We start from the raw sequence: 57,671 nt of genomic DNA on the forward strand, positions 1-57,671 counted from the left end.
CACCATGGAGGCTTTGGGCGCAATATCGGCTCTACTTCGGGCAGACCCACTCCGCTGGCGTCTGCTCGGCATGGTGCGTGACCTGAGGTTGCCAGATGCGTGGATTGGTGCTGGCTTCATACGGAATGCTGTGTGGGACCATCTACATGGTCGGGCAGGATCCGGGTTGCACAGTGACGTGGACGTAATCTGGTATGACCCGGTACAAACTGACCCCGAAATAGATCGAACTTATGAGACCCTGCTTCTGGCAGCAGAACCCGGCGTTGCATGGTCCGTCAAAAATCAGGCCCGAATGCACAAGCGCAATGGTGACCCGCCTTATTCTTCCACCATGGATGCAATGCGCTACTGGCCTGAAACCGCGACCGCTCTCGCGGCCCGGCGCGATTTGAACAACGAATGTCATATCGCGGCTCCTCTGGGGGCAGAGGATTTAATGAATCTTGTTTTACGGCCAACGCCGCATTTTGTCCGCAACCGCATGAGGGACTACCACAAACGGGTGCAGGAAAAAGGCTGGACCAGCGTCTGGCCTCGCCTGACGCTGGTGGCCAAATAACGTTCCGAGACGGCGAGTAACGCGCTACCAGGCAACCCCCGTCAGCCGCTCGGACACATCCCACAGGCGGGCCGCCGTGCTGACTTTCTGTGCGGCGGGTGGCACTTTAGCTGGGCCGGGCGGGCCGCGCCGTTCGCCTGTGCCTTGCGGGCCGTAATAATCACCATCCCGCGCCGCCGGGGAAAGGGCTGCGTAAAGCAGCGGTTCCGCCCCCCGTGCCGCAGACTGGCCCATGACGCGTAGAATAGCCGTGCCCAGTACCCGCTCCGCTTTGCCCACAGCATCCGGCAGGCTGGACGCCGGACCATTGGCAATAATGGAGGTGGAAGACCAGCCGGGATGCGCTGCGCGGGAATGAATTTTCCAGCCATTCTCCCCGGCGCGTCGGGCTAGTTCCCGTGCAAACAGCAGGTTGGCCAGTTTGCTTTGCTGATACGCGCCAAAGGGGCTGTAGCGGTGGCGGGACTGTAAATCGTCAAACTGAATGGTATTTTTGCAGGCTGCCAGACTGGCGACAGTCACAACCGTACCGCCACCGGAAGCCGCTTCCAGCAGAGCGCGCAGGCGGGTGGTGAGCGCAAAATGGCCCAGATGGTTGGTGCCAAACTGCATTTCAAACCCGTCCGCCGTCTCCTGCCTGCGGGCAAGGGCCATCACCCCGGCATTATTCACCAGAAAATCCAGAGTGCCTGTGCGGTTGGCAACCTCCGCAGCGCAAGCGGCGATGGAGTCTAGGGACGCAAGGTTGAGGGTAAGCAGTTCGGCCTCCGCACCGGGGCACCGTGCGCGAAGGGCTGTCAGAGCGGCTTCCCCTCGCTCCATGCTCCGGACTGGCAGCAGTAGTCGCGCGCCACGTGTGGCCAGCCCACAGGCCACTTCAAACCCAAGGCCGCTATTGCCGCCTGTTATCAGCGCTACACGGCCTTTCAGGCTGGGCTGGCGGTTGGTCACGGACCATTCGTGTTTGCCGATCATGAGGGCATAATCCGCAGGCGTTCGTCTTTTTCTGCTGCTGCCAAGGCTTCCTCCGTCAGACGGTGTTCATTGCGTTTCAGGAAAAGGAATGACGTGAGGATGACTGTCACGGCGCACACGCCAAAAGCAATTCCCAACGGTACGGACAGCCGCAACACTTCACTCCCCAGCAAATAGGTGCAGATGGCATAGCCACCCGCCCAGCAGATGCCGCCCAACGCATTATGCCAGAGAAACGTATGCCACGGCATATGGTTCGCCCCGGCCAGCAGTGCGACAAACATGCGCAGCACGGCAATAAAGCGGCCAAAAAAGACCACGGACCCACCGTATTTGAGGAACACATACCGCCCCAGCAGCAGGCGGTTGGGTGTCAGGCCAAATTTAGGGCCATATTTTTGCAACAGCCGCAGGCCAAGGGCCCGGCCAATCAGATAACCAAAATTATCCCCCATGATTGCTCCGACCACGGCGGCAATCACCACCCCGCTGATATTAAGCTTATGGGTTGTGGCGCAGAAAAGTGCTCCGGTTATGATCAGACTCTCGGCAGGCAGGGGCAGCCCCATGCTTTCAAGCATGACCACCACGCCAATCACAGCATAGCCGTAATGGGAGAACAGGCTGTTCAGGTAATGCAGTGAAAAAATGGATTCGAGAGAGTGTAACAGGACAAAAATCCACTTCAGGCTGAGCGTGTGGTAAAGGATGCAGCAGGAACAGTGTCCGTCACACGCTGTCAAGTCTTGCGGGGTTACGGTATCTGAGCCTTCACAAACGGTGCGATGGGCCTAACTGTTCCCTACGTACCATCTGTTTTGCGCAGCTTTTCCTGCCCGGTGTCTGTATCTGCTGCCGGAATTACGGTTTGATAGAGGCTCTGTCTGTTAGCCCGGAGCGCCTTGCCATGTCCGATCTGCCGTCTTCCCTCACAGCCCCAGCGGAAGGTCCCGCGCCCATGCCGTGTGGCACATGGCCGTCCCGTGTTACGGCGGCTCTGGTGGCGGGGAAAACCCTCTCGCTGTCAGAGGTCAACACGGATGGCAACGCGGTGTTCTGGCTGGAACGGCGCCCGGCTGAAAAGGGCCGTTCTGTTCTCATGCGGTGGACACAGGGGCAGAGGGCTACGGAAGCCCTCCCAGCCCAATGCGATGTTGCTACCCGTGTGCATGAATATGGCGGCGGAGCCTACGCCGTGCGGGGTGGATGCATTGCGTTTTCTGACAAAAAGACCGGCTCGGTCTGGCTGGTGCCGCAGGAAGGCGCTCAGCCCGTGCAGATCGCAGGAGAAGACGGCCTGCGTTATGCCGACCTCCGGTTTGATCCTACAGCCACAACTGTTCTGGCTGTGCGGGAAGATCATCGTGCGGAGGGGGAGGCTAAAGCTGCTCTGGTCGCTCTCAAAATGCCGGTCGGCGCCGCGCGGGCGCAAGAGGGTGTGCTGTATAATGGCCCGGATTTTCTCTCATCGCCCGCTGTCTCGCCAGATGGCACACGCATGGCGTGGGTGGAGTGGCAGCATCCCGATATGCCGTGGGATGCCACGCGCCTGTGTCTGGCGGACGTTGAGCGGGATGCGGAAGGTCGGATAACCGCTCTGCGCAACCGGCAGGTTCTGACGGGTGCCACGCAACGCGAATCGGTTCTGGAACCGCGCTGGACCGAAAACGGCACGCTGCTGGCGATTTCTGACCGCTCCGGCTGCTGGACCCTCTGGCGTGTGCAGGCAGACCATACCCCCCCTTCTCTGGTGCCCTGCACCATGCCCGAGGGTGAGATTGGTCAGCCCGCATGGGTGTTTGGGCAGAGAAGCTACCAGCCTTTGCCAGAGGGCGGATGCGTGGTGTTGGCCGTGCGTGACGGCCGTACAAACTGTCTCATTCAGCCCGCGCAGGGGCAGGCTCTGCCCTGTGCGGCCCACCCGGACCAGTGCCCGGTGCCATTGGCGGATGGTCGTTTTGCATGGCTGGAGGTGCCGGAGGATGCCCTGCCTGCTGTTGTTGTTGGCAGCATGACACACGGGGCGGAACAGGTCCTGCAACGCGCAGCCACGCTGGACCTCGCACCTGCGGACATTGCTCGTGCGGAAACCGTACGCTTCCCGGTACCGGGGCTGGAAGGGGCTTCGGGGCACGCCCTGTTCTATCCGCCCGCCAATAGCCGCGCCTGTGTGCCGGAGGGCACGCTGCCCCCCATGATCGTGCAGGTGCATGGTGGCCCCACGGCGCGGGCTAATGAGGGATTTTCCTTCAAAGTCCAATGGTGGACGTCTCGCGGGTTTGCGGTGCTGGATGTCAATTACGGCGGCTCGACCGGATTCGGTCGTGCATGGCGTGAGCGGCTGAATGGCGCATGGGGCGTTGTGGATGTCGCGGATTGTCTGGCCGCCTGCCGCCATATGGTGGCCACGGGGCGTGTGGACCCCAAGCGCCTTGCCATTCGCGGTTCCAGTGCTGGGGGCATGACTGTGCTGGTCGCTCTTGCCGAATCGGATCTGTTTGCTGCTGGTGTCAGCCTTTATGGCGTGACGGATTTGCGGGCCTTGGCGCAGGAGACGCATAAATTCGAGGCCCGTTATCTGGATGGTCTTATCGGCCCATGGCCGGAGGCCGAGGCCGTCTATCTGGCTCGCTCGCCCCTGTCGGTCGCGCACAAGATCAAGGCTGCGGTGCTGCTGCTTCAGGGCGCTGACGATAAGGTTGTGCCGCCGGGGCAGGCACATGCCATGGCCCGAGCACTGGAAGAAGCAGGCTCGCCATGTACCCTGCATGAATTTCCCGGTGAAGGGCATGGCTTCCGGCAGGAGGTGACCATTCGCAAGGCGCTGGAAGAAGAGTTGGCGTTTTATGGCCGTGTCTTTGGATTTTAAGGGGAGATTTTAAGAGAATCCCCAGAAAACATACGCTTTCGTGATCGCTAAAAATGGTCCGGTTGGGAGACGTTTTCTGACCTGCCGACGTTATGCCCTAAAAAAGAAAAAGGCCGAATCCTCCTTCCGGACGATTCGGCCTTTTTGTGTGCGGCACTTAGTCTGTGTAGCGCGGCGTATAGGTCAGGCTTTCAATCCATGCCCGGATATCATCCGGGCGTTCCACCGTGGCCGCGCCCTGATCGAAAATGAATTCGGCAATGCGCGTGGCGGAGGTAATGGAGACTTCCAGAATCTCGCTCTGTGGCGGGAACAGGCGGCCCCGTTCCTGAGACGCCAGATCGACCTGATCCGCCAGTGCCTTGGCCGCGGTAATCACCATGTCATCGGTAATCAGATCCGGACAAGTGGCGTAAACGGCCAGCCCCAGAGCCGGGAAAATATAGAAATTGTTGGCCTGCCCCGGATAGAAGGTTTTCTCGTTCAGCGTCACTTCCGGATATTGCAGGCCCGCGGCAAACAGGGCGCGTCCATCGGACCAGCCATAGGCCTGCTCTGCTGTGCATTCCGCGTTTTTGCCGGGAAGAGAGAGCGCGAAGATGATGGGCCGCTCATTCAGCGCCGCCATTTCTTCCACAACCGCTTGCGTAAAAGCGCCGCCACAGGTGGAAACGCCGATCAGAATCGTCGGCTTCACGGCTTTGATCGTCGCCAGAAGATCGCGTGACGGCGGCATGGCCTTCGCAAAGCGGGCCTGTTGTGGGGAAAGATCAGTGCGAGCTGTCTCCAGCAGGCCGTCCACATCCATCAGCGTGATGCGGGAGACGGCTTCCGCTACCGACAGGCCTTCTTTCTGCATGGCGGTGGCGAGCATGTTGGCCGTGCCCAGACCGGACGAACCTGCTCCGAGGAAGAGGACGCGCTGCTCCGTCAACGGCTCGTTCTTGATGCGCAGGGCCGTTATCAACCCTGCAAGGGTTACAGCGGCTGTGCCCTGAATATCATCGTTGTAGCAGCGGATGCGGGGGTAGTATTTTTCCAGATACCGGATGGCGTCCGTGCCCTTCCAGTCCTCAAAATGCAGGCAGCAACGTGGGAAGACCGTCTGCACAGCCTGCACAAATTCTTCCACAAACTCATCCAGCACGTCCTGTGTCGGCGGGTCGCGTCGCAGGCCCAGATAGAGCGGGTCGGCCCGCAGGGCTTTGTTTGTGGTGCCAATATCAAGCTGGATGGGCAGCAGCACTTCCGGCGGCACAGCCCCACAGGCCGTATAGAGATGTAGCTTGCCAATCGGGATTCCCATCCCGTTCACGCCAATATCGCCAAGGCCCAGAATACGCCCCCCCGTGGTCACGCAGATCACCCGGACATCCTCTATCGGCCAGTTGCGGAGGACCTCTGCAATGCGGCCCTTCATGTCCAGACTGATGTACATGCCACGCGGGCGGCGGTAGATATGGCTGAACTGCTGGCAGACCAGAGCCAATGTCGGCGCGTAGATAATGGGTACGTATTTGGCCGGGTTGGACATCAGAACCCGGTAAAATAGGGTTTGATTCTGGTCCCGCAGGCCACTCAGATAAATATAGCGCTCAAGGTCGCTGGGTTTGGCGTCCAGATGCCGGTGGATGCGCTCAACCTGTCGGTCCAGACTTTCAACATGCGTGGGCAAAAGCCCTTCCAGCCCATACTGCCGCCGTTCCTCAGCCGTAAAGGCTGTGCCCTTGTTCTGAGTGGCATCATTCAGGAGGGACATGCCCCGGAGGTGCGGGATGGAGGCTTTTGGCATTCTAAACCCTTCAAACTTGTGAGACCAACACAGAGTGTTCTTCGGAAACGGTAGAAAACTGCGGATTCTCTTATTGGAGCCTGAAAGTAACAAAAATTTCAGCGCGTAAGCCTGAGAATTTCAAGAGGGAGCTATGTTTCACGCAAAAACTAGACCATTGCGCAGCAAATGCCGGGGCAAGGGCTCTGGGCCTGACCATTCTGCTCAAAACGCGGGACCACGCGCACGGTTCAAAAGCGCCGCGTATAAAAAAAGGCGGCACAAGGCCACCTTTTTTAAACCGTCTCAGACCAAAGACCGGATAAGCTCAGAGCTTTTCGACCTGACCATATTCCAGATCGACCGGGGTCGAGCGACCGAAGATCGAAACGCTGACTTTCAGACGTCCCTTTTCTTCGTCAATTTCTTCAATCACACCATTGAAGGAGGTAAACGGCCCATCCGCCACGCGAATCTGCTCGCCCACTTCAAAGGTAACAGCAGAACGCGGATGCTGGATGCCATCCTGTGCCTGCTGGATAATCCGTTCGGCTTCCGCAGCGGAAATCGGGGTCGGGCGGTTCTTGGTGCCGAGGAACCCCGTAACTTTGGGAGTATCCTTGACCAGATGCCACGACTCATCCGTCATTTCCATCTTCACCAGCACGTAACCGGGGAAGAATTTGCGTTCAGCATTCACTTTCTGGCCGCGACGCATTTCGATGACTTCTTCTGAGGGAACCAGAATTTCATCAATATGGTCAGCAAGACCCTTCTGTTCTGCCTGTTCGCGAATATGCTGGGCGATTTTTTTCTCGAAGCCCGAATAGACGTGGACCACGTACCAACGTTTGGCCATGTCGTTTCCTCAGCCTCCCAGCCCGAACAATTGACGCACGCCGAGACCAATAATCTGGTCAACGACAAAGAAGAACGCGGATGCAAGGCCCGCCATGGCCAGCACAGCACCCGTTGTGATGAGGGTAGCACGTCGGGACGGCCACGTGACCCGTTCGGCCTCGGCACGTACATCACGCAGAAACTTACCGGGACTGACCGACACGAACTATCCTCTCTCCGCTGCCCGGCCCGAATCTGATCAGACAGACGGCGCAGCCAATAATTTTCTGTCGGAAAACACCGCAGGCTTTGCGAGGCTCTCCAGCCAGTGTTGTCTGGCAGGGGTGGAGGGTCTCGAACCCACAACCTCCGGTTTTGGAGACCGGCGCTCTAGCCAATTGAGCTACACCCCTGCAGTGCGACAAGCCAACGCGGAAAGCAGGTATAACGGAAATCCGTCAGCCTGACCACCCATACGCGGCCCTTGCAGGAGGCGGAACAAAATATGTTGTGGCTCTAAAGTCAAGAGGCAGAAGACAATATCCTGTCAGATTGTGAAAAGAAGGCACAGAAAGTCCCCTCGTCAGGGGGTTGCGAAGTGCTGCCTTTTGGGGTTAAGAGGGTGCCCAGAGCGCGGGCGTAGCATAGTGGTAATGCTGTAGCCTTCCAAGCTACCGAGGAGGGTTCGATTCCCTCCGTCCGCTCCAAAAATAAATTTTCCCGAAAAATAAAATTTTTATGTCAGATCAAAATTTTGATCGCGCGCAAATGCTTTTTGTCGGGTTAATCCCTTTGGTTGGCGTTTTTGATCGCGTAAGCCGGAGCGTGTTGGGCCGGGTTACGGTTAAAAAGCCGCATGCTCTCGCCTGCTAAGACATTCGCATCGGGAACGGACCTAAAGAATGTTGGTTGGTATGAAGCGGCCGCAAACAGATTTTCTCGGTTTGTGGATTCGCATCATTCCAGTGACGCGTGCCCTGTAGGCAAAGAAAAGGGCTCTGATATTCCGGCTGTCATTGGCCGCAGAGTGTTTTCCAGAAAGATTTCCAGAAAGATTTATAGTGTCTCTTTCTGGTGCACGTTGCCGTGGAAACACCCTCCTCAACTATGTCTTCCGTGATGTTTTTATGTCGGAAAGGTCTTTTTCCCGTGGGGTGCCGTATGAAAAGCGGGGGTGCCGGGTGATTTTGGATGATGGTGCCGGTTGCGTGGGCTGTATCAGCATGCTAGAGGCCGCGCCGACGCATGCTTGTGGCTTCTATGCAGCCAGAGGCGGAGTCATGTATGTGGAATGCCGGCGCGCACAGAAGGAAAGAGCCTAAAGAGTGGTGGCCTCGGGCGTAACGACAGCACAATCGGTTGCTTTTGCTTCCAACGGTCTTGAAGGCCGTTACGCAACTGCGCTTTATGAACTCGCAGCGGAACAGCAGCAGCTGGATGCAGTGCTTGATGAATGTGCGGCACTTGCCCGCCTGATTGATGAAAGTGCCCCATTACGCACTGTTCTGGGTGATCGGCGGCTTGATATCACTGTCTCCCGCAAGGCTGTTCTAGCCGTGCTGGATGCACAGGGTTTTTGCCAGACTCTTAAGAATTTCGTGGGTGTCGTCGCTGATAACCGCCGTCTGCCGAATTTGCGGCAGATTTTGGCGGCAGTCGATGCCCTCGCCTCCGCCCGCCGGGGTGAAGTGGTTGCAGATGTTACATCTGCCCAACCGCTGACTACCACGCAGCGCGCCCAGCTTCAGGTCCGTCTGGCTGAAGCCGGTTATTCCCGCATTACTATTCGTGAGCGTGTCGATTCTTCCCTGCTCGGCGGCCTTGTCGTCCGTGTCGGGGCCAAGCTTTATGACGCCAGTCTTCAGACCCGCCTGTTTCGTTTGCATTACGCCATGAAGGGAGCCGCGTGATGGAAATCCGTCCCGCAGAGATTTCGGATATCCTCAAGCAGCAGATTGCTTCGTTCGACAAAGAATCCGATGTTGTCGAAACCGGCACTGTCCTGTCTGTCGGCGACGGCATTGCCCGTGTGTTCGGCTTGCAGCATGTGATGGCCGGGGAGCTCGTCGAGTTCCCGGCTTCCGGCCAGAAAGGCATGGCGCTGAACCTTGAGAGCGATAACGTCGGTATCGTTATCTTTGGTGATGACACCAACATTCGTGAAGGTGACACGGTCGCCCGTTCCGGTGTCGTGGTTGAAGTCCCCACAGGGAAAGGCCTGCTGGGTCGCGTTGTTGACGGTCTGGGTAACCCGATCGACGGCAAAGGCCCGCTGTCCAACGTTGAAATGCGCCGCGCTGAAGTAAAGGCGCCCGGCATCATGCCGCGTCAGTCCGTCAGCGAACCGATGCAGACCGGCATTAAAGCCATTGACGCCCTCGTGCCCGTCGGCCGTGGCCAGCGTGAACTGGTGATTGGTGACCGTCAGACTGGTAAAACAACCATCCTGACCGACACGATCCTCGCGCAGAAAACCGTCAATGACGCGGGCGACGATAAAAAGTCTCTCTACTGCATTTACGTGGCAGTTGGTCAGAAGCGTTCCACGGTTGCACAACTCGTGCGCCTGCTGGAAGAAAAAGGCGCGATGAAATACTCCATCGTCGTCGCGGCAACGGCCTCCGATCCGGCTCCCCTCCAGTATCTGGCACCCTATGCTGCCTGTGCCATGGGTGAGTATTTCCGTGACAACGGCATGCACGCACTGATCTGCTATGATGACCTGTCCAAGCAGGCTGTGGCGTACCGCCAGATGTCCCTGCTGCTGCGTCGTCCGCCGGGCCGTGAAGCGTATCCGGGTGACGTGTTCTACCTGCACTCCCGTCTGCTCGAACGCGCTGCAAAAATGTCTGACGCCCATGGCGGCGGTTCTCTGACGGCTCTGCCGGTCATTGAAACGCAGGCTGGTGACGTGTCCGCCTATATCCCGACCAACGTGATTTCCATCACCGACGGGCAGATCTTCCTTGAGACCGATCTGTTCTACCGTGGTATCCGTCCGGCCGTGAACGTTGGTGGGTCCGTGTCTCGTGTAGGCTCTGCCGCACAGATCAAGGCGATGAAGCAGGTTGCTGGCAAGATCAAGCTGGAACTGGCTCAGTACCGTGAAATGGCTGCCTTCTCTCAGTTCGCGTCCGATCTGGACCCGGCTACGCAGAAGCAGCTTGCCCGTGGTGCCCGTCTGGTTGAACTGCTCAAGCAGCCCCAGTCTTCCCCGCTGACGGTTGAAGAACAGGTTATCGTGCTGTTTGCTGGCACCCGTGGCTTTATTGACGGTATCGCTGTCGATAAGGTTGTGCCTTGGGAACACGCTCTGCTGGCCGACCTGCCGAACGGTGGCAAGGATATTCTGGAAACCATCCGTAAGGAGCAGCAACTGTCGAAAGACACGGAAGCCCGCCTGACGGAATATCTGACCACCTTCAACCGCAACTTCGGCGGCTGAGGAGCAGGACCTAATCCATGGCTTCCCTCAAGGAACTCCGCGCGCGTATCGGAAGTATCAAGTCGACACGGAAGATCACTAGCGCGATGAAAATGGTCGCGGCCGCAAAATTGCGCCGCGCTCAGGTCAGTGCTGAGGCTGCTCGTCCGTACGCTGCCGCTATGCGGCGGATGCTGGGTGAACTTGCTGCTGCCACGAAGGGGGAAGAGGGTGCACCGCGTCTTCTGGCCGGAACGGGGCAGGATAAAGTTCATCTGCTGATCCCGATCACCAGTGATCGCGGTCTGTGCGGTGGCTTTAACTCCAACGTGCACCGGCTGACGCTTCAGACCATCAAGAAGCTTCAGGCTGAAGGTAAAACCGTCAAACTGTTGCCGGTTGGCCGTCGCGCCCTGAACTTCTTTAACCGCGAACATGCTGACCTGATTGTTGATAAGGTCATCGGGTTCAGCGGCAAGGATGTTCCGTTTTCTGTTGCCAGTGACCTTGGTGACAAGGTGAACGCGCTGCTGGAAGCTGGCGAAATCGACGTCTGCACGCTTGTGTTCAACAAGTTCCAGAACGCGATGACGCAGACACCAGCCTGCCTTCAGCTTGTGCCCATGGTGATGGATGAGACATCGGTGAACACCGGTGCTGCCTCCGTCAAAGCAGAAGATGCCGCGCAGTATGAATTTGAACCGGATGAAGCAACGCTGCTGGCAATGCTGCTTCCGCGGAATCTACAGGTTCAGATCTACGCTTCGCTGCTGGAAACAGCCGCGGGTGAGAACGGTGCCCGTATGACGGCCATGGATAACGCGACGCGCAATGCAGGCCGGACCATTGACAGTCTGAGCAAGGTCTATAACCGGACCCGCCAGACGAATATTACTAACGAACTGATCGAAATCATTTCGGGCGCACAGGCTGTCTGAGCCCGCTCGTTTGCCCCGCAGGAGCTGACCCATGTCGGATACCACAACCCAGACCCAGGCCCCTGCGGCCACAAAGACCAATTCTGTTGGCCGCATCACCGAGATTAGAGGGCCGGTTGTTGATGTGCAGTTCGAAGGTGAACTGCCGAAAATTCTCAACGCCCTTCACGTCAAGCTGGGTGAACAGACTCTGGTGCTTGAAGTGGCCCAGGAAATTGGCGAGCACGAAGTGCGCTGCATTGCCATGGAAACCACCGACGGTCTGGTCCGTGGTGCAGAAGTTGCCGATACTGGCACGCAGATTTCTGTTCCGGTCGGCCCCGAAACGCTTGGCCGTATCCTGAACGTCATCGGGGAACCGATTGACGAAAAAGGTCCGATCAAGACCGCACGTCGCGCCCCTATCCACCGCGATGCGCCTTCTTTTGAAGAGCAGGCTGCGGCTTCTGAAATCCTGATGACGGGCATTAAGGTTGTTGACCTGCTTTGCCCGTACCTCAAGGGCGGTAAGGTCGGTCTGTTCGGCGGTGCTGGCGTTGGCAAGACCGTTATTATTCAGGAACTCATCAACAACATCGCAAAAGCCCACGGCGGCGTGTCCGTGTTCGCGGGTGTTGGTGAACGTACCCGTGAAGGCAACGACCTGTATTACGAAATGCAGGACGCTGGCGTTATCAAGCTGGACGAAAACAACAACACCGAGGGCTCCAAAGTGGCTCTGGTGTTCGGCCAGATGAATGAACCGCCGGGTGCCCGTGCCCGTGTTGCGCTGTCTGGTCTGACGCTGGCTGAATACTTCCGTGATGAAGAACATCAGGACGTTCTGTTCTTCGTGGACAACATCTTCCGCTTCACGCAGGCTGGCTCTGAAGTGTCCGCTCTGCTGGGCCGTATCCCGTCCGCAGTGGGCTATCAGCCGACACTGGCTACGGAAATGGGTGCATTGCAGGAACGTATTACGTCCACCAAGCAGGGCTCCATTACGTCCGTTCAGGCCGTGTATGTTCCCGCGGACGATCTGACCGATCCGGCGCCTGCTGCAACCTTCGCGCATCTTGATGCAACAACCGTGCTGAACCGCTCCATTGCTGAAATGGGCATCTACCCGGCTGTTGACCCGCTAGATTCCACGTCTCGTTCTCTGGACCCGGCTATTGTGGGCGAAGAGCACTACAACGTGGCGCGTGACGTGCAGCGTATCCTGCAGACCTACAAGTCCCTGCAGGACATCATCGCCATTCTGGGTATGGATGAACTGTCTGAAGACGATAAGCTGATTGTGGCCCGTGCACGCCGCATCCAGCGCTTCCTGTCTCAGCCGTTCCATGTGGCAGAAGTCTTCACTGGCGCGCCGGGCAAGCTGGTTGCCATTGCTGACACGGTCCGCTCCTTCAAGGCGATCTGTGCCGGTGAGTATGATGACCTGCCGGAAGCTGCGTTCTACATGGTTGGCACGATTGAAGAAGCCGTTGCCAAGGCAGAAAAAATGAGGGAATCGGTCTAACAGCCGGTTTCGGGAAGGAACAGCATTCATGCCGATCCAGATCGAGATCATCAGCCCTGAAAAGGTTCTGGTGTCGCGTGAAGTAGATATGGTTGTCATGCCGGGTGCGGAAGGCGATATCGCCGCCATGCCCGAGCGTGCCCCTATGATGCTTCTGCTGCGTGGTGGTGTTGTCTCACTGTACGAAAATGATACCGTGACGGACCGTTATTTCGTCGGTGGTGGCTTTGCGGACATGACGGCAACCCGTTGCACCATTCTGGCTGATAAAGCCGAGCCTGTGAGCGCAATCTCTATTGATAACGCCACGGCAGCGCTTGAAGCTTTGACGGAAGCTTGGGATAAAGCCGACAAGACCGATATTTCACGTCTGGACGTTCTTCAGGATAAAATCCTGTCCGTGCGCGCTGAAATTGATGCCGGATCTTCTTCTCTCTGATTCAAAATTCGGTTTAACCCGAGTTTTGTAAGAGAGACGGTTACGACACGACTTTAATTTAAAAAAGCCACCCTTGCGGTGGCTTTTTTTATGCCCGATCTTTGAGCCTCAAAGCCTCAAAGCCTCAAAGCCTCAAAGCCTCAAAGCCTCAAAGCCTCAAAGCCTCAAAGCCTCAAAGCCTCAAAGCCTCAAAGCCTCAGCCGCGCCCGCGATAGGTGGGGACATCCTGTGAGGGAATCCAGACATCTGCCGGGGGTGCGCCAGTCTGCCAGAACACATCAATCGGCATGCCGCCGCGAGGGTACCAGTAGGCGCCAATGCGCAGCCAAACCGGGTTGAGCCGTTCCACCAGTGTTGTGGCAATCTGCACGGAGCAGGCTTCGTGAAAGGAGCCATGGTTGCGGAAACTGGTCAGGAAGAGTTTGAGAGACTTGCTCTCCACAATCCACTGGTCCGGCACGTAATCAATCACAAGATGCGCAAAGTCCGGCTGGCCAGTAACAGGGCAGAGGGACGTGAATTCAGGTGCTGTAAAACGCACGAGGTAATTCTTGCCGGGGTAAGGGGCCGGTACACGTTCCAGAACAGCCTCTTCCGGGCAGGTCGGGGCCGGGGTTGCGCGGCCGAGCTGGGTGAGGGCGTCACTGCCGTCATCAGGGCGGGTCATGGCGTTTCTTTCTGTTAGGGACTCTCTTCGTGCTTCATGTCGAAGCTGCGGGGGCTTTCGTCAAGCTTTTCAGAAAGACGGGCAGTGCTGTCCGCTTCTTTTTCCTGACAGGTGGTGTATGAAGGCAGACATGGCCAGAGCTTCCTCCCCCGCATTTTCTGAACCCCGCCTCATTTCCACAACGGACGATCTGGCGACCACTCTTACCCGCCTGCGTGCAGAACCGTATCTGACGATTGATACGGAATTCATGCGTGAGCGCACCTACTGGCCGGAGTTGTGTCTGGTGCAGATTGGTGGCGTGCAGGAGGTGGTGCTGATTGACACCATGGCGGATGGTCTGGACCTCGCTCCTCTGGCGGAGTTGATGGCGGATGCGTCCGTCCTGAAAGTTTTTCATGCGGCCCGGCAGGATCTGGAAATTTTCCTGCATCTGTTTGATGCTCTGCCCACGCCGCTGTTTGATACACAGGTTGCCGCCATGGTGGCGGGGTATGGAGATCAGGTGGGGTATGACAGCCTTGTCGGGTCCATCACTGGCCACGCGATTGATAAGAGCCACCGTTTTACTGATTGGTCTGTGCGCCCGCTTTCAGCGGCACAACTGACCTATGCCGCAGGCGACGTAACATGGCTGCGCCGTGTGTATGAGCAACTGATGAAAAAGCTGGAGCAGGAAAAGCGTCTGGATTGGGTGTCTGCAGAAATGGCCGTGCTGACAGACCCGTCCACTTTCCGGGCAGACCCGGAAAAACAGTGGGAGCGTCTGCGCGCCCGCACAACCAACCGGCGGATGCTTGGCATTCTGCGCGCTGTGGCGGCTCTGCGTGAGCGGGAAGCGCAGCGGGTGAATGTCCCGCGTCAGCGTTTGCTGAAAGATGAAAGCCTGCTGGAAATTGCAGCCACCGCCCCAACCACGCAGGATGCGCTGGCACGGGTGCGCGGTGTGTCTCGCGGATTGGCGGAAGGGCGCACAGGGCAGGGTTTGCTGGATGCTGTGGCGCAGGCACAGGCGCTCCCGGATGCGGAATTGCCGCGTCTGCCCAAAAACAGGAGCAAGGATGCTCCCCGTGCGTCGGCCGCCCTTATGGCGTTGTTAAAAGTTTTGCTGACCAGTTGTTGTGAAGAGCACGACGTTGCGCCCAAACTGGTTGCCTCCATGGAAGATCTGGAAGCTCTGGCGCTGGACCCGTCTGCACCCAACCCGGCCCTTTCAGGTTGGCGGAAAGCGGTGTTTGGGGATGCCGCTCTGGCCCTGTGCAAGGGTGAGATTGCGTTGGGCGTAAAAGGCGACAAAGTCGATATTCTGACGCGCTGAGATCTCTGCCTTTCCTATAACAGGAAAGGCAGAGCGTTCTCACGAACAATGGGGAAAAACGGCTTTTTAGAAGCCCATTTCCTGCCAGAGATTGGCCAGCGGACGTGCGCCGACGTGTGAGATAATTTCAGACGCGGCGACAGAGGCCAGACGCCCACATTCCGGCAGCGTGCGGCCAGAGGTCAGACCAGCGAGGAAGCCCGCGGCATAGGCATCGCCCGCGCCGGTTGTGTCCACCACCTGCGTGGGAACAGGGGCCACGGTTGTCATCTGCCCATCATGGATCACCACGCTGCCCAGACCGGAGCGGGTCAGGGCCGCGAAGGTCGTATCCGCCAGCGTGTGGCGGGCTGCTGTTTCAAAACTTTCCGTTTCATACAGCGCGCAGATTTCATCTTCATTCGCGAAGAGAATATCGACATGCCCTTTCACCAGATCCAGAAACGCCTCGCGGTGGCGGCCAACACAGAACGGGTCAGACAGGGACAGCGCGACCTGACGGCCATTCTGATGCGCAAGCGTCGCCGCGCGGCGGAAGGCTTCCTGCGCATGCGGCGGATCAAACAGATAGCCTTCCAGATAAACGATTTTGGAGGCGGCAATAAGTTCCGGCAGCACGTCGTCCGGCGTGAAGTGCGTGCACGCGCCCAGATAGGTTGCCATCGTGCGCTGGCCGTCCGGTGTGACCATGACAACGCAGCGTGCTGTCGGCAGATTTTCGGAAATATGCCCATCCAGCGGCGTAGAGGGGAAGGTGATGCCGTTGTCTTGCAAATCCTGCGCAAATTTCTGGCCTGCCGTGTCATGCGCAACCTTGCCCAGATAGGCAACGCGTGCGCCAAACTGCGCGGCCACAACACAGGTATTGGCGGCGGAACCACCGCCCATAACCCGCTCCACTTTCAGACCTGCGGTCAGGCTATCCGCCCGGTCGGCATCAATCAGCGTCATGCTGCCGGGGGTCAGATTCTGTTCAAGCAGAAATGTCGGTTCAACAGTGGCAAGAATGTCGGTAATCGCATTGCCAATGCCGAGAATATCGTATTTTGCCTCAGAGCCAGTCATGACGGTCTTTATTTTCCTGAAAAAATGAGCAGATCGGCTCTTTCGGTATCGCGCTGCCATAAAAAGGGCAACAGCAAGCGGTAACGGATGCTTGTCGCATGACCTGTCCGTTGTATAACAAATTTAGGCTGTCAGCTTGATAGAACGACGCGGGCAGGTACAACGTATAACCGCTGTCGCAGAACGGCAGCCAGCATGGCGGGGGGATTCTTGTTTAAACGACGCAAGCCCGAAGATAACCGACCGGCCGGGCAAAATGCCGGTCAGAGTACCAGTCAGCCGGGCGCGGAGCGTCCTGCCGGGGCATTTGGTACGCTTTTTCCTTCTTCCTCTTCTCCCACGGGTTCGCCTCCGCCTTCCGGCAGCGGTCAGGCACCTGCTCCCCGTCCAGACGCAACAAAGGAGACCTCAATGGGTCGTGCGCCTCTTCCCCCCGGTTCCCCTCTTTCTCCTAACGCTGGTATGCCGCCCATGCCGGGTGCCGCTGCGGCGCGTGGTGTTGCGACACCGCAGCCCAAAAAGGAAGGCCCGGAACAGCGGACCCTCGTTGTTGGCCGTGGTATCAGCGTTCAGGGCACCGTGCAGGATGCCGAGCGTCTGGTTGTGGAAGGCACCGTGGAATCCAGCATGATTTCCGCCAAGGAACTTGCTGTGATGCCGGGTGGCCTGTTCCGTGGTGGCGTGGAAGTTGAGAACGCAGAAATTGCCGGAACGGTTGATGGTTCCCTGACCGTGCGTGGCAGCCTGACGGTGCGTGCAACAGGCCGCCTGCTGGGTAAAGCGGCCTGCCGTCGCCTGAAAGTGGAAGATGGCGGCCAGATTACTGGCCAGTTGGAAATGCTGGGTGATGATAGCAGTGTGCCGAAGCCTGCTCCGGCTCCGGCTGCAACACCGGCTGCGGATGCGCCGGTTAAAGCGGAAGGCTGAATTTTCCTGCAGGCGGGGCATAAGCTTCCGCCTGCCAGAAGAAACAAAAAAGCGCGCCCTTTGCAAAAGCAAAGCGGCGCGCTTTTTTGTGGCGAATGTTTTGGTCTGCCCTCAGGCGACGTTATCGCGCCGATCCCGCAGTTTGACGTAAGCAATCTGCGCATGTTCCGCGCAATAGGGCTTACCCGGCAGCGGCGTTGCCCCGCAGAAATGGAAGCCGGGGGTGCCCGGGTCACCAATCGGCCAGCAGCAGGAAGGGCCGCGGCGTTTCTTGGTTTCGGGATCAGAAATATTGCGCAACGCGGTTTTGGGTTTCGCGGGGGCGCGGGGTGCTGCCGGTGCTTTTTCCGGCTTGGCCGGTTTGGCTTCCGCTTTAGGCTGAGGGGCCGGTTTGGGGGGCGGAGCGTCCATAACAGCAACAGTGACCGGGGCCGGCTGGGTCTCTGCGACAGACTCGGCAACGGGCTGAGGTGCCTTTTCCATGGCGGCTGGCGCAACAGCGGCCGGGGGCACCTGAGCAGGGTTTTCCGCTACAACGGTTTTAGATTTGTCGCTCCGGCGGATGGGAGACGGGCGCGGGGGCAGACTCAGACGATGCGCTTTGCCCACCACAGCGTTTTTTGTGATGGAGAGCCGACGGCCAATTTCTGCAGTTGAGAGGCCTTCCGCCCAGAGCTCTTTGAGCCGGGCGATCGTTTCATCGGTCCACTCCATGCACAGGCACCTTTTCGTATTGTCATGTGTCAGTGAAGCCAGATGCTTCAGTGCCGGGCATATTACGGCCAGAGCAGGGGTATCTCAAGCAGGAAGGCCAGAAATTCTTGAAATCAGGCCGGTTTTCAGCCTGCATTCAGCGTCTAGTGCGTTCCGGCCTCCATCATCAGCGGGTAAAGGGATGCCACCAGCAACGCCGCCATGGTGAGGTTGAACCCGCGCAGAAGAGCAGGTTGGCTGAGCCAGCGGCGCATGATGGCGCCAAAGCTGGTCCAGAGGCTGACGCAGGGGAGCGTCATCAGCCCGCAAATAAGGCAGGCCAGAATGAGGCCATAGAGGAAATTTTCGTGCGGCAGATAGGCTGACACAATGCCAATGGCAATAATCCACGCCTTGGGGTTGACCCACTGGAACCCGGCAGCCTGAAGAAAGCTGATGGGCTGCCCCGCGGCGGATTGCGCAGATGCGGGGTGTGCTGTTGCAATTTTCCATGCCAGCCAGAGCAGATAGGCCGCGCTCACATATTTCAGCCAGACGTAGAGCAGGGGAAAGCGGTCAAACACCACGCCGAGTCCGAGCCCCACCAAACCAATCATCAGCACAAACCCGAGTGTAACGCCCAGAATATGTGGGATAGAGCGCCTGAAGCCGTGGTTCAGGCCGGACGCCGCCAGCATGGTGTTGTTCGGGCCGGGCGTAATGGAGGCCACCAGAGCGAAAGCGGTCAGGGGGCCAAAGCTGCTCCAGAAGGACATGCCGGGTAAAACTCCGTTTGCAGAAGGCGGAATAGTCCCACTATTCAGGAAAAAACCGGAACACGCCCGGTACGGTTTGCGCAACAGTCTTCAAACTGTTCTGGAGGAATTACCATGCCAGTTTCAAAACACGGCACGCCCGCGCTCATGCCCCGTTGGGAGCCTGTGCGGGGGAGCGATACCACCTTGGTTGTGCAGCTTGAGCAGGAACTGGCAAGCCGTATTGCAGACCATACCCTGCGGGCTGGCAGCCGCCTGCCCTCTGTGCGGCGCATGGCGGAGAGCGCCGGAGTCAGTCGCTTTACCGTGCTGGAAGCCTATGACCGGCTGGTGAGCAAAGGGCTGATAGAGCCCCGGCCCGGCGCAGGCTACTTTGTCAGGCCTATAGCCTCTGCTGCTCCACTGGCTGATATGGCGGCACCCCCAACGGCTCTGCCACCCCAACTGGACGTGGCATGGCTGCTGCGCGGTATGTTTCCGGAGAGCGCAGCGGTAGAAATTTCGGCCGCCGCCGGATTACTACCGGCGGACTGGATGAACCCGGATATGGTCAATGCTGCCATACGGGCCGCCGGACGGAGTGCGCCCGCCGCCTGCCTTGGATATGGGCACCCGCAAGGCTACACGCCCTTGCGGGAACAGCTTGCCACGCAGCTACATAGTCAAGGTATTGCGGCTAACCGGGACCAGAACCTGATGCTGACAGCGGGTGTTACCCACGCGCTGGACCTTTTGTTCCGTCTGTTGCTCCAGCCGGGCGATACCGTGATGGTGGAAGACCCCGGCTGGTTTCTGATTTTCGGGCGTCTTGCCGCCTGCGGAGTGCGGATTGTCGGGGTGCCGCGTGGGCCGGACGGGCCGGATCTGGGCATTATGGAGCAACTTGCCGTCACGCATAAACCGAAACTGTTTCTGATTAACAGTGCGGTACATAACCCAACCGGGCACACCCTGTCCGCCGCTGCCGCGCATGACGTGCTGAGGCTTGCGGAAAAGCATGATTTTCTCATTATCGAAGATGATACTTACGCGGATTTCCACCCCGGTGTTCCAGTGCGTCTGGCCTCTCTGGACCGTCTGAGGCGCGTAGTTCTGGTCGGTGGTTATGCCAAGACGTTGGCCGCAGGACTGCGTGTCGGGTTTTTGGCGGCGTCTCCCGAACTGATATTGCGGCTGACGGATTTAAAATTGCTGGCCGGGCTGACAACCTCCAGTCTGGGGGAGAGTGTAGTGCATCGGCTTTTGCAGGAAGGGCAGTATAGGCGGCAGGTCGCGCGGTTGCGTCAGCGGGTGGATCAAGCCCGGCAGCGTTGTCTTGAGCGGATGACGGCCTGCGGTCTGACAGTCCCACATTTACCCAGTGCCGGAATTTTTGTATGGGCGGATTGCGGGCGAAATTCCGAGGTTCTGGCCCGTCAGGCGGCAGAAAGAGGCGTGCTGCTGGCTCCCGGCGTTCTGTTTTCACCCGTGCAGGCGCCATCCTCCTGCATCCGGTTGACCGTCAGTATGGCGGACCATCCAAAATTCTGGTCGGTTTTACAAAAACTGCTTTCCGCCTGAACAGAAAGGCTTGGAAGTTTCCACGGCTAGTCCGCTAGCTCAAGAATAGCGGCCTCTGTTTATTCCGAACCCGATATAGATATACGGTGCCGGAAAAGGTGATGTGACCAGAGAACACAGGCTGCACGGTAGCCCACGGGTGCTGCTTGGGGTTATTCTCCTTGAAGGAGACCGGACCGTTTAGCCGGTGCGCAGAGAGCAACGCATTCTTATAGGGGATGAGCATGGACGTACGGGCAGCCGTAGCTTTTGAAGCGGGTAAGCCGCTTGAAATTGAAACCGTACAGTTGGAAGGCCCGCGTGAGGGGGAAGTTCTGGTGGAGATCAAGGCGACCGGCCTGTGCCACACAGATAAATACACCCTCTCTGGTGCGGACCCCGAAGGCCTGTTTCCAGCTATTCTGGGTCATGAAGGAGCCGGGATTGTGGTCGAGGTCGGCCCCGGTGTAAGGCACCTGAAGCCGGGTGACCACGTTATTCCGCTCTACACGCCTGAATGTCGGGAGTGTAAATCCTGCCTGTCCCGCAAGACCAACCTGTGCACGGCCATCCGTTCTACGCAGGGTAAAGGGCTCATGCCGGATGGAACCTCACGTTTTTCTTTTAAAGGTCAGCCAATTCACCATTACATGGGCTGCTCGACCTTTGCGAATTACACCGTGCTGCCAGAAATCGCTCTGGCGAAAATTCGAGAAGATGCCCCGTTTGATAAGGTTTGCTACATTGGCTGTGGGGTGACCACGGGCCTTGGTGCGGTGCTGTTTACGGCCAAAGTTGAAGCGGGTTCGACCGTGGCGGTGTTCGGGCTGGGCGGTATCGGGCTGAATGTCATTCAGGGCGCCAAAATGGTGGGTGCTGATAGGATTATCGGCATTGACATCAACCCGGAGCGGGAAGCGATTGCCCGCCAGTTCGGGATGACGGATTTTGTTAATCCGAAAGACCTTGGCCCGAACGGGGATCTGGTAGGGTATCTGATTGAACTGACAGACGGTGGGGCGGACTACACGTTTGAATGTGTGGGTAACCCGACCCTTATGCGTCAGGCACTAGAATGCGCGCATCGTGGCTGGGGTGTGTCCACCATTATTGGTGTAGCCGGAGCAGGGCAGGAAATCAGCACGCGCCCGTTCCAGCTTGTTACTGGCCGCCGGTGGATTGGTTCAGCTTTTGGCGGTGCACGCGGGCGCACAGATGTTCCAAAAATTGTTGATTGGTACATGGACCATAAGATCAATATTGATGATCTTATTACCCACAAGCTGCCCTTGGAAAAAATTAACGAAGGCTTTGATATGATGACGCGCGGAGAAAGTATCCGTACCGTTGTAGAATATTAAAATCAGTTTCAGCCCCGGCTATAGACGCCGGGGCTTTTTTAACAGTGAATTCAGGGTAGCAGGCGCAGTACTGTCTCGGCTGGGCGGCACGCAGCAGCCCCCTTTTCTGTCACGACAATCGGGCGGTTGAGCAGAGCGGGATGCGCGGCAATGGCGTCCAGAATTTCCGCATCCGTGATAGCAGGTCCGTTAAGCCCCAATTCTTCATACAAGGCGCCTTTCTGGCGGAGCAGATCACGGGCGGTGAGGTCCGTCTGGTCCACAAGGTCTGCCAGCTTTTCCCGGCTAAGGGGTGTTTTCAGATACAGCACAACCTCTGGCTCAATGCCGGTCTCCTGAATAAGGCCCAGCACCGTGCGGGACGTGCCACAGGCGGGGTTGTGGTAAAGTGTTACAGACATGAACAGTCTCCTTCGGAACGGGTGAACAATACGAGCGCCTTAGACGGGTAGGGGGCGATTATCAGCAATCGCTTCCATCGCCATGTATGAGGTTACGGTATCGATATCGATTTTTTCGATCATTTTGCGATAAATGGCATCAAAGGCATTCATGTCCCGCGCGACCACTTTCAGCATGTAATCATATTCCCCGGCAATCCGATAGAAATCGACAATATTGGGAATGGAGAGAATGATCTGCCGGAAATTTTTAAGCCAGTCCTGTGAATGATGCCGCGTTTTGATCAGCACCAGCACAGTCAGGTCTAGTTCCACAGCGGCACGGTCAAGCCGTAGTGTTTGCCCCTGCATGACCCCCGAGGCCCGTAGAGCCTGCAACCGCCGCCAGCAGGCGTTTTGAGACATCCCGACACGCTCTGCCAGATCTCGCTGTGAAAGAGAAGCATCCTGCTGCAAAGCTCGCAAAATCGCGCGATCAAAATTATCAAGTTTATGGCTCATAGCCGATCATATGACCCAAAATTAAGAGTTTCAATCATAAAATAGGGACTCTTTTCTCACAGAGTTTTTTTTATGATTGCGGAACAGTTTTCCCAGCATCCGTGGTTTCAGAATATGATGACATCTTCTCCAGAAAACATTTTTTCCCGTTTTATAGAAAGCGTGCAGGGTGATGATGTTGTTGCCCGTCTGCGGGAAGATCTGATTGGTGACACCCTGACCATTCCCGGTCCTTTTGGCCCTAAAAAAATGGTTTATGCGGATTATGTCGCGTCTGGCCGCGCTCTTGGGGTGATTGAACACGCGGTGGCGACGCAGGTGCTCCCGTACTACGCAAACAGCCATACGGAAGCCTCGTTCTGCGGTCAGGTCATGAACCGGATGCGGCTTGAAGCGCGGAAAATTATCGGCCGCTTGTGTGGGGCAGAGCAGGGCTTTGCAACTATTTTCACGGGCAATGGGGCAACCGCGGGCCTTAACCGGCTTGTGCATCTGCTGGGTGTGCGAGACGCCGTGCGGGCAGGCGCGCGTCCCCTTATTCTGATTGGCCCGTATGAACACCACTCCAACATCCTGCCTTGGCGGGAAAGTGGCGCGGAATTGATTGAAATTGCGGAAGCTCCTTCAGGTGGCCCGGACCTTGCGCAACTGGAAGCACATCTGGCCGCTGCGGAGCCGGGACGCCTGATTATTGGCGCGTTTTCCAGTGCCTCTAATGTGACTGGAATTGTAACAGATACGGATTCTGTCACAAGACTTCTCAAACACTATGGTGCAAAATCTGTTTGGGATTATGCTGGCGGTGGCCCCTACCTGCCGATTGATATGAAGGCCGGGACAGACGCGGAAAAAGATGCCGTTGTAGTGTCCACTCATAAGTTTATTGGCGGCCCCGGTGCATCCGGTATTCTGATTGTGCGGGAGGCGGCTGTTACCACGCAGGAGCCAACCCTCCCCGGTGGCGGAACTGTGCGGTTTGTCTCGCCATGGGGGCATGATTATTCAGAGAGTGTGATAGCGCGGGAAGAAGCGGGCACACCGGATGTCGTCGGGAATATTCGTGCGGCACTGTGCTTTCTGGTCAAGGATGCCTTGGGCGCAGCCTTTATGGCGGAGCGTAATCAGGCTTTGTATCAGCGGGCTTATGCAAGCTGGCGTGCCAACCCACATCTGGAGCTACTGGGTAACCCGCAGGCAAAACAGCATCTTCCAATTTTCTCATTTCGTGTGGCAGATGCGGAAGGAAACCGTATTCACCACCAACTGTTTACCCGCATGCTGTCAGACCTTTATGGCATTCAGGCACGCGGGGGCTGTGCCTGTGTGGGGCCGTATGCGCATCGGCTGCTGTCTCTGGATGAAGCGGAGTCCATGCGGATGCATGAGGCCATCCGTGCCGGGCATGAAGTAGAAAAACCGGGCTGGGTAAGGCTGAATTTCAGTGTTCTGATGGACGACGCCAAGGTGGATTATATCCTGCATGCCGTCAATGAGCTGGCCGAAAACGCTAGCGCACTAGCGCAATCTTATGTGTGTGATGCTGCAACGGCACGTTTCCGGTATCAGGGCACTGTAGCCGCGGAATAAAGCCAATCAGGCAGCGGCTAGTTTTTAGCCGCTGCCGAGGCAGAAAAATTTTTTAGAGAGAAAACCTATTCAAATTTCAAAATAAACTATTATAGAAAACGTTTAAATATAATGTTCTTTCTAATAACGTTTATTGGATTGGAAAAATTTATTAAATGACTCTGATGCCGCGAAAAATTATAAAATTAAGAAAATCATATTTATAATAATGAATAGAACAAAAATTATAAAAAAGGCTACAAAAACATAAAATGGTTGCCATGTCTTGATGCGCAGCATCAGGCCGATTCTTTCGTTGGAAGAGGCAGAATTACAATGGGCCAGCATACTGGCACATGGTTTTCTACGGATTGATCGTGAGTTTTATACAATAAAATGTAAAAACATCATGATATTTTTTCTATTTAAAAAAATACTTTTAATGATAGTTTCAGAAATAGACAAAATAGCGTCTACCATGACATTCGTGTCCAGCAGGTTCACTGCAACAACCACAGATAAAACTGATCGTTCTTCTGTCCTTATTCATATATTTGCTCCATTATCTCAAGCAGAACAATAAGGCCGGGTCGGAAGCTATGCGTCAGCGTGCAGAGCAACGGGGTCTGAAATCCGTTCTGGCCCAAAGGAAAAATCATTCCGGTGTGATGGGAATCACAAATGATGTTGTGCCTACGCTGCTGCCACCTCAAGGCCATTGTCCGCTTAGGGAAAGAAAGTGGCCTACCGTGCGCGGTTACACCGACAAGCCTTCAGGATGTGCTCCCATCTGCATGACGCAAGGACAGGTTGACGCAGACTGGGAAGCGCGTCTCGCCTGATCTGGGGGCAGGAAGCAGGACTTCTCTTGCGGCTGACGCCGAGCGTGTTTGAGTGCAAAAAAAGCCATCTCGTTCCGTCCACGGAGCGCGGTGGCTTTTTTGTGAGGGCGGCCTGTCTTTTAAAAAGGTGACGCAGCATGAGATTGGCGGCAAAAAGCCCAGAGAGAAAAATAATGTAAGGTAGAGAAATGCTGAAGAGCCTGTTCGGACGGTTGGGGCAGGGGGAGCGTGTCAGCTTTATGCGTGACAGTTTGGCCGGGCTTTCCCTTGCCTGCATGAATATCCCACAGGTGCTGGGTTATGCTCGCATTGCCGGGATGCCGGCTGTTACCGGGCTTTACACGGTTTTGCTGCCGTTGGTGGCGTTTGCTGGCATCGGGTCCTCCCGGCATCTGGTGGTCGCGGCGGATTCCGCAACAGCGGCTATTTTTTCCAGCGCGCTGGCGCGCATGGCTCCACCGGGAAGCGCGCATTATATGGCGCTTGTCAGCATGGTCGCACTTTTGAGTGCCGGGTTTCTGCTGGTGGCGCGGTTGTTCAGACTAGGCTTTCTGGCAGATTTTCTCTCCCGTACGGTGCTCGTCGGGTTCATGGCCGGGGTTGGCGTGCAGGTCGGCATTGCCATGGCGTATGACATGCTGGGTTTGCAGGTGACAGCCCATAACCCTCTTGTGCAGGCGTTGGATCTGGTCAGAGGTATCCCTCATCTTGTGCCGTTGAGCGCGGCTCTCTCCCTTGGCATGTGTGTCGCTTTGTTTACGGGAAAAAAGTTCGCGCCACATAAGCCACTGGCGCTGGTTTTGGTGGTTGGGGGGATTCTGGCCAGTTGGGCGTTCGGGTTGCAAGCCCGAGGAGTTGCGCTGGTTGGCCCGCTCACTGGCGGGTTGCCGTCACTGCATTTTCCGGACGTAAGCTGGAATGACATTCTCAGTCTGCTACCAGTCGCAACCTCCTGCGTGTTCGTCATTATCGCACAAAGTGCCGCAACATCCCGTTCATGCGGCTATGAATTTCAGGAAACTGTTGATGAAAACAGGGACATTCTTGGTCTTTGTGCGGCTAATGCCGTGGCTGGCTTGAGCGGTACATTTGCAGTCAATGGCAGCCCAACGCAGACAGCTATGGCCATACAGGCAGGTGCGCGCAGTCAGTGGGCACAACTAGTTTTTTCTGCTGTTACTCTAGTTGTTTTGCTGTTTCTGACTGGCCCTCTGCATTATCTACCGCGGTGTGTGCTGGGAACCATTGTGTTCAGTGTGGCTGTGGGCATGATTGATCTGCAAGCCTTAAAGCATATTCGGGAGGAAAGCCCCGGAGAGTTCAGGCTGGCGCTGATGACAGCCGCAACCGTTGTTGGCGTTGGGGTAGAACAAGGTATTTTGGTCGCAATTGCCCTCTCTCTGGTGCGCCACGTTCGGCATAGTTATGAGCCACATACAATGGTTTTGGAGGAAGATGCACAGACAAGACTTCTGGAAGCCTCCATCGTCAAAGCCGGTGTGGAAACAGAACCCGGCCTGATTGTGTACAGATTTTGTGCAGACCTGTTCTATGCAAACTGTAATCGTTTTGCAGATGATATCCGGTTTTTGATCCAGACAGCACCAACGCCAGTACGGTGTGTGGTGGTAGATGCGAGTGCTATTACGGATATTGATTATTCCGCAGCAGCACTTTTAAGAAATGTTTTGCAGGAGTTGCAGGCGCAGTCTATTCTGGTTCTTTTTGGGCGTGTTAATCCGTTTTTACATGCGGATATGGAGCGCCACCGGATTAGTGCTGCTCTGGGCGAGGGAAATATTTATCCTCAGCTTCATACGGCTGTCGCCGCAGCACGCTCTCATGCCCGGTGCGAACAGGCATGAGAGCAGAAGCTTGTGAGGCTTGATGTCAGAACCGGCCTTAAGTGACGACATGCGCCCCGCTGGAAGGTTCTATCTGTAAAATACCATAAATCTGTATTATAGAAACAGTATAAATATTAAAAATACTATAAAATACAAAGGTATTTATGAAAGTAGTTATGGATTTCTTTAAGTATTTTTCTCAATAAAAAACCCCACGTCAGAATGCTGACGTGGGGGAGAAAGTAACTTTCTGCTGGATATGGCCCCTCAGGGAAACAGTTTTCGCACAATCCGATAGGCCACGATGTAAATCAGAAGATAGAACGCGGGGATAAACAGAATAATTCTTTCAAGATCACCCAGCATAATTAAAGCTCCGTTTCTGAAGATGAGCCAATTTTACCTTCCTGCTGCGCATCCAGAAGGATGGCACCAGCGCCGGAAATCAGGATGATCATGATTGTTCCGACCACCCAGGCAAAATACCATGGGCCCTGATCCCCTACAAAAACAGCAAACAGCAGGGAGACAACCAGAACAGCGGCCAGACCGGCCATACGTAAAAGGTACATGGTTAAACTTCCTTTTAATAGCTGTGGCTATCGTTAACAATGTCCGCTGTGCGAACCTTGCCCCGCATCACATAATAACACCATGAGGTGTAACACAGGATGATCGGCACAAAGATCAGCGCCACAACCAGCATGCAGGTCAGTCCGTAAGCGCTGGCGGAACTGTTCCAGATGGTTAGGCTCTGGTCCGGCGCGGTGGTGGAGGGCATGAAGAACGGGAACATGGCGGCAGCAACTGTGCCGATGGTGCCAATCCATGAGCCAAGGCCAATCCACCAAGCCAGAACAGCTTTATTCATGCGCGCGGCCTGTGTGCCGCCAATCATGCAGGCCAGTCCGAGTATGGGAAGCAGCCAGAGCGCCGGATGCGCCGCATAATTATGCAGCCAGCCCCCTGCGACCATATCAACATGCTGCCCATGCATGGGGGAAGCCGGCATGGCCGGGTTAACCGGGGCCGTGAACACAAAGCCTTTCATGCGGGCAATGAAAAAGCCGCCAAGACTGAACAGAACCGCTGCTGTCAGGCCACCCCGTATGGCATAGCGACGGGCGCGGTCATAAATCGGGTTTTCTGCCCGCAGCATCAACATAATGCCGCCCTGATACACGCTCAGAGCAACGGACATCAGGCCGCAGAGGATGGCAAACGGGTTCAGCAGATAGGAGAAGAAGGAATTATCCTGATAATACTGCCCGGTCCAACCAAAATGGAAGCCAACCCCATGCAGGATATTCCCGAACGCGGCTCCGTAAATGAACATGGGCAGAAAGCCAGAAATCAGAAAAGCCCAGTCCCAGCTTGCGCGCCACAGATGGGAGTCGGCCTTGGAGCGATATTCAAAGGCAACAGGCCGCAGAATCATGCTGAACAGCAGCAGAATCATCACGACGTAAAAAACGGAAAAGGATGTGGCATATAGGGTCGGGAAAGCCGCAAAAATCGCGCCACCTCCCAGAATGAACCACACCTGATTTCCATCCCAGTGCGGTCCGATGATGTTGAGAGCCGTGCGGCGCTCCCCATCATTCCGGCCCACAAAGCGGAGCAGGGTGCCAACTCCCATATCCATGCCAACCATCAGGCCAAGGCCGATCAGCAGCACACACAGCAGCGCCGCCCAGATCAGTTTAAGAAGTGTATAAAGTTCCATACTCAGGACCTTTCTTTAAACAGATGCCTCAGTGGCCTGAAGCGTGCGATGTGCCAGCAACGGCGTACTGGGCGGTATAGTCCTCGGTGCCATGAGCGGTGTCATGGGAGTCCGGGCCGAGGCGCGCGAACTTGAACATCAGATACAGTTCCGCAGCGATGAAGATGCTGTAGAGCAGCGCAAACCCCGCCAAAGAAAACACCATGTAGGACGTGCTGTGCGAGGAGGCCGACATGAAGGTGGGCAGGATATTGAACACCGTCCAGGGCTGACGGCCTGCCTCTGCGGTAATCCAGCCAAATTCCGTTGCCAGAATGGGAAGCGGGATGGACCACATGCAGGCTTTGAGGATGAGCGTATTTCTCTCAAGCTTGTTCTTCAGGCTGAGGTAAGCGGAAATGGCGAACAGCGCGAAGAAATAGAGCGCGAGAAAGACCATCAGGCGGAAAGACCAGAAGGTTACAAATACATTCGGAAGAATGTCAGGTTTTGTCTGGGCAATAACGCTCTGAAGATTTTCAGCCGGAATGGCGGCGACATCCTGATTAGGGGCATGGCGTGTCGCCAGAAAACCAAAGCCAAGGTCAGCTTCATGCGCTTTGAAAAGGTCCAGATCCGCCTGCTGGTGTGTTTCCTGATAACGATGCAGGGCAGCAACGGCCGTAATCCCGGATTCAATCCGCGGGCCTGCCGCATCTTCAAGCTCATGCATGCCGATAATCGGGGTGTTGAAATCATGCGCGATGAGCGGTGTCAGAACAAACGGCACACCGATTTCAAAATGGTTTTCCTGTTTGGCGTCATCAGGCAAGGCAGCCAGAATCCAGGGTTCATAAGGCGGCTTACTGGTGTGCCACAGGCCTTCAATCGCAGCGATTTTGGTCGGTTGTTCCATATAGTCTTCACGGCCCAGCACGTCGCCCAGCGTGATGACGGCCACGGTGGAAATAATCCCGAAAAGTGCCGCCATACGGAAGGAACGGGCTGCAAACTGCCTGTGCTGACCCCGCAGAAGGTAGAATGCGCTCACACCCATAACCAGCAGTGCTGCGGAGATGTATCCGGCCACTGATGTATGCACAAATTTGGCCTGTGCGTCCGGGCTGAAGATCAGTTTTACAAAACCGTCAAACTGGAGGCGCATGGTCTCAGGGTCAAAATGCGACCCGTGCGGGACATTCATGCCGGCGTTAGCAATCAGAATCCACAAAGCGGACAGGTTGGACCCCAGTGCCACGAGATAAGTCACGGCCAGATGGCCTTGTTTGCTCAGGCGGTCCCAGCCGAAAAACATCAGGCCAACAAACGTGGATTCCATGAAGAAGGCCATAAGCCCTTCAATAGCCAGCGGCGTGCCGAACATATCCCCAAAAAAGCGGGAATACATGGACCAGTTGGTGCCGAATTCAAACTCCATGGTGATGCCGGTGGCAACACCGAGGGCAAAGTTGATGCCGAACAACTTGCCCCAGAACATAGCCATGTCTTTATAAATTTTTCTGCCGGTTACGACATAGACTGTTTCCATGGCTGCAAGCATGAATGTCAGCCCCAATGTGAGGGGCACAAACATGAAGTGGTAGAGCGCTGTCAGCGCGAACTGAAAGCGTGAGAGATCAACAACAGTCGGGTTGATCATATCCATTTTAAAAATCCTTTATCATAGGCACTCTTAAGCGGGTTTTTGGGGGAGGGGTTATCGTGTCATGGCACCTCCTCCGCCGGGCAGATCTGGCCATCTGCCAGCGTGAGTGTCCGGTCCATGAACGGGATGAGAGTGCGCCGATGCGTAATGCACAGGATAGTGGCATCCGGCCTTGCGGAAAGCAGGCCTTGCATCAGGGCATATTCGGTTTTCTGGTCCAGCCCTTCTGTGGGTTCGTCCAGAATAAGCCATGGGGTGTTGCGCAACAGCGCCTGCGCCAGAACAAGCCGTCTGGCCTGCCCGCCGGAGAGGGCCATGCCTTCGTCCCCAATCAGCGTATCCAGCTTATGGGGGGCCTGCTGTACAAATTCGTCCAGTTGTACCGTGCGCAGAATGCCATGCAGGTGCGCATCATCAGCCGTCGGATCCGCCAGATGCAGCGTGTCCCGAATGGTGCCGTTGAACAGATGGAAATTTTGAGCGGCAACGCTGATGGTTTTTGCAAGATCTTCCGTTGAGAACAGGCGGAGATCCTGCCCGCCAAACGTGATCTCACCTTCCTGATAGGGGTAAAACCGGGTCAACAAGCTGATCAGGCTGCTTTTGCCAAGCCCCGAAGCGCCGACAAGTGCCACCCGTTCTCCCTGACGGATGGTAAAACTGGCATGGTGGAGAATAGGCGTCTGGCTGTTCGGGTAGTGGAAAGAAAGATCACGAACAGTCAGGTCCAGAGGCGTGTGCAAGGCTGGAGCCGGGGTGGCAGGGGCAGGCACGCATGGGGTGGCAGAGCAGGCGGCGTCTAGGCGCTCAGCCGCAATACGGGCGCGGGTAAAAGCCTGACAGGCGGCAGGTAAAGGTTGCGCGACATCAAACGCAGCCAGACAACCTAATGCCAGCATTGGAATTTCCGCAGCAGAGAGCATGCCCTGATGGAATGCCTGCACAGCCAGCATGACTACGGAGAGCGTCGTCAGTAGCCCGATAAAGGTTATCAGGCTGCGGGCTCCGCTTTCTAGACCGGCGAGGTACCGTTCTGTGCGTTGCAGAGTTTTCTGCTGCGCATCCAGTGCCTGAATTCTGGCATCGGCGGCTCCCAATGTCAGATACTCGCCCAAACCAGCAAGGGTGTCCGCCAGTTCGGCCTGAAAGTCACCCCGTTGCGTTGTGAGGGCACGCAGCCGTGGGGCGGAGAGTAGGCCAACGCCCAGGGAGACCGGCAGAATACAGATCAGAACGCCAAGAGCCAGCGCATATCCGGAATTTTTCAGGATAATTCCGGATATGAGGGCAAACACCAGTCCGCACAGAATGGCCCGTGCAAACGGTATAACCGTCTCTGTGTAAAACTGACCAACACGGTCTGTGTCCGACACGAAGCGGGAGAGCAGATCCCCGCCGCGTGTGTCTGTCAGCCTCGCAGGCGCCAGAGGGGCAAGTTTTGTATATGTCCAGACCCGCAGGTGGCCCGTCAGACGCAGGCTGGCGTCATGCGTTACCAGCCGTTCCAGATACCGCGTGACAATACGCAGCGTTGCAAAGAAGCGTACCCCCGTGGCGGGCAGCATCATGTTGAAGGCCTGCTGCGCGGCCAGTCCGGCTGCACCAGCGCAGGCTGCTCCAGCCAGCAGCCAGCCGGACAGGAACAGTAGCCCGAAATTGGCAAGGGCCGCTACGCAGGCCAACGCCAGACCTAGCAGGGCGGGCCACCGCAGAGCGCGTGTGAAAAGTCCCGAGAAAGTCAGCAGGTTCATGCGCAGGCCCTCTGATTTGCGGAGAAAATTTCTCCATGTCCCTGACTGATATGCAGGGTCTGGTCTGCCAGAGCGATCAGGGCCGCATGGTGGGTGGCCACCAGAACAATCCGGTGCGCCGCACAGCGCCGGATGGCCTGCGCAACGCGCTGCGCGCTGGCCGGGTCCAGATCAGATGTTGGTTCATCCAGACACAGAATATCCGGATTCCGCAGCAGCGCGCGGGCCAGAGCCAGCCGTTTGATCTGCCCACCAGAGAGGCATGCGCCTCTTTCGCCTACGGATGTTTCAAATCCCTGCGGCAGAGTTTCAATAAACTCCAAAGCATCGGCCTGCTGCGCGGCGGCACGGAGCTCGGCTTGTGTCGCATCGGGTTTGGCCAGTCGTAGGATGTCGGCAATGGTGCCTAGTGTCATGATGGGGCGCTGGGGAACCCATGCGATGCGGTTCTGCCAGTCAGCAAGAGGTAAGCCCGTATTCTCATAAGCGGTGATGCTGCCGGATGAAGGCTGTAAAAATCCGAGAATCAGGCGCAGGAAAGTTGTTTTCCCAGCACCACTTTCTCCGGTTACCACTGTCAGCAGGCCGCGAGACAGAGTGCAGGATAAATCCTGCAAGGCGGGGATGTTATCAGCATAGCCCGCAGTTAGGCCGGAACAGACAAGCTTTTCTATCGGAGATAAAGGCGTTTCGGCCTGTATGGCTATCCTGTCCGTTGTTTGCATATCCGGCAGGGCAAAGAGATCCGCCAGCCGGGCGGCTGCGGCCGTTGCATTCTGGCGAGCATGGTAGCTTGCGGAAAAAGCCCGGAGTGGCATGAAATATTCCGGGGCCAGCAAAAGAACCAGAAAAGCTGACCGGAAATCGACCGTGCCAGACAACAGCCGTGCACCAAAAACGACCGCAACCAGTGCAATGGAGAGGCTGGAGAAAAATTCCAGCACAGCAGAGGTCAGAAACGCGACTTTCATGACGGATAGCGTGCTGGCCCGATGAGCGTCCGTTGCGGCCGCCATACGGGTGATGCTGGCCTGTGTCTGACCAAGCTGGCGCAGCGTGCTGAGTCCGCGCAGCGAATCCAGAAAGCTTGAGCCTAGAACGACGAGTTGCATCCATTGCCGGTCCATGATGCCCTGTGCGCTATAGCCGACAAGCGCCATAAAAACTGGGATCAGCGGGCCTGTGCAGGCCAGAATAACAAAACTCCATCCGTCCAGATGGAATACCACGGCGAGAATAAGTGCCGGGAGGATGACCATCATGGCGGCGCGGGGGATGTACTGGGCAAAATAGGGCTCTAGCGCATCAATCCCTTCTGTCAGCGTGGTCAGAATGCGGCCTGCGGGGAGTGTCGCACACCCAACAGGGCCTACGCGGAACAGGTGGCGCAGGGCATCCTGCCGGACAAGGGCTGCAATGCGTAGTCCTGCTTGCATACCAGCGCGATCTGCCAGCCATTGCAGAAGCAGGCTGCCCCCAAGGCTGGCTGCGATCAGGATGAGGAGATGCTGCTCCGCTGCAATAGCAACGCTGTGGAACGTCAGATCATCAATCAGGCCAGCCAGTAGTGTGAGGTGCAGCACAAACAGGACTGCCGCCATGCCCCCCAGCGTGACGCTGCCAGCCAGCCAGCCTTTGGCTCGCCGGGCCATGCCAGCGGTCTGCCAGTCGTTTTTGGAGTGTTGGGACTGCATGAGGGTTTGCCTGTCTGCGGAGAACGATCAGAAGGGATATAGTTTCATAATTAACGAAAACAAGATTAAAATATTTCTGAAAGTTTTTTTCGTCAAGGAGGGCGTGCCCTGCGCGGTACGCAGGGTGAACTCTTAACATTATGAAAATTTGCAGTTTTATAAGGGAGAATGGATGCTGAGCATAAAAAAGGGAGCCCGAAAGCTCCCTGCATAAGTCTCAATCACGATGAGTATTGTTAAGTCATGTCATTAAGTGTTGACCGCTTAGTGGCCAGAGAGACTCTGCCAGATCATGTAAGTGGCCACGCAAAAGATCACGCAGGCGAAAAAGATGGTGAGAGCCCCTTTGGACTGCGCCATGGAATGTGCCACGCGGGTGCCGAGCAGGCTGCCAAGAGCGCCGCCCAGAATGAACAGCCCGGCCAGAGACCAGTCCACATAGCCGGACGCCATATAGCTGGCGGCGGTGCTGAGCCCAAAGGCTGCGACGGCAACCAGTGAGGTGCCAACAGCATTGAGAATCGGCATGCCGGTGGAGGCAACCAGACCGGGTACAATCAGAAAGCCACCCCCGATGCCGAAAAAGCCGGAGAGTAGCCCGGTGCCCGCGCCATAACCGGCCACTTTCGCAACGTTATCCCGGTTACAGCTTGCGCCGGGGCAGCCATCATTTTTGCGGCCACGCAGCATGAGAATGCCCACGCCAATCATGAGAATGGCAAAACAGAGCAGAAGCTTTTTGCCATCCACAGCTTTGCCTAGGGCTGCGCCAATAAACGCGCCGACTACGCCGCAGGAGGCAAAAACGGCGGCGCAACGCCATTTAACAGTGCGGGCACGGGCGTGCTGGGCCAGCCCGACCAGCGCATTGATGGCAACAGCGAGAGCGCTGGTGCCAATAGCTACGTGCGGATTGGCAACGCCCACAAGATAAACCATGAGCGGCACCGCCAGAATAGAGCCGCCCCCACCAATGAGTCCGAGGGTAAAACCGACCAGTGAGCCGGAAAAAATTTCCAGCCCGGTCTGCAAAAGGGGATCTGACATTTTACGGGGTGTGCCTCAGGTCAAAAACGGGAGCGGCGGTGTGTCTGGCGTGGGAGTTCAGAGCTTGTTAACGGGGATTTTGATGTAGCTGACGCCGTTTTCTTCTGGTTCCGGCATGTGGCCGCCACGCATGTTGATTTGTACAGAGGGCATGATGAGATTGGGGAGAGAGAGCGTGGCATCGCGCGTGGTGCGCATGGTAACAAACTCTTCTTCCGGCACGCCATCATGCACATGGACGTTGTGCGCGCGTTCCGCCCCAACGGTGGTTTCCCACGCAAATTCGTCGCGGCCGGGCGCTTTGTAGTCATGGCACAGGAACAGGCGTGTCTGTTCAGGCAACGTCAACAGGCGGCGGATGGAGCGGAACAGCATCCGGGCATCCCCGCCGGGGAAGTCCGCGCGGGCTGTGCCGTAATCCGGCATAAACAGGGTGTCGCCAATAAAGGCGGCATCGCCGATTACAAAGGCCATGTCGGCCGGGGTGTGGCCGGGGACGTGCAAGGCGGTGGCTTTCAGATTGCCAATCTGGAACTGGTCGCCATCCCGGAACAGGTGGTCAAACTGAGATCCATCTCGTGCAAAGCGGGTCCCGGCATTGAAGATTTTGCCAAAAACCTCCTGCACACGGACAATATCAGCGCCAATACCTAGTTTCCCGCCAATCTGTTCTTGCAGCCACGGGGCGGCTGAAAGATGGTCGGCATGAGCATGCGTTTCTAGTTGCCATTCAACCTTCAGGCCAAGCTCGCGCACATAATCGACAATTTTTTGTGCCGAGCCATAGCGTGTGCGGCCAGACGCGGCATCATAATCCAGAACGCTATCCACCACGGCGGCGGCCTTTGTTTCCGGGTCATGCACAACGTGGCTGGCTGTGAACGTCGCCTCATCAAAAAAGGTTTTGACGACCGGCTTTTGCGCCGGATGAGCCTCAGCACTCAGAATCTGGGTGGTGGCTGCGGCAATAGGGGCATCCGTCATGTGGTGCGTCCTTGTTAGTTTCTGATTTAATTTAAAAATGTATCTTCATTTTCATTAAATACGAAACCATCTTGCGTCAAGGCGGTGAACGCGCGTAAGGAATGCAGCATGAGCGATCCTACGTTTGAAGCATGTCCTCTTTTTCAGGCTCCGCCACCCCTCAAGATTGGCGATATGGCCCCGGATTTCGTGGCGCGGACCACGCAGGGCGACCTGACTTTAAGCAACTTACGCGGCCACTGGGTGATGTTGTTTTCGCACCCGGCAGATTTTACGCCCGTGTGCACGAGTGAATTTATTGCCTTCGCCAAGGCCGAGTCGCAGTTTCGGGCCATGAACTGCGCGCTGGTCGGGTTATCTATTGATAGCCTACCGTCTCATCTCGCGTGGGTGGATGCTATCCGGGCGCAGTTTGGGGTTGTGATTCCGTTTCCGGTGGTGGAAGACCCCTCCATGGTCATTGGGCGTGCCTATGGCATGCTGGATGTTAACGCGCAAAGTAGCGCGACGGTAAGGGCTGTCTATGTCATTGACCCGGACGGCATTGTGCGGGCCATTACGTGGTATCCCATGACCGTCGGGCGATCCGTCACGGAATTGCTGCGCTTGCTTGCTGCCCTGCAACGTGTGGCGGAAGGGGATGTGCTGACCCCTGAAGGCTGGGTGCCGGGGGATGATGTCGTGAGCCCCGCCGCCCAGACGCAGGACGCTGTGGCTGACGCCGGACCTGCGTGGTTCATGGCGCTGCAACAGGATGCAAAAGCATGACAGCTCTCTCATTCGACACGGCGCGGCAGCTTGTAGAACGACTAAAGCTGTTCGCCCAACCCCAGCGGTTGATGATTCTGGACGCTCTGCTTGATGGCGCTCTGGCTGTGAGTGAACTGGAGCACAGGACCGGCATTGGTCAGCCAACGCTGAGCCAGCAATTAGGCACTCTGCGCCGTGCGGCGATTATTGTGCCGCGCAGGGAATCCCGCACTATTTACTACAGTCTGGCCAATGATGATGAAGTGTTGCGCGCCAAAGCTCTGATTGCGCTTTTGCGGGAAGACAGCACGGCGTTGCCACTGTTGCAGGAAGTGTCAGAGCGTCGTGCCGCCTTTCCCGCTCGCGGAAAGATGCAGGAAGAAGGCGGTGCGCAGTTCGCGTTCATCCGTCCCGGCCTATCTGGCTCATCCACCTGAAAGCTGGTTTTGAAAGAGTAACCCCCACAGTGAAGGGTCATTCCGTCTTCCGAAGGCTGTTGTGATAGGCCCCCTTTCTGGTGGAAAAGGACGGCTTTCGGCGTGGTTTGAACCAGAAGCATTTGACTGGTATCGTCGGCGTGACACCAGTCTTATCTGGTTGTTTTTCAATGATGTGCAGGATTGATCTGTTATGCCGGATGACGATGCGAATAGAACGAGTCTCACGTCAGAGGAGGCTCGGGCTCACACGCAACCCATTTTGCTGACGGATGAGACTCCGAAAAAATTTGGAAAACTGAAAGCCAGAGTAATAGGCGTGGGTCAGAAGGCCAGCGTGCTCGGGAAAACAGTTGTGGATAAATATAGACCCGCAGTTGCGATTCCCAGAGGATTTCTGCAAAAATACCGACCCTATCTTGATAAAGCCGTTCTGATGGTCGCTGTGGCTGCTGCCGGCGCTGTTCTGAATGATCGCGAAAAAATGGAAGCGGTTTATCAGTGGATGCTGAAACTGGTGCCGTCATCTATCCGGTTGTTTCTGCCAGAAAAAATCCTGTTCAATGCGCTCTGGCTGATAAAAGATGACCTGATTAAGAAATTCTATGATTACCGAAAAAAACTGGTTTCTTCGGGTGAAAGTAAAGAAGAAATACAACGCCTGACGGACGAGGTGGATCAGTCCATTGAAGAGTTGGAGAAGACCGACGCAGGTTCCGTACGTGAGACGCCCGAAAAACCTTGAAAGAGGGGCTGAGAAAGTAGCTTTTCTGTTGGGTGCTTCACTCGTCCGTATCACGCGGCCCATCGTGAGCATTGGGCTGGCCAATATCTTCTAACCTTCTGCTAACCTTCCGCGTTGCTTGTTCTTCATGGGGTGGGTTGGCGCCGCCGCGTCGCAATCTCAGAGTCTGACTTCCGGCCGCATAAGCCGGGTTGGTTTCGGCGTTATGATCCTCAAAAGGGTCAACCCGGCAGGCTGATAAAGTATTCTCGTTCAGCGTGTAGTCAGGTGGCTCCTCTATAATGCGACTGTGTTGGCCGCTGCTGTAAGAGACAAAATTATGAATAAAGCGCATGCGCCGCAGTTTGCGTAACAGTTTAGTCATTATGATGCTTTCACCGTGTTTCTGTATTGGACGAAAATCTTTCTAATTCTGTTCCTGTTCGGGCAGGACGAGAGAGTGAGGGTTTCGACGAAATTCCTTCATGATCTCACGGTGGCCCCTCTCGGGCGGCGGGGCGTGTTCTGTCTAAGGTTGTTTTTATGCGTTTTTACTGGCAGGCGTTGGGTGCGCGTCGGTCTCTGTTCCGACTGGTAATGGAAGCAGCACTTGGCTTTGGCTGGCAGGGGAAGCACGGGACACTATGAGCTATGTGATTTTATGACGCAGCTTCCCTTCATTGGGTTTTCTCCCAGATGTGTCGGAGCATTCAAAAGCCAGTCTCCATGGACTGTGTGGTTAAGGATGGGGCTTGCGGCAGGCAATGCTGGCACGATGCTGTTCTATCGGTCTGCTCTAAAGGAAAACAGGCGGTCCAAGCTGTTGGTAGAGAAATGATTGTAAACAACCATCGTATATTTTTCAGTCAATTGAATAATATTCTGAATTTACATGAATGAATAAAATATGAAGTGCTGCAACTCTCGCCAGATTATCATGCTCCATCGATTTTTCCTTGCCGCGATAATTGTTCTTTCTGTGCTTGGGCTGCCGGAAACCTCTACAGCGCAGAGCGTGCAGCGTGAGCAGGATGGCAGTTTGGCGGTTGATCCTGCGTCACCGCTCATGTCGCGCCTTCGGGTAGATGCTGTCACCGTGCGGGCGCGTCCGTACGATATTGATGCGCCCGGTGAAATCGTGGCGGAGCCCGCCCGCAGTATCGCTCTATTGCCGCCGTTGACGGGACGGATCGCACGGCTGGATGTCGTTCCGGGTGCGCATGTTCGTGCAGGGCAGGTGCTGGCCGTCATCATCTCCGGCGATATGGCGCAGGCCAGCGCGGATGAAGACAAGGCGCGTTCAGCTTGGGTGCAGGCGCGTGAGCAATATGACCGATCGCAGCATGTCGTAGGCGTTGGCGGCGGCGCGATGAAGGATTTGCAGGCTGCGCGGGCCGAGTATGAACAGGCTCGGTCCGAACTGGATAGGGCGAGCATGCGCTTGGCGGCCCTCGGGCGGGATGCCTCGGCAGGCGGTCGGGCCCCTCAGGGAGCGAAGATGACGCTCACTGCCCCGATTGATGGGGTGATCGATACGGTGTCCGTCGCGGCTGGCATGAATGTGACCGACATCACGACAGTTATGATGACTCTGGTGGATACGCATGAACTGTGGGTTGTTGCCGATTTAGCCGAAAATCAGGCGTCTCTCGTCCGCGCCGGTATGGCCGCGAGGGCCACAGTGCCGGTTCTGCCTTATCTGCATCTGGCGGGCATTATCAATGGTTTGCGGCCGTCCATGCAGCCGGAGACACGGCGGCGCAGCGCATATTTCACACTCGCCAATCCAGATGGCACATTGGTGCCGCACCTCTATGCCCATGTCGCAATCGCAGTTCCGCAAGCGCCGGACATCACGATCCCACAAACGGCGATCCTGATGAATAATGACGCAACCACCGTGTTTGTTGAGGTGCGCCCTCACGTCTTCCGCCGTCGGGTGGTCGATGTTGTGCTGGATGACGGGGCAGACAGCCGGGTTCGGAGCGGTTTGGTGGCCGGAGATCGGGTGGTTACTCAAGGCGCGGTGCTGTTGAACGATGATTGATCGACTGATTGAGTTGTGCCTGCGCCAACGGCGGATTGTGTTCGCGGTCATGGCCGTTCTTGCATGTTTTGGCGCACTGGCATGGCGCGATATTTCCGTGGAGGCTTACCCCGATCTGGGCTCGGTGAATGTCTTGGTCACCACTCAGGTGTCCGGGTTGGCGGCAGCGGAGGTCGAACAGCAGATCACCACCCCGCTGGAGCGCCAGCTGGCGACCGTACCCGGCCTGATGGACAGTCGTTCAAGCAGCACGTTCGGCCTGTCCCTTATTACGCTGATTTTCCGGGATGGGACGGACGTTTATTTCGCGCGTCAGCGCGTGGCCGAGCAGATTGCGCAAGCCAACCTGCCGACAGGTGTCACGCCGACACTCGGCCCAGTCACGGGGCCAGCAGGTGAGATCTATCGCTACACGCTGCAATCGGACAGCCTGAACCTGATGCAGCTTTCCGATATTCAGAACTGGGTTGTCGTCCCGGCACTCATGCAGATCCCCGGTGTGGCCTCGGTAAGTAATTTCGGCGGCTTTACCAAGGAATATCAGCTCCTGCTCGATCCCGATGCGCTGAACAAGTATAATATCGGGATCAACGATGTTCTGACCGCCCTGAAAAACAACAATATCAACGTGGGTGGGGATCGTGTCACGCGCGGAGACCAGTCCTATATCGTACGCGGTATTGATATGGTGCACACGCTGGCTGACATGGGGGATATCGGCGTTACGCAGCAGGATGGCAGGCCGGTTTTTATCCGTGATCTCGGCCAGATGCAGTTCGGGCATCAGGTGCGGCAGGGTATTCTGGGTATGGACGGAAATGCCGATACTCTGGAAGGGATTGTCGCGACCCTGACAGGCCAGAACCCCTCACAGGTTCTGGCCGCAGTCCACGCGCGGGTTGACCGGCTTAATCAGCGGCTTGCACGGCACGGCGCGCGCATTGTGCCCTATATCGACCGCGATAATCTGGTGCGCGCGACTACAGACAAGGTGGCCCATACAGTGCTGGAAGGCATGGGGCTGGTCTTTGTTGTGCTGGTGCTGTTTCTGGGCAGTCCGCGCAGCGCGATTGTTGCGGCTGTCACCATTCCGCTGTCTTTGGCGACGCTGTTCGTGCTGATGACAGCACTCCATATGCCCGCCAATCTCTTCTCTCTGGGGGCAATCGATTTCGGCGTGATTGTGGATGGCGCGATTGTGGTGGCTGAAGCCGTGCTGCGTCTGCGCGAGGAGCATCCAGACAAGGTGCTGGTCCCGAGCGATGTTCTTGAGATTATGGACACGCTGGCACGGGCGATCTTTTTTGCCACCCTGATCATCATCATTGCCTACGCCCCGTTGTTTGCTTTCGAGGGCGCGTCGGGCAAGCTGTTCCGCCCCATGGCCTTTACTGTCAGTTTCGCGCTGCTGGGGGCGCTGCTTTGCGCGATGACGCTCACGCCCTCACTGGCGTTTCTGGCTTTGCGCAAGCCGCATCGTCTCTTTCGTAATCGTCCGTTGGAATGGCTGCATCATACCTATCATCGGTTGCTGGCGTATAGTCTGGACCGGCCCTTGCTGGCCTATGCTGGCGGGCTGATTGCCTTCGCGCTGACAATCTGGCTCGGGGCTTCGGCTGGGCGGGAGTTTCTGCCGGATCTGGACGAAGGCGCGTTGTGGATTCAGGTGCAACTGCCCTCGGGTCTGTCACTCGAGCGTGCGAGCGCCATGGCGGATGAAATACGTGCCGCCATTCGCTCTTTTCCGGAAACAAGCTTCGCTGTCACGCAGCTTGGCCGCAGTGATTCCGGTACCGATCAGTGGACACCCTCGCACATCGAGGTGCCGGTTGGCCTGCGCCCCTATGCTCAATGGCCGCATGGGGAAACCAAGGCCCAGTTTGTGGCCCGCCTGCGCACACGCCTTGCCGCCATTCCCGGTATCAGTTTTGGCATCAGCCAGCCGATTGCCGATAATATGAATGATCTGGTGGGCGGCGCTCATTCGCCATTGGTTTTGCGCATCTATGGTGATGATTTTCACGAGTTGCGGCGGATTGGTACCAAGGTTGTCGAGATCATGCGTCAGGTTCCCGGCACGGCAGCGGCCTCAATCTTCCAAGAACCGCCCTCACCGGAGCTTGATGTAGAGGTCAATCGCAAGGAAGCCGCGCGATATGGTCTGGCAGGTACGGACATCTTGGCGGTGGTGGGGAACATGATCGGCGATGGACCTGTGTCCAGCGTCTATGTTGCCGACCGCGTCTATAACATGACCGTGCATATGCCGCGTGCTCTCAACAGTAATCTGGATGTTATCCGCCAGTTGCCGCTCAGCACGCCATCGGGGGCGCGTATTCCGCTGGGTGTGGTGGCGAATGTGTCACTGCGCACGGGGGAAGGCACCATCGCGCATGAACGCAACCAGCGCCAGATTACAATTCGGCTCGATAACGGGCAAAGGCCTCTGTCCCAATATCTGGCGGATGCGCAGGCGCGTATTGCAGCGCAGGTAAAGTACGACCCATCCGCTTATAGTATGGAATGGGCCGGGACGTTCGAGCAGGCGCAGCGGGCTCAGGCTCGGCTGACCGTGGCGCTGGGGGTGATGTTTGCCGTCATGCTCGTCCTGCTGTTCTGCCAGTTTGGCAGGTTGCGGCAGGCGGTGCTGGTTCTGGCTGTGGTGCCGATGGCAACCCTCGGCGGGCTGATTGCCCTTCATGCACGGGGTGAAACGCTGAATATTGCGACTGCGGTCGGCTTTATTGCGCTGTTTGGGGTTGCGATCCAGAACGGCATTATCATGGTCTCGAACTTCAATCGCCTTCGCGCCGATGGAGAACCTCTGCGCACGGCCGTTCTTGACGGTGCGGGGCAGCGTTTCCGCCCTGTGCTGATGACGGCGACCGTCGCCAGCGTCGGCATGCTTCCGGCAGCTCTTGCCACAGGGATCGGCACCGATGTCCAGCGCGGTCTGGCGACTGTCGTGGTTGGTGGGCTCGGGATTGCCACCATCCTGACCCTGTTCATCCTGCCGACCTATTATTTTGAACTGGAATCCCTCTTGGAGAGGCGACGCGCCAGCCGGGATGTTGCGGAGAGCGGATTATGAGACGGTCTGCGTCCCCCCTGCGTCGCATCCTCATGGCGGTTGCGGTGACAGCACTTGCGGGCTGTAGCGTTGGTCCAGACTATCATCGTCCGGCACTCCCTGTTGATAATGCGTACGCGCCGGGTAACGCGGCACCCACCATGACCACGGGTGCCGCTGGTCCAGCCGGAGCCAGACAATCATTCCTGCCGGGGCAGGATATTTCGGCCCAGTGGTGGGAATTGTTCCACTGTGCGGCGCTGAACGGGTTGGTGACACACGCAATCGCTCATAGCCCTAATCTGGCTTCCGCTCATCAAGCCCTTATGGCGGCACAGGAGGATGTTGCGGCGCAGAAGGGGGCCTTGTGGCCGAATATCAGCGGGTCCTTCAACCCGACGCGGAACAAGATCTCGCAGGGGATGGGCGTTCAGGGGTTCAATAGCTACCTGTATAATCTGCATACATTACAGTTGAATATTTCCTACATGCCCGACGTCTGGGGCGGTATCCGTAGGCAGATTGAAGCCAGCGCGGCGCAACGTGCCCTTGCGCGCTTCCAGTTGGAAGCGGCGTATCTGTCGCTCACCAGCAATCTGGTCGTTGCGGCAATCCAGTATGCCGCGATCCGTGGACAGATTGAGGCAACGGAAGGGACGATTGCGTCAGCCCGCGCCATTCTGGCCATCAATGAACAACAGGCACGCTTCGGTGATATGGGCGAACGCGACGTCGCGCCGCAGCGCCTGCTGCTGGCTCAGGCGGAACAGGCGCTGCCCCCGCTGCATCAGCAATTGGCTGTTCAGCATGACTTGATCGCGGCTCTTTCCGGGGATGGGTCCGATGTTTCGTTACCGGATTTCCGGCTGACCGACTTTCATCTGCCAACCGATCTGCCAGTTTCCCTGCCGTTGAATTTGATAGACCAGCGGCCGGATATCCGTGCGGCGGAGGAAACGGTCCGCGCCGCGAGCGCACAGATCGGGATTGCTGTTGCGGCCCGCCTGCCGGACATTAATCTGATTGCGACACCCGGACTGGCCTTCAACCGCTTCAGCCAGCTTGCAACGCCCGGTTATGGGGCATGGACGCTGGCGTCCATGATCACGCAGCCGCTCTTTGACGGCTTTACGTTGCTGCACCAAGAACGCGGCGCGCGTGCAACATACCGGAAGGCAGCGGAGGACTATCGCAGCACCGTCGTTCTTGCTGTGCAGAATGTTTCCGATGCGCTCCATGCAATCCATAACGATGCGGAGACACTGGCCACGAGCGTGAAGGCGGATGATCAGGCGCGGCGCGCACTCAGTTTTGCGCGTACAGGGCAACGATATGGGGACGAAAGCACATTGCTGGTTCTGACTGCCGAACAGGGAGAAATGCAGGCGCGTCTGGCCGTGGTGCAGGCCCAGTCAGCCCGGTTGTCTGATACGGCAGGGCTTTTTCAGGCACTTGGTGGCGGATGGTGGAACAGGAAAAATCAGCCTCTCCCCTAGTCAGGGGTTTTGGCACTGGTTCCCACTCATTTCTGCTGCCTGATACGGTTTATTATTCTCTGGGAGCCTCGGCGAGATGTGCGGTGCTGCCGTTCAGGGAGTTGTCAGTTTTAACTGCTAGAGTGCGCGTTCTAAGGCAGTCCGTTTGCCCGTGTCAGGATATTGTACGCCGCAGGAGAACTCCAGTGACTTTCTCACCCGTCTTCAGGAAGAACTGGAGATATTTACTGTGTTCTGCTCTTGTTTTTAGCATTAGTGAGAGACCTGTATCGGCTGCTGAAGATGCGCCGGTGATCATGATGGGAGAAGCCGCGCAGAAGAACGCTGCTCTGGCTATCGCGGTCGCGACGAGCGGCACGCTCGGAAAAAGCCTCAACGCGATGGGAACCGTCATGGCGGAAGCCGGGCATGTTGTCAGCATTCACCCGGCTGGGTCGGGTAAAGTTTTAAGCGTTGCTGTTGTCCCCGGTCAGCACGTGCGCAAGGGAGAGACTCTTCTTACCTATCAGAATCATTCACTGCATCTGGTGCGTCTTGAAATGACGAGAGCGCGGGCTGGACTGATGACGGCTCAGGCCGCTTCTCAGAATGCGGCGTCCGCCTATCGCCGGGGGCGTGAACTGGAAGGCACGACTGTGCCCGCTGGGGAAACCAAACGCAGGCAAGCCGCATTTCAGGCGGCAAAAGACGATGTTGTTGCCCGACAGGCCGATGTCGATACGCTCAAACATCAGCTTGAAGAAGAGTACAATTCCGTCACGGAATCAGATAAGGCCCAGACAAGCCCACTGGATGAAACATCCGCTATTATTGCGCCTGCAACGGCGGAAGTGCAGGCCGTGTCTGTCGGTGTTGCAGATGACATTTCACCCACAACGGAGCTGTTGAGGCTGACAGATATGTCCTCGGTATGGATTGCGTCCGACATCCTGCCGCAGGACGCCGCACAGGTGGTGAAGGGCGGTGACCAGACGACCGAGCTTGCCTCGGACACCGGGGCGACCCAACTGGTGTCGAAGGTCACATCTGTCAGTGACCTTGCAGACCCGGCGACAGGGCTCGTGCGCGTTATCAGTCAGGCCCCTAATTCCAATGGGTCCCTGCGTCCGGGGATGTTCCTGACGACACACTTACCAATGCGGGAAAAGACAACGGGCATCATTGTCCCCGAAAGTGCGGTGACCGAGATCAATGGTGTCAGCACCGTGTTTGTGCCCATCGGCCCCAACCAGTTCCGGCCACGGGACGTGCATGTTGGCGCTGCGAGCATGGGGCAGTTAGCGATAACTGCCGGGCTTTCAGCAGGGGAAAAGGTGGTGACGCACGGAGCATTTGCCCTGAAGGCGGTGATGCTGACCTCGGATACGGATGGTGGGGGCTGATCTGACCATGCGTGCCTTTCTGTCTGTCTTCCAGTCACGGCGCTGGCTGGTTCTGGGAGTTTTGTGCCTCACGTTCGTTGCCTGCTGCGCCGTTGTGCGGGGTCTGCCGGTAGAAGCCGTGCCTGATATTTCGCCGCGACAGGTGCTTGTGTCCGTCGTAGCCCCCGGCCTTGCCACGGAAGAAGTGGAGCGCCTGATTACTTTTCCGATCGAGGCCAGTATGGCCGGTCTCCCGGATATGACTGATCTTCGATCAGTCTCCCGTTCCGGGGTTTCGGTCGTTTATGTCCAGTTTGCGGATGAGACGGATATCAATCTTGATCGCGCCCGTGTGGAAGAACGGATTCAGCAGGCAAGAGGCACGATATCCGTGCCGGGAGTCAGCGTAAATATCGGGCCGCTTGCCACCGGCCTTGGTGAGATCATGCAGTTGCAGATCAAAGGCGCTGGCTATTCCATGATGGATCTCAACCGACTGATGACATGGACGGTTGCGCCGCAGTTAAAGCTGGTGCCCGGAGTTGTTGATGTCAACGTCAACGGCGGGGCCGAGCAGACGTTTCAGGTCGCGCTTGATCAAGCGCGTCTGCTTGCTCTTGGTGTTTCGGTTGATGATGTTTTTCGGGCGGTGGATGGCAACAATTCCGCATCCGGAGGCGGATGGATTGAGCATAAGGAAGAGCAGCAGATTATTGTCGGGCGGGGTCTGATTGGCTCGCTTGATGATTTCGGGTCTATTCCGGTTCGGACCAATGCCAATGGGTCGGCTATTTTCCTGCGGGATGTAGGGCGCATTTCCATGGGGCCGAGAACACGTCTGGGCGCGGTCACGCGGGACGGGCAGGGCGAAATCGTCATCGGTGTTGTCATGATGCAGATGGGGGCAAGCTCGGATGCCACGCTGGCCGCCATTCGTGCCGCGTTGCCCGGTATTCGTCAGTCTTTGCCAAAAGGTGTGACCCTTGAGCCGTATTATGTCCGGTCCACGCTGACAGATAGTACTATCAAAACCGTCAAAGAAAACCTTGTTATCGGGGCGCTTCTGGTTATCGGCGTTCTTATTGTTGTGATTGGTGATTGGCGGGCGTCACTGGTTATTGCATCAGTTATCCCGTTTGCTCTTGTCTGCGCGATGGCGGGAATGCGCTGGTTTGGAATTTCGGCCAATCTGCTGAGCCTCGGCGCAATTGACTTTGGCATGATTGTCGACAGTTCTCTGGTCGTGGTGGAAAATTTCATGACCCATCGTGCCCGCGATCGGGTCAGCGGGCAGACCACGCCGTTGGCGACTCTCGTCGTCTCAGCGGCCACCGAAGTCATCCGGCCTGTCAGTTTTGGCATTCTTGTCATTGTGATGGTCTATCTGCCAATCCTGACGTTGCAGGATATTGAGGGCAAGATGTTCCGGCCCATGGCGCAGACGGTTATCATGGCCTTGCTGGCCTCTCTGCTCTATTGTGTTGTCGGGATCCCGGTTCTCGCGGCTTTGGTGATGAAGTCTGTCGGGCGGCATGACGATACCCGTCTGGTCGCTTTTCTTCGTCGTGGGTATGGCCCCGTGTTGAGCTGGTGTGAAAAGCGGCCACGAACGCTGTTTGGCACAACATTCGCGATTTTTGCTTTTTCTGTCTGGGTTGGTCTGCATCTGGGTGGCGAGTTCATACCCTCCCTTGGGGAGGGCGCTCTGACAGTCACAACGACGCGCCTGCCCGGTATTTCTCTACCCGAAGCGTTGAAGGAAGTTACCCTTCAGGAGCGTATTCTTCGCCGTTTTCCCGAAGTCACCAGCGTTGTCAGCAATACGGGAACATCGGCAATCCCGACTGACCCGATGGGCGTTAACGAGACAGACAGTTTCATTTTTTTGAAACCACCGTCACAATGGACCACAGCACAGACGCAGGAAGGTCTGGTTACAGCGATGAGCCGGGTGCTGAGTGCCGAATTGCCCGGAATGGCGCAGTCATGGAGTCAGCCCGTGCAGATGCGGATGGATGATCTTCTGTCTGGGGTTCGGACGCAGATTGCCGTTTCCATCTATGGGGATGATCTCGCTACGCTGCGGCGACTGGGGGACAGGGTGGCCAGTGTCATGAAAGCCATTCCCGGTGCGGCGGATGTGGCCCCGCAGGGGGATGGCACCGTTTCTTTCATTCATATCGATATTGACCGCCGGCAGGCCGCGCGGCTTGGCATTTCCCAGCAGGAGCTTCTGAACGTGGTTGAAGCGGTGGGTGGCCATATCGGGCGGCCCGTCACGGTTGGGAATGCGCTTATCAGCACACAGGTCCGTTTTGATCCTGCTCAGGCCAGCACACGTGACCAGATTGCCGGGTTAAGAATACGGCGCGCCGATGGGCGTGGCGCTGTGCTTCTTTCTGAAATTGCAAAAGTGACGGTGGAAGACGGGCCGCCGCGCATCAGCCGGGATAATATTCGCCGTCGTCTGATCGTGCAGGCCAATGTTCGTGGGCGTGATCTCAGCTCTTTTGTTGCGGCTGCGCAGAAGGCGGTCAGCAAAAAAGTTGCTCTCCCGCCCGGTTATCGCATTGTGTGGGCTGGTCAGTTTCAAAACCTACGTTCGGCCATGGCGCGTCTGGGCGTTGTCGTGCCGATTGCTCTGGTCTTGATTTTTGCGCTGCTTGTTGTCGCGTTGAATTCGGTCTGGCTGGCGGGGCTGGTTTTCGTCAACCTGCCCGTTGCCGCGACAGGGGGTATTCTGGCTCTGGCTCTACGAGGCCTCCCCTTCAGTGTTTCAGCGGGAATTGGTTTTATAGCCCTGTTTGGTGTGGCTGTGCTGAACGGTGTGGTGCTTGTTACCGCCATAAATGCCTTGCGTGCGGCGGGTCTGGACGCCGCACGTGCCGCGTATGACGCTGCGGAAGAGCGTTTCCGGCCAGTTATGGCAACGGCTCTGGTCGCCAGTCTGGGGTTTATTCCCATGGCTGTTTCAACCAGTGCTGGCGCGGAGGTTGAACGTCCCTTGGCGACGGTCGTTATCGGTGGTTTGATCTCATCCACACTCCTGACGCTTCTTGTACTGCCAGCACTGTACGCCCGGATCATGAAAAATCGTAACGCATGAAAATCCTGATTATTGAAGATGAACCTGCGCTGGGCTCTGCGGTCAGAGACCGTGTGCGTCAGGCCGGGCATGTTGCGGACTGGTTCCAAACCTTGGCGGATGGGCGGGCCGCCCTGAGTGTTTCGTCTTATGATTTTCTGCTGCTTGATCTTGGCCTCCCAGATGGGAATGGGCGGGATCTCCTGCGGGAGATCCGGCAGCGCTCTTCCTCACTCGCCATTTTGATCATGACAGCTCAGGATCAGGTGAGTGACAGAATAGCAGGACTGTCAGACGGCGCGGATGATTACATCGTCAAGCCGTATGATCTTGATGAACTGGTTGCCCGCATTGATGCTGTTGCAAGGCGTTACGCGGCTCTGCCAGACAATGTGGTGACGGTTGGGACGACGAGGATTGACCTCGCGCGCCGTCAGCTTGAGCGCGATGGCCAGACGATTGATCTGTCCGCGCGTGAATGGGCCATTGTGGAACTTCTGGCGCGCCGCCCCGGTGCATTGTGCAGCCGTGAGCAGATTGAAGATGCTCTGTATGGCCTCAGTGACGATGTGGAAAGCAACGCCATTGAAGTTTTCATCAGCAGGATTCGTAAAAAGACCGGATCAGGCCTAATCGTGACAGTGAGAGGTAGAGGGTACAGTCTCGCTGGAAATACGGCTCGATGAAGCGCTGGAGTCTGGCGTCCCGTATTGTGTCGGGCACGCTGATTATCGTGCTTGGTGCGCTGGTGCTTCTGAGTATTCTTGTCGCAGCCTTCACACGGTATGAAGTTACGGAACGTCTGGATAATTCCTTACAGGAAGTGGCGGAACGTCTGGAGTTTGTCATCAGTGATCTGGACAGAACTGGTCAGGGCTCCACTCCCGCGGGCGGGCAGATAGCGCAGCTTCCGGGCGTCAACCGGCGAACATTGGCTTACCAGATCACGACACCGGGCGGTCGCCTTGAAGTCAGGTCGCAAAATGCGCCCGCGACGTTGTTTGTGCCAAACATTAAGTCAGGGTTTTACAATATCCCATTATTCAGGGTGTATGTTGTGCCGTCCGCATCGGGTCGCCACTACATTCTGGTGGGTGAGCCGACTTTTCACAGAAATGAAGCTGTCAGGCGCGCTATTCTCATTTCCGTTCTGCCAATGGTCATCTTTTTTCCGGCAATCTGGTGGCTGGTCCGTTGGCGCGTCCGGCGCGCCATGCGTCCCCTTACAAGCCTTCAGCACGAGATTAGGAGCAGAAGTGGGTCAAATTTGGCACCTATTCCCCCGCTCGATTTGCCTGAAGAGCTTGTGTCCATTCATTCAGCCGTCAATCTTTTGCTGGAACGTCTGAAAATGGCGCTTTCAACCGAGCGCGCCTTTGCCGCCAATGCAGCCCATGAATTGCGTAACCCTGTGGGTGCGCTTCTTGCTCAGGTCCAGGTTCTCAGAAAACTGCTCGTAAGAACGGAGTATGAGGAGCGGACCCTGACAATCATGCAGCAGGCCCGCAGAATTGGCCGGATGATGGAAAAGCTTCTTCAGCTTTCACGCGCTACATCCGGCATTGCCCTCACCGGGGGTGTGTTTGATCTGGTTCCGGTTATTCAGTTTCTGGCGCAGGAACTGGAGCGGGAAAAAGACCATGTGATTGAGCTTTCTGGCTTATCCCACCTCATGATCCGGGGCGATATGGATGTCACGGGCATTCTGTTTCGCAATCTTCTCGAAAACGCGGTTCTTCATGGCTCATCGGCGCACCCTGTCAGAGTAAGTGTTACAGAAGATCATGAAGTGCGGATCTTTAATGATTGTGAACCACTTACATCTGAAATTTTGCGGGAGATGGAAAAGCCTTTTGTAAGAGGAAAAACAGATGCTGAAGGCAGCGGCTTGGGCATGGCCATTGCACGGCAAATTTCTCAGCAGCTACATGCCGATATGGCAGTGATCTCCCCCATTCCCGGAACCACCAGAGGCGTTATGGTGAGGGTGCGTTTGCCAGCCGGTGAGGTTAAAGAAAGCGATTGCTAACCCGTTGCTTAAAATGCGCGCTTTGCCCCAGTGGTCCAAATATTTGCGGAGCGTCTTGTAACACTGTATTATGCTTCCCAGTCTCAATGGGAGTGCTCAGTTAGACGGAGCATAAGCCGCGTTTCGTTTGTTTTTTCCCAGTGCGTATCGATAGGTGTTGCGCTCTTGCGCTTGACCACAGGAGCCCTGAATGATCAGGACATGGGCCCGAACACGGGCCAGAACATGGGTTGGTCTGCTAGCCTGCCTGCTGATGCAGGTGGGGTTGTTGGTCGGTGTCTCCCCGGCTCAGGCGCAGAGGGAAGTGCAGGCGCATAAGAGCATGATGCGCGAAATGCCAGTCTCCTGTTCCGAGGCGAAAATTTTGCACAGTCATTGCGGAATGACGCACACTAAAAGTCCTGCCATGCCGCATGATGACAAATGTTGTCATGTGCATGTCGCCGCAACGGACATCCCTACTCCAGCGGATATGCTGTCTTCGGTCCTGCGGTCTGTTGTAAGAGCCCGTTCCCCCATCCTGTCTGCGCAGACGGAGTTTGTCGGCGCTGACGGGTTGCCGCCTCTTCGTCCCCCCAGAGTTCTGAACAGCTAGACGCTCAAGGCGTCATCCGGCCCGTTTTTGTCGAAAAAAACGGGGAAGTACGTGTGACTGTTTGGATTTTTTAGAATGTTTTTTTCGTCCCGTTTGCGGGGCGGTCTGACACGTCGTCGGTTTGTGACCGGGGTAGGCGCTGGGGGGCTTATGGCCGCAGTGCCACGCTCGGCACTGTCTTCACCTAACGAACGCCCTGCTGGTCTGATCCCGGCAGAGGCTTCGGCAACGTGGAACCTGAGTGTTGGCCGCACCCATATTGAAATTGACCGCAAAGCCCTGAATGCTCCCTGTATTGGCGGCACCGTGCCGGGCCCGGTGCTGCGTTGGAGGCAGGGGGATACCGTAACGGTCAATGTGACCAATACGCTCAAGCACGAGAAAACCTCCATCCATTGGCACGGTATTCGCTTGCCGTCGGATATGGATGGCGTACCCGGCCTGAGTTTTACCGGTATCAAACCGGGTGAGACATTTTCCTACAGTTTCCGGCTGCACCAAAGCGGCACATACTGGTACCATAGCCATTCCGGCATGCAGGAAGCGCAGGGGCTTTACGGTGCGGTGGTCATAGACCCCCTTCACCCGGACCCGAATGCGTGTGAGAGGGATTACGTAATCCTGCTGTCCGAATGGACGGATGTGTCTCCCATGGACATGATCAACAACCTGAAAATGCAGGATGATTATTATGTCTTCCGGCAGCGTACCGCCGCGTCTTTTCCAAAAGAGGCGAGAGCGGCCGGGGGTGCTGTGGCAGCCCTGAAAGACCGGCTGGCATGGTCTCGTATGCGGATGGCCGCCACCGATATTTCGGACGTTACAGGGATTATTTATACCTATCTGCTCAATGGCCACGCCCCGGACGGAAACTGGCAGGGCTTGTTTCGGCCCGGTGAGCGGGTGCGTCTGCGGTTTATCAATGGGTCCTCCATGACCTTTTTTGACATCCGTATTCCCGGTCTGGACATGCTGGTGGTGCAGGCGGACGGGAATGACGTGGAGCCCGTGCCAGTGGATGAATTCCGTATAGGTGTTGCGGAAACCTATGATGTCATCGTGCAGCCAAAGGAAGACCGAGCGTACACCATTTTTGCCCAGAGTGAGGACCGGACAGGGTATGCGCGTGGAACCCTAGCCCCCCGCGCCGGTATGGCAGGGCCAATCCCGCCAATGGACCCGCGCCCGGTACGCACCATGGTTGATATGGGCATGGGCGACATGAAACCCGGCGAGAGCATGAACGCCATGAACGCCATGGATATGTCGGGCGGAGGAGAGCGGTCAGGTATGGACCATTCCAGTATGGAGCACTCAGACATGCCTCGTTCAGCTATGGGTCAGTCTGGTGAGGCCGGGGCTGGTATGAGTATGGCCGGAATGGACAGGCCCGGCATGGCGCCGCACGCCATGCACCATATAATGCCCCCGATGGAGGTGGATGATCCCGGGCCGCCGCCCATCAATGTAGAAAACCAGAATGTCGCCATGATGCCGGTGGACCGGCTGGGTAGCCCCGGTGACGGGCTGGAGCAGAACGGACGCCGCGTTTTGACCTACACGCAGTTGCGTGCCACCCGGCCGGGAGCGGACCCGCGCCCGCCCAGCCGTGAGATCATCCTGCATCTGACCGGCAATATGGAACGCTATATCTGGGGGTTTAATGGCCGGAAATTTTCGGAATCTGGCCCTATTCGCCTGAAAAAAGGGGAAAGGGTCCGCTTTACGCTGATTAACGACACCATGATGGAACACCCCATCCATCTGCATGGCCTGTGGAGTGAACTGGAAAACGGGCAAGGCGCGTATCGCCCCTATAAGCACACGCTTATTTCTCAGCCGGGCTCCCGCATGAGCTATCTGGTGACAGCGGATGTTCCGGGCATGTGGGCTTACCACTGCCACCTGATGCTGCACATGGAACTAGGCATGTTTCGCACGGTGATTGTGGAATGAGGCGCGTTGTTTTTCCAGCATTCTGCCTGCTGGCTCAGGCATTGTGCCTCTCTGCGGGGTATGCGGCTGAAACTCTTTCGTCCGGAGCACCCTCTTACACAAACGGATCGCGCTACCATGCGGCGGATGCCCCTACGGGAACACCGGTTGTATATCTGGGGAATATAAAACCTGTCATGGACCAGCAGAGTTATTTTCATGGCATCATGGATGAGCTGGAGGGGCGCTATGCGCCGGGGGGTACGGATCTGCGCTGGGATGGCGAGGCTTGGTACGGGTCAGATTACAACAAGGTGTGGTTGAAAACCGAAGGCACGCTGGAGCGTGGTCGCTTGCGTGATGGCGATCATGAACTGCTCTACAGCCGGTCCATTTCGCCCTATTTCAACCTTCAGGGCGGTGTGCGGATGGATCTGGATGATGGGCCAACGCGCACATGGGGGGCATTTGGCGTGCAGGGGCTGGCACTTTACGAGTTTGAAGTACAGGCCACGGCCTATGTCAGTGATCGCGGACGTTTTGCTGCGCGGCTTGAAGGCTCTTACGATTTCCTGTTGACCAATCGCCTCATTCTTCAGCCGCAGGCAGAGTTTAATTTTTATACAAAGTCCGATACCGGGCGGCAGGTGGGGGCTGGCTTGTCAGATGTCGATGCCGGTTTACGCCTGCGCTACGAGCTATGGCGCAAATTCGCACCTTACGTCGCCGTGACATATGCCGGGTCTCTCACACAGGCGCGCCGGATTGTGCATGATCAGGGCGGAGAGAGCGGCACGCTGCGGTTTACACTGGGGCTCAGAAGCTGGTTCTGAATTTTTCTTATTAAAAAAGGATAGTCTTGATGCGGTCTTTTCTTTTGGCATTTGCCAGCCTTATATGCGCCGATGTTGCGCAGGCTGAACCAACGCGGGCAGCGCTCCGCCAGAACATGACTGGGGTAATGCAGACGCCTGCTGGGAAAATCCCGCAGGACAGTTTGGAAAATATGAGTATGGAGCAGCAGATGGCCGTATGTGGCAGGCTTGAGATGCTGCAAAAACAGGGCAAGGCGCTGACTAAGGCAGAGCAGGCGGAGAAAGCCGTTTGTGAGAAAATGCGTGGCACCATGGACATACCTGCGCAACCCGCGCCATCCGCAACACTTGAGCGTTAATTGAAAAAACGTAGGAAGACTGCTCAGCGGATCATTCTACGCACGACGCGCAGGAGTTCATCAATAGTATCTTCCCCGCCATCATCCTGCACGGCCTTGCGCACGCAGCCATTGACATGAGTGGAGAGGATTTCGGTCGCAACGCCGTCCAGTGCGGATTTTACAGCAGAAATCTGCATGAGGATATCAACGCAATAGCGGTCCTGCTCCACCATGTTCAGCACCCCGCCAATCTGCCCTTCAATACGGCGCAGCCGGTTGGTCAGGGATTTTTTATTGGGTTGCTGCACACGCTTGTCAGCGTTTGCCTGATCCTCACACGCATCACATCGGGCTGGGGCGTGTTTGTCCGGGAGCTGGGTTGCCATGTTATCCCCTTTCTCTGGGTGTTGCTTCTCCTAGCAGGTCAGACTGTCTCCCGCCACTATGGGGAGAAAGACCGCAGCAAGGGGCGAAAAAAGCGGCTCAGACTGTTTTGCGGAGGGAGAGCGTGATGGTCCGCCCCAGCGGATCCATAAAAGCGGGCTGATAGCCTGCGGGTGTGCTGCCTTTGCCATTATGAACATGGATCCGTTCATTAAAAAGATTTTCTACGGATAAAAAGAGACGAAAGTTTTTCGCCCATGTTCGTCGCTCCCAGTGGGGAAGCTGACCCAGATCAGCAAAAACTGTCGCATCCATCGTCCCAAGTGCACTGAAAGACAGATTATCCGCGGCAGAGGATGCCACGGTCGCTGTTCCTGCCTGCCATTTTCCGACAAGCCGGAGACCAAGCCCTTTGTCATAAACACCGCCCTGAAGTTCCATTTCATGCCGGGGCTGTCCACCCAGACCGCTGATGGTGCCGCCTTTTAGCAGATTGATAGCAGGCAGACCGGCCCGCAGCGTGACAGTATCTCGTAGCCGCCAGACTTGTGTCGCGACGAGATAGAGACGGCCATGCGGCTTTTCCGGTTTACCATGTTTGTCTGTTCCACCCGCATGGAGCGGGCGCGAGAAGGACAACGTGGCATTCCATTCGCTTCGGTTTTCCCCATCAGCATTAAGCGGGCGTGTATCAACACTTTCCAGAAGCCCCGCGGCATTGCGGAGATAACGGTCGGGGAAGGCGTTTTCAATGGCGGCTGTTGCTGTGGGCAGGGTGAGAATGGTGTTGTGTGTTGTGTCATGCACATAGTTCACATGCAGCAATGTGCCTGTGAGATAAGGAAGAGTGAGTATCGTGCCCAGACTTATTTCATGCCGACTGGTGGCTTTCAGGAATGGGTTGCCACCCGAAAGACTGGTAACCTGCACGGATTGTCCGGTTACATAATCATATGTTGTCACGTTAGGGGTCTGGATGGTCGGTGCCACAAGCTGGGATGCTGTTGGCGCTTCCTGACTGTTGGTGAGAGAGATCGGGAACTGCATCCATGAGAGGGGTGACCATGTCACACCCCCGCCAATGGTGCCGAGTGTACCAAAATGTGACACCTGATTAACGGCCGCGTTTATATTTCCATCCAGTTTGCCCAGAAACGACAGGATGTGTTTGCTCCTGTTGGCAAGAGGAATGTCCGCGTTAAACTGAAATATGCCAACGTCCCGCTGGATATGGCTGGAAGACCGCGTGGTTTTGATAGCGGAAAAGGTATTCTGATCTGTCAGCGCGCCGGTTAGGGAAGAACTGGTTGCAACATCCCCTGCGGGCAGCGCAAAGAGCGCTCCGGTTATCAACCCGCTGATCTGCCCGTTGTTGCTGGTGGTGTGACCGTAATTCAGCGTGCGTTGAGAAAGTATGCGGGCTGGAAAGAGAGAAAACGGGTTAAGGGTGTTACCCTCCGTCATCAGGTCCGTCTGGGCTGTTTGCAAATTCAGGCCAGTCTGACTGCTGGTGGTTGTTTCTGACCAATCATAGCTGCCGGTGCTATTCCACTTCCAGTCTCCGATATTGCCATCAAATTTAAGCCCCGCATGGGCTGTTTCCGTATGGGCTTTCTGGCGGAGCGGAGAGATATTTGTAAAATTTCGATAGAGTAAAATATTGTCTGAAAACGGAGAAAACAGGCTGCTGGCAGGGAGTGTCAGAACACCACGTGCGGGCCCTTGCAGACTGCGCTGGTCTTTGCGCGTATAGGCCAGGTTGAGGGAGGAGGATATGGTTTTAAAAATCTGTCCTGCGACAACGCCATTGAATGCCAGCTTTTGCAGGCTGGGCTGGAGCGTGTAGGCCGAGGCATCTCCGTCGCTATGGGGCAGAGTGGCGTAAGGCAGAAAATCCTGAAACGTGGGCACTTGCGCATTGCTTAAGGAGGGGGCGCCCGCAACAGGCACGGGCACGCCTGCCAGCGCATCCAGCCGTGGGTCCAGACTACCGGAGTTTATAGCCGTTACGTTGCCTGCGTTGGCGTATAGCCCGCTGGCCCGCGCAGGGACGACGCCGCGTTGGCTATCTTTCAGGTCTGCCTGAGTGGAATAACGCGCACTCAGATTGATCCGCCGTTCACCCTCCAGCTTTGTATAGCTGATGGCAGGCGCGCCCGTTTCTCCGCCGCCATCTGTGGAGGTTGTGCCCATCAGGCGGGCGCGGATAGCCCGGAAACGCTCCACTGTGATAATATTTACCACCCGCTGGCTGGCGGAATAGCCATATTTTAGAGCTTCTTCTTCCGTAAAGATTTCTACCCGTTCAATGGTTTCAAACGGAAGGTCTTGTAGCTCCTGCATGCCGGAAACTCTTTTGCCGTTCAGCAAGGTTACAGGTGCGTTCCCCCCGGCCCCTCGGCCAGAGCGTGTTTCAGGAGCAATGGCGGTCAGCAGGTCGGAGGCGGAATCCACACCGTAAGCCCGGATTTCATCCGCTTTAATTTGCATAAGTGGCTTCAGGTGCCCCAGCGCCTGACCGCGTGCCTTGTGCCCAACCACATCAATTTTTTCAGGCGAGGCGTTGGCTGCCAGACCGGGTTGAGCAGGTGCGGTGGTGGTTTGGGAATGTGCATCCGTATTGACGGAGGGGTTTTCTGTTTGCTGGGCTAAGACGGAGGGTGTTGCACCTGCCAGCCCAAGCCCTCCAGCCAGTGTCGCCCGTACAACGCGATGCATTGACAGTGACCATGGGCCAGATTTGCGGAGCAAATGGGGAGGCGGGAAAACAGACATGAACTCAAGCACAATATGGGATTGAATAGGGCGGGCCCGAGGCTGCTTGCGCGCATCGGTCAGGGCTTTATGGGGTGGGTATAAGCTTTGATGATAGCAAAAAATCAAATTTCTTTCCTTTGACTATACCGGGATGGGGTATAAAATTCACGGAA

At 56.6% G+C, this 57,671-nt stretch carries 49 protein-coding genes and 2 tRNA genes; 29 read left to right on the forward strand and 22 right to left on the reverse strand.

Annotation, left to right across the window (positions count from 1 at the left end; genetic code table 11):
• Window positions 1-4 precede the first annotated feature (4 nt).
• Window positions 5-562, forward strand: a complete 558-nt coding sequence (locus AD949_RS08075) for a nucleotidyltransferase family protein (RefSeq protein ID WP_048836809.1) — start codon at window positions 5-7, stop codon at window positions 560-562.
• A 24-nt stretch (window positions 563-586) separates the two neighbouring features.
• Here AD949_RS08075 and AD949_RS08080 read toward each other — a convergent pair whose 3' ends face one another.
• Complete coding sequence (locus AD949_RS08080) at window positions 587-1,537, reverse strand: SDR family oxidoreductase (protein ID WP_048836808.1); 951 nt, start codon at window positions 1,535-1,537, stop codon at window positions 587-589.
• Entirely contained in the window at window positions 1,534-2,187 is a 654-nt protein-coding gene (locus AD949_RS08085; RefSeq protein ID WP_371277372.1) for a DedA family protein, read from the reverse strand. Before AD949_RS08085 ends, AD949_RS08080 begins: the two co-directional genes overlap by 4 nt.
• 257 nt (window positions 2,188-2,444) lie before the next feature.
• Between AD949_RS08085 and AD949_RS08090 the strand changes: the two genes are divergently transcribed.
• A complete protein-coding gene (locus AD949_RS08090; protein ID WP_048836820.1) occupies window positions 2,445-4,406 on the forward strand; it encodes a S9 family peptidase in 1,962 nt (653 codons plus the stop codon).
• A gap of 157 nt (window positions 4,407-4,563) precedes the next feature.
• Here AD949_RS08090 and AD949_RS08095 read toward each other — a convergent pair whose 3' ends face one another.
• The 4 genes from AD949_RS08095 to AD949_RS08110 form a co-directional block, all read right to left on the reverse strand.
• Window positions 4,564-6,198, reverse strand: coding sequence for an NAD-dependent malic enzyme (locus AD949_RS08095; RefSeq protein WP_048836807.1), 1,635 nt, complete (start codon window positions 6,196-6,198; stop codon window positions 4,564-4,566).
• 307 nt (window positions 6,199-6,505) lie between these two features.
• Window positions 6,506-7,036 (reverse strand): transcription termination/antitermination protein NusG, encoded by a 531-nt coding sequence (gene nusG / locus AD949_RS08100; RefSeq protein WP_048836806.1) that lies wholly within the window; start codon window positions 7,034-7,036, stop codon window positions 6,506-6,508.
• A gap of 9 nt (window positions 7,037-7,045) precedes the next feature.
• Window positions 7,046-7,240, reverse strand: a complete 195-nt coding sequence (gene secE, locus AD949_RS08105; protein WP_048836805.1) for a preprotein translocase subunit SecE — start codon at window positions 7,238-7,240, stop codon at window positions 7,046-7,048.
• A 113-nt stretch (window positions 7,241-7,353) separates the two neighbouring features.
• A tRNA-Trp gene (locus tag AD949_RS08110) sits at window positions 7,354-7,430 on the reverse strand.
• A gap of 220 nt (window positions 7,431-7,650) precedes the next feature.
• Between AD949_RS08110 and AD949_RS08115 the strand changes: the two genes are divergently transcribed.
• From AD949_RS08115 to atpC, 6 genes are all read left to right on the forward strand, one after another.
• A tRNA-Gly gene (locus AD949_RS08115) sits at window positions 7,651-7,724 on the forward strand.
• 618 nt (window positions 7,725-8,342) lie between these two features.
• The gene (atpH, locus tag AD949_RS08125; RefSeq protein WP_048836803.1) at window positions 8,343-8,927 is read left to right on the forward strand and encodes an ATP synthase F1 subunit delta; all 585 of its coding nucleotides are present in this window, start codon (window positions 8,343-8,345) and stop codon (window positions 8,925-8,927) included.
• The gene (atpA, locus tag AD949_RS08130) at window positions 8,927-10,462 is read left to right on the forward strand and encodes a F0F1 ATP synthase subunit alpha (protein WP_048836802.1); all 1,536 of its coding nucleotides are present in this window, start codon (window positions 8,927-8,929) and stop codon (window positions 10,460-10,462) included. Before atpH ends, atpA begins: the two co-directional genes overlap by 1 nt.
• Before the next feature lie 17 nt (window positions 10,463-10,479).
• Window positions 10,480-11,379, forward strand: coding sequence for a F0F1 ATP synthase subunit gamma (locus tag AD949_RS08135; protein ID WP_048836801.1), 900 nt, complete (start codon window positions 10,480-10,482; stop codon window positions 11,377-11,379).
• A 31-nt stretch (window positions 11,380-11,410) separates the two neighbouring features.
• Window positions 11,411-12,883 (forward strand): F0F1 ATP synthase subunit beta, encoded by a 1,473-nt coding sequence (gene atpD / locus AD949_RS08140; RefSeq protein ID WP_048836800.1) that lies wholly within the window; start codon window positions 11,411-11,413, stop codon window positions 12,881-12,883.
• 28 nt (window positions 12,884-12,911) lie between these two features.
• Entirely contained in the window at window positions 12,912-13,322 is a 411-nt protein-coding gene (gene atpC / locus AD949_RS08145) for an ATP synthase F1 subunit epsilon (protein WP_048836799.1), read from the forward strand.
• A 196-nt stretch (window positions 13,323-13,518) separates the two neighbouring features.
• On the opposite strand, the gene queF is transcribed toward atpC, so the two are convergent.
• Window positions 13,519-13,989, reverse strand: coding sequence for a preQ(1) synthase (gene queF / locus AD949_RS08150; protein WP_048835976.1), 471 nt, complete (start codon window positions 13,987-13,989; stop codon window positions 13,519-13,521).
• 130 nt (window positions 13,990-14,119) lie between these two features.
• Between queF and rnd the strand changes: the two genes are divergently transcribed.
• Complete coding sequence (rnd, locus tag AD949_RS08155) at window positions 14,120-15,307, forward strand: ribonuclease D (RefSeq protein ID WP_048835987.1); 1,188 nt, start codon at window positions 14,120-14,122, stop codon at window positions 15,305-15,307.
• 66 nt (window positions 15,308-15,373) lie between these two features.
• Here the strand turns inward: rnd and AD949_RS08160 are convergent, their stop codons facing one another.
• Entirely contained in the window at window positions 15,374-16,372 is a 999-nt protein-coding gene (locus tag AD949_RS08160) for an adenosine kinase (protein WP_048835975.1), read from the reverse strand.
• 195 nt (window positions 16,373-16,567) lie between these two features.
• Here AD949_RS08160 and AD949_RS08165 point away from each other — a divergent pair, with 195 nt between their 5' ends.
• Window positions 16,568-17,299, forward strand: a complete 732-nt coding sequence (locus AD949_RS08165; protein WP_174766782.1) for a bactofilin family protein — start codon at window positions 16,568-16,570, stop codon at window positions 17,297-17,299.
• Window positions 17,300-17,410: 111 nt separating this feature from the next.
• Here the strand turns inward: AD949_RS08165 and AD949_RS08170 are convergent, their stop codons facing one another.
• Together AD949_RS08170 and AD949_RS08175 are read right to left on the reverse strand one after the other, a co-directional pair.
• Entirely contained in the window at window positions 17,411-18,013 is a 603-nt protein-coding gene (locus AD949_RS08170) for a GcrA family cell cycle regulator (protein ID WP_048835974.1), read from the reverse strand.
• Between the two features lie 143 nt (window positions 18,014-18,156).
• Complete coding sequence (locus AD949_RS08175) at window positions 18,157-18,768, reverse strand: LysE family translocator (protein WP_048835973.1); 612 nt, start codon at window positions 18,766-18,768, stop codon at window positions 18,157-18,159.
• A 114-nt stretch (window positions 18,769-18,882) separates the two neighbouring features.
• Here AD949_RS08175 and AD949_RS08180 point away from each other — a divergent pair, with 114 nt between their 5' ends.
• Both AD949_RS08180 and AD949_RS08190 read left to right on the forward strand, forming a co-directional pair.
• Entirely contained in the window at window positions 18,883-20,328 is a 1,446-nt protein-coding gene (locus AD949_RS08180) for an aminotransferase-like domain-containing protein (RefSeq protein WP_048835972.1), read from the forward strand.
• A 224-nt stretch (window positions 20,329-20,552) separates the two neighbouring features.
• A complete protein-coding gene (locus tag AD949_RS08190) occupies window positions 20,553-21,668 on the forward strand; it encodes an S-(hydroxymethyl)glutathione dehydrogenase/class III alcohol dehydrogenase (RefSeq protein ID WP_048835970.1) in 1,116 nt (371 codons plus the stop codon).
• A 50-nt stretch (window positions 21,669-21,718) separates the two neighbouring features.
• Here AD949_RS08190 and arsC read toward each other — a convergent pair whose 3' ends face one another.
• Together arsC and AD949_RS08200 are read right to left on the reverse strand one after the other, a co-directional pair.
• Window positions 21,719-22,069, reverse strand: coding sequence for an arsenate reductase (glutaredoxin) (gene arsC / locus AD949_RS08195; RefSeq protein WP_048835969.1), 351 nt, complete (start codon window positions 22,067-22,069; stop codon window positions 21,719-21,721).
• Window positions 22,070-22,108: 39 nt separating this feature from the next.
• On the reverse strand, window positions 22,109-22,570 hold the full coding sequence (locus tag AD949_RS08200; RefSeq protein ID WP_048835968.1) for an Lrp/AsnC family transcriptional regulator: 462 nt from the start codon (window positions 22,568-22,570) through the stop codon (window positions 22,109-22,111).
• A gap of 114 nt (window positions 22,571-22,684) precedes the next feature.
• Between AD949_RS08200 and AD949_RS08205 the strand changes: the two genes are divergently transcribed.
• The gene (locus tag AD949_RS08205) at window positions 22,685-24,157 is read left to right on the forward strand and encodes an aminotransferase class V-fold PLP-dependent enzyme (protein ID WP_048835985.1); all 1,473 of its coding nucleotides are present in this window, start codon (window positions 22,685-22,687) and stop codon (window positions 24,155-24,157) included.
• Window positions 24,158-25,166: 1,009 nt separating this feature from the next.
• A complete protein-coding gene (locus AD949_RS08210) occupies window positions 25,167-26,843 on the forward strand; it encodes a SulP family inorganic anion transporter (RefSeq protein WP_048835967.1) in 1,677 nt (558 codons plus the stop codon).
• 350 nt (window positions 26,844-27,193) lie between these two features.
• On the opposite strand, the gene AD949_RS08215 is transcribed toward AD949_RS08210, so the two are convergent.
• From AD949_RS08215 to AD949_RS08245, 7 genes are all read right to left on the reverse strand, one after another.
• Window positions 27,194-27,397, reverse strand: a complete 204-nt coding sequence (locus AD949_RS08215; RefSeq protein ID WP_048835966.1) for a hypothetical protein — start codon at window positions 27,395-27,397, stop codon at window positions 27,194-27,196.
• Between the two features lie 14 nt (window positions 27,398-27,411).
• Entirely contained in the window at window positions 27,412-28,551 is a 1,140-nt protein-coding gene (cydB, locus tag AD949_RS08220; protein ID WP_048835965.1) for a cytochrome d ubiquinol oxidase subunit II, read from the reverse strand.
• 28 nt (window positions 28,552-28,579) lie between these two features.
• Window positions 28,580-30,196 carry a cytochrome ubiquinol oxidase subunit I gene (locus tag AD949_RS08225; RefSeq protein WP_048835964.1) on the reverse strand — a complete coding sequence of 539 codons (1,617 nt, stop codon included), beginning with the start codon at window positions 30,194-30,196 and terminating at the stop codon, window positions 28,580-28,582.
• A gap of 59 nt (window positions 30,197-30,255) precedes the next feature.
• The gene (cydC, locus tag AD949_RS08230; protein ID WP_096430508.1) at window positions 30,256-31,947 is read right to left on the reverse strand and encodes a thiol reductant ABC exporter subunit CydC; all 1,692 of its coding nucleotides are present in this window, start codon (window positions 31,945-31,947) and stop codon (window positions 30,256-30,258) included.
• Complete coding sequence (gene cydD / locus AD949_RS08235; protein WP_048835963.1) at window positions 31,944-33,641, reverse strand: thiol reductant ABC exporter subunit CydD; 1,698 nt, start codon at window positions 33,639-33,641, stop codon at window positions 31,944-31,946. Before cydD ends, cydC begins: the two co-directional genes overlap by 4 nt.
• Before the next feature lie 264 nt (window positions 33,642-33,905).
• Entirely contained in the window at window positions 33,906-34,688 is a 783-nt protein-coding gene (locus tag AD949_RS08240; protein ID WP_048835962.1) for a sulfite exporter TauE/SafE family protein, read from the reverse strand.
• A 57-nt stretch (window positions 34,689-34,745) separates the two neighbouring features.
• Entirely contained in the window at window positions 34,746-35,672 is a 927-nt protein-coding gene (locus AD949_RS08245) for an MBL fold metallo-hydrolase (protein WP_048835961.1), read from the reverse strand.
• A gap of 108 nt (window positions 35,673-35,780) precedes the next feature.
• Here AD949_RS08245 and AD949_RS08250 point away from each other — a divergent pair, with 108 nt between their 5' ends.
• From AD949_RS08250 to AD949_RS08260, 4 genes are all read left to right on the forward strand, one after another.
• On the forward strand, window positions 35,781-36,440 hold the full coding sequence (locus AD949_RS08250; RefSeq protein WP_048835960.1) for a peroxiredoxin: 660 nt from the start codon (window positions 35,781-35,783) through the stop codon (window positions 36,438-36,440).
• Window positions 36,437-36,859: an ArsR/SmtB family transcription factor gene (locus AD949_RS08255; RefSeq protein ID WP_048835959.1), complete on the forward strand. Its 423-nt coding sequence runs from the start codon at window positions 36,437-36,439 to the stop codon at window positions 36,857-36,859. Before AD949_RS08250 ends, AD949_RS08255 begins: the two co-directional genes overlap by 4 nt.
• A 61-nt stretch (window positions 36,860-36,920) precedes the next feature.
• Window positions 36,921-37,046, forward strand: a complete 126-nt coding sequence (locus tag AD949_RS14635) for a hypothetical protein (RefSeq protein ID WP_282955672.1) — start codon at window positions 36,921-36,923, stop codon at window positions 37,044-37,046.
• Between the two features lie 6 nt (window positions 37,047-37,052).
• Entirely contained in the window at window positions 37,053-37,604 is a 552-nt protein-coding gene (locus AD949_RS08260; protein ID WP_048835958.1) for a hypothetical protein, read from the forward strand.
• Window positions 37,605-37,641: 37 nt separating this feature from the next.
• Here the strand turns inward: AD949_RS08260 and AD949_RS08265 are convergent, their stop codons facing one another.
• Window positions 37,642-37,968, reverse strand: a complete 327-nt coding sequence (locus tag AD949_RS08265) for a hypothetical protein (RefSeq protein ID WP_048835957.1) — start codon at window positions 37,966-37,968, stop codon at window positions 37,642-37,644.
• 552 nt (window positions 37,969-38,520) lie between these two features.
• On the opposite strand from AD949_RS08265, the gene AD949_RS08270 reads away from it, so the two are divergent.
• The 11 genes from AD949_RS08270 (at window position 38,521) to AD949_RS08320 (ending at window position 54,375) form a co-directional block, all read left to right on the forward strand.
• Entirely contained in the window at window positions 38,521-39,630 is a 1,110-nt protein-coding gene (locus AD949_RS08270) for an efflux RND transporter periplasmic adaptor subunit (RefSeq protein WP_158319955.1), read from the forward strand.
• Complete coding sequence (locus AD949_RS08275; protein ID WP_048835955.1) at window positions 39,623-42,721, forward strand: efflux RND transporter permease subunit; 3,099 nt, start codon at window positions 39,623-39,625, stop codon at window positions 42,719-42,721. Before AD949_RS08270 ends, AD949_RS08275 begins: the two co-directional genes overlap by 8 nt.
• A complete protein-coding gene (locus tag AD949_RS08280; protein ID WP_048835954.1) occupies window positions 42,718-44,196 on the forward strand; it encodes an efflux transporter outer membrane subunit in 1,479 nt (492 codons plus the stop codon). The genes AD949_RS08275 and AD949_RS08280 overlap by 4 nt, the downstream gene beginning before the upstream one ends.
• A 296-nt stretch (window positions 44,197-44,492) precedes the next feature.
• Window positions 44,493-45,578: an efflux RND transporter periplasmic adaptor subunit gene (locus AD949_RS08285; protein WP_048835953.1), complete on the forward strand. Its 1,086-nt coding sequence runs from the start codon at window positions 44,493-44,495 to the stop codon at window positions 45,576-45,578.
• 7 nt (window positions 45,579-45,585) lie between these two features.
• The gene (locus AD949_RS08290; protein ID WP_048835983.1) at window positions 45,586-48,663 is read left to right on the forward strand and encodes an efflux RND transporter permease subunit; all 3,078 of its coding nucleotides are present in this window, start codon (window positions 45,586-45,588) and stop codon (window positions 48,661-48,663) included.
• Window positions 48,660-49,328 (forward strand): response regulator transcription factor, encoded by a 669-nt coding sequence (locus AD949_RS08295; protein ID WP_048835952.1) that lies wholly within the window; start codon window positions 48,660-48,662, stop codon window positions 49,326-49,328. Before AD949_RS08290 ends, AD949_RS08295 begins: the two co-directional genes overlap by 4 nt.
• Window positions 49,325-50,671, forward strand: coding sequence for a sensor histidine kinase (locus AD949_RS08300; RefSeq protein ID WP_048835951.1), 1,347 nt, complete (start codon window positions 49,325-49,327; stop codon window positions 50,669-50,671). Before AD949_RS08295 ends, AD949_RS08300 begins: the two co-directional genes overlap by 4 nt.
• 190 nt (window positions 50,672-50,861) lie before the next feature.
• Window positions 50,862-51,266, forward strand: coding sequence for a hypothetical protein (locus AD949_RS08305; RefSeq protein WP_048835950.1), 405 nt, complete (start codon window positions 50,862-50,864; stop codon window positions 51,264-51,266).
• 75 nt (window positions 51,267-51,341) lie between these two features.
• The gene (locus AD949_RS08310) at window positions 51,342-53,222 is read left to right on the forward strand and encodes a copper resistance system multicopper oxidase (protein ID WP_048835949.1); all 1,881 of its coding nucleotides are present in this window, start codon (window positions 51,342-51,344) and stop codon (window positions 53,220-53,222) included.
• On the forward strand, window positions 53,219-54,034 hold the full coding sequence (locus AD949_RS08315; protein WP_082064734.1) for a copper resistance protein B: 816 nt from the start codon (window positions 53,219-53,221) through the stop codon (window positions 54,032-54,034). The genes AD949_RS08310 and AD949_RS08315 overlap by 4 nt, the downstream gene beginning before the upstream one ends.
• A gap of 29 nt (window positions 54,035-54,063) precedes the next feature.
• Complete coding sequence (locus AD949_RS08320; protein WP_048835948.1) at window positions 54,064-54,375, forward strand: hypothetical protein; 312 nt, start codon at window positions 54,064-54,066, stop codon at window positions 54,373-54,375.
• A gap of 23 nt (window positions 54,376-54,398) precedes the next feature.
• Here AD949_RS08320 and AD949_RS08325 read toward each other — a convergent pair whose 3' ends face one another.
• Together AD949_RS08325 and AD949_RS08330 are read right to left on the reverse strand one after the other, a co-directional pair.
• Window positions 54,399-54,743 carry a metal-sensitive transcriptional regulator gene (locus AD949_RS08325; RefSeq protein WP_048835947.1) on the reverse strand — a complete coding sequence of 115 codons (345 nt, stop codon included), beginning with the start codon at window positions 54,741-54,743 and terminating at the stop codon, window positions 54,399-54,401.
• Window positions 54,744-54,840: 97 nt separating this feature from the next.
• On the reverse strand, window positions 54,841-57,459 hold the full coding sequence (locus AD949_RS08330) for a TonB-dependent receptor plug domain-containing protein (RefSeq protein ID WP_048835981.1): 2,619 nt from the start codon (window positions 57,457-57,459) through the stop codon (window positions 54,841-54,843).
• Between the last annotated feature and the right edge of the window lie 212 nt (window positions 57,460-57,671).

The sequence above is a fragment of the Acetobacter orleanensis genome, assembly GCF_001581005.1.
Lineage (GTDB): Bacteria > Pseudomonadota > Alphaproteobacteria > Acetobacterales > Acetobacteraceae > Acetobacter > Acetobacter orleanensis.

Excerpts from the sequence above, each read along its gene's own strand:
- AD949_RS08285 (WP_048835953.1), top strand. The coding sequence starts at position 44,493 with ATGATGGGAGAAGCCGCGCAGAAGAACGCTGCTCTGGCTATCGCGGTC.
- AD949_RS08265 (WP_048835957.1), bottom strand. The coding sequence starts at position 37,968 with ATGACTAAACTGTTACGCAAACTGCGGCGCATGCGCTTTATTCATAAT.
- AD949_RS08205 (WP_048835985.1), top strand. The coding sequence starts at position 22,685 with ATGATGACATCTTCTCCAGAAAACATTTTTTCCCGTTTTATAGAAAGC.
- AD949_RS08165 (WP_174766782.1), top strand. The coding sequence starts at position 16,568 with ATGGCGGGGGGATTCTTGTTTAAACGACGCAAGCCCGAAGATAACCGA.
- AD949_RS08305 (WP_048835950.1), top strand. The coding sequence starts at position 50,862 with ATGATCAGGACATGGGCCCGAACACGGGCCAGAACATGGGTTGGTCTG.
- AD949_RS08095 (WP_048836807.1), bottom strand. The coding sequence starts at position 6,198 with ATGCCAAAAGCCTCCATCCCGCACCTCCGGGGCATGTCCCTCCTGAAT.
- AD949_RS08280 (WP_048835954.1), top strand. The coding sequence starts at position 42,718 with ATGAGACGGTCTGCGTCCCCCCTGCGTCGCATCCTCATGGCGGTTGCG.
- AD949_RS08295 (WP_048835952.1), top strand. The coding sequence starts at position 48,660 with ATGAAAATCCTGATTATTGAAGATGAACCTGCGCTGGGCTCTGCGGTC.
- nusG (WP_048836806.1), bottom strand. The coding sequence starts at position 7,036 with ATGGCCAAACGTTGGTACGTGGTCCACGTCTATTCGGGCTTCGAGAAA.
- AD949_RS08240 (WP_048835962.1), bottom strand. The coding sequence starts at position 34,688 with ATGTCAGATCCCCTTTTGCAGACCGGGCTGGAAATTTTTTCCGGCTCA.
- AD949_RS08180 (WP_048835972.1), top strand. The coding sequence starts at position 18,883 with ATGCCAGTTTCAAAACACGGCACGCCCGCGCTCATGCCCCGTTGGGAG.
- AD949_RS08215 (WP_048835966.1), bottom strand. The coding sequence starts at position 27,397 with ATGTACCTTTTACGTATGGCCGGTCTGGCCGCTGTTCTGGTTGTCTCC.
- AD949_RS08270 (WP_158319955.1), top strand. The coding sequence starts at position 38,521 with ATGCTCCATCGATTTTTCCTTGCCGCGATAATTGTTCTTTCTGTGCTT.
- AD949_RS08320 (WP_048835948.1), top strand. The coding sequence starts at position 54,064 with ATGCGGTCTTTTCTTTTGGCATTTGCCAGCCTTATATGCGCCGATGTT.
- AD949_RS08245 (WP_048835961.1), bottom strand. The coding sequence starts at position 35,672 with ATGACGGATGCCCCTATTGCCGCAGCCACCACCCAGATTCTGAGTGCT.
- cydD (WP_048835963.1), bottom strand. The coding sequence starts at position 33,641 with ATGCAGTCCCAACACTCCAAAAACGACTGGCAGACCGCTGGCATGGCC.
- AD949_RS08260 (WP_048835958.1), top strand. The coding sequence starts at position 37,053 with ATGCCGGATGACGATGCGAATAGAACGAGTCTCACGTCAGAGGAGGCT.
- cydC (WP_096430508.1), bottom strand. The coding sequence starts at position 31,947 with ATGAACCTGCTGACTTTCTCGGGACTTTTCACACGCGCTCTGCGGTGG.
- AD949_RS08290 (WP_048835983.1), top strand. The coding sequence starts at position 45,586 with ATGCGTGCCTTTCTGTCTGTCTTCCAGTCACGGCGCTGGCTGGTTCTG.
- AD949_RS08210 (WP_048835967.1), top strand. The coding sequence starts at position 25,167 with ATGCTGAAGAGCCTGTTCGGACGGTTGGGGCAGGGGGAGCGTGTCAGC.
- atpA (WP_048836802.1), top strand. The coding sequence starts at position 8,927 with ATGGAAATCCGTCCCGCAGAGATTTCGGATATCCTCAAGCAGCAGATT.
- rnd (WP_048835987.1), top strand. The coding sequence starts at position 14,120 with ATGGCCAGAGCTTCCTCCCCCGCATTTTCTGAACCCCGCCTCATTTCC.
- AD949_RS08330 (WP_048835981.1), bottom strand. The coding sequence starts at position 57,459 with ATGCATCGCGTTGTACGGGCGACACTGGCTGGAGGGCTTGGGCTGGCA.
- arsC (WP_048835969.1), bottom strand. The coding sequence starts at position 22,069 with ATGTCTGTAACACTTTACCACAACCCCGCCTGTGGCACGTCCCGCACG.
- atpC (WP_048836799.1), top strand. The coding sequence starts at position 12,912 with ATGCCGATCCAGATCGAGATCATCAGCCCTGAAAAGGTTCTGGTGTCG.
- AD949_RS08315 (WP_082064734.1), top strand. The coding sequence starts at position 53,219 with ATGAGGCGCGTTGTTTTTCCAGCATTCTGCCTGCTGGCTCAGGCATTG.
- AD949_RS08075 (WP_048836809.1), top strand. The coding sequence starts at position 5 with ATGGAGGCTTTGGGCGCAATATCGGCTCTACTTCGGGCAGACCCACTC.
- AD949_RS08255 (WP_048835959.1), top strand. The coding sequence starts at position 36,437 with ATGACAGCTCTCTCATTCGACACGGCGCGGCAGCTTGTAGAACGACTA.
- atpD (WP_048836800.1), top strand. The coding sequence starts at position 11,411 with ATGTCGGATACCACAACCCAGACCCAGGCCCCTGCGGCCACAAAGACC.
- AD949_RS08225 (WP_048835964.1), bottom strand. The coding sequence starts at position 30,196 with ATGGATATGATCAACCCGACTGTTGTTGATCTCTCACGCTTTCAGTTC.
- cydB (WP_048835965.1), bottom strand. The coding sequence starts at position 28,551 with ATGGAACTTTATACACTTCTTAAACTGATCTGGGCGGCGCTGCTGTGT.
- AD949_RS08190 (WP_048835970.1), top strand. The coding sequence starts at position 20,553 with ATGGACGTACGGGCAGCCGTAGCTTTTGAAGCGGGTAAGCCGCTTGAA.
- AD949_RS08160 (WP_048835975.1), bottom strand. The coding sequence starts at position 16,372 with ATGACTGGCTCTGAGGCAAAATACGATATTCTCGGCATTGGCAATGCG.
- AD949_RS08300 (WP_048835951.1), top strand. The coding sequence starts at position 49,325 with ATGAAGCGCTGGAGTCTGGCGTCCCGTATTGTGTCGGGCACGCTGATT.
- AD949_RS08170 (WP_048835974.1), bottom strand. The coding sequence starts at position 18,013 with ATGGAGTGGACCGATGAAACGATCGCCCGGCTCAAAGAGCTCTGGGCG.
- AD949_RS08275 (WP_048835955.1), top strand. The coding sequence starts at position 39,623 with ATGATTGATCGACTGATTGAGTTGTGCCTGCGCCAACGGCGGATTGTG.
- AD949_RS08325 (WP_048835947.1), bottom strand. The coding sequence starts at position 54,743 with ATGGCAACCCAGCTCCCGGACAAACACGCCCCAGCCCGATGTGATGCG.
- queF (WP_048835976.1), bottom strand. The coding sequence starts at position 13,989 with ATGACCCGCCCTGATGACGGCAGTGACGCCCTCACCCAGCTCGGCCGC.
- AD949_RS08090 (WP_048836820.1), top strand. The coding sequence starts at position 2,445 with ATGTCCGATCTGCCGTCTTCCCTCACAGCCCCAGCGGAAGGTCCCGCG.
- AD949_RS08080 (WP_048836808.1), bottom strand. The coding sequence starts at position 1,537 with ATGATCGGCAAACACGAATGGTCCGTGACCAACCGCCAGCCCAGCCTG.
- AD949_RS08175 (WP_048835973.1), bottom strand. The coding sequence starts at position 18,768 with ATGTCCTTCTGGAGCAGCTTTGGCCCCCTGACCGCTTTCGCTCTGGTG.
- AD949_RS08310 (WP_048835949.1), top strand. The coding sequence starts at position 51,342 with ATGTTTTTTTCGTCCCGTTTGCGGGGCGGTCTGACACGTCGTCGGTTT.
- AD949_RS08135 (WP_048836801.1), top strand. The coding sequence starts at position 10,480 with ATGGCTTCCCTCAAGGAACTCCGCGCGCGTATCGGAAGTATCAAGTCG.
- AD949_RS08250 (WP_048835960.1), top strand. The coding sequence starts at position 35,781 with ATGAGCGATCCTACGTTTGAAGCATGTCCTCTTTTTCAGGCTCCGCCA.
- AD949_RS08200 (WP_048835968.1), bottom strand. The coding sequence starts at position 22,570 with ATGAGCCATAAACTTGATAATTTTGATCGCGCGATTTTGCGAGCTTTG.